The sequence below is a fragment of the [Clostridium] citroniae WAL-17108 genome (assembly GCF_000233455.1).
GTDB classification, from domain to species: Bacteria; Bacillota; Clostridia; order Lachnospirales; family Lachnospiraceae; genus Enterocloster; species Enterocloster citroniae.
The window spans coordinates 395,196-452,866 of the sequence record NZ_JH376421.1 but is presented as its reverse complement, the minus strand read 5'-3'; the positions used below and the strand labels follow the sequence as shown (position 1 = coordinate 452,866).

Sequence of the window (57,671 nt, the reverse complement as noted above, 5' to 3'; positions counted from 1 at the left end):
CGGTGATTGCGGTTGTGATTGATCTGGCCATAGGAATGAGCTACGGGTTAATTTCCGGGTATTTTGGAAAAAAGGTGGATTTTCTGATGCAGCGTTTTGTTGAAATATTGAACGGGATTCCGCAGGTGGTTCTGGTCACGCTGTTTGCGCTTGTATTGGAACCTGGAATTGCATCGATTATCCTGGCGCTTCTTGTAAGCGGCTGGATTCCCATGAGCCGGGTTGCAAGGGCGCAGATGCTGAAGCAGAAAAGCCAGGAATATGTACTGGCTTCCCACACCCTGGGAACCAATAACCGCAAAACAATTTTTGGAGAAATTGTTCCGAATGTTCTCGGTCAGGTAGTTACCATGAGTATGTTCTCCATCCCCAGTGCCATCTTTACGGAGTCTTATCTTTCCTATATTGGTCTTGGAGTAAGAGCTCCCATGGCATCCCTGGGGTCCCTGGTCAGTGACGGGTACGGTTCATTCCTGTCATATCCGTATCTGGTAATTGCGCCGGTTACGGTTCTGGCCATATTGATGATCAGCTTCAATCTGTTTGCGGACGGGCTGCGGGATGCGGTTGATCCGACCATGAAGGATATGTAGGAGGAAATGAAAAGATGGAACGAGAACGAGTTTTATCAATTAGAGATCTGGAAATTTCCTTTGATACGGTGCATGGGAAGGCAACGGCTATCCGGGGAATGCGGTTTGATCTGTACAGAGGGGAAACAGTGGCAATTGTGGGGGAAAGCGGCAGTGGGAAGTCTGTTACCATGAAAGCCGTTATGGGTATTATCAGTAATAATCAGCATATTGACCATGGCTCCATCAACTACAGCTGGTGGGATGAGAACGGACAGAAGCAGACCGTAGATATTGCGAAGATGTCGGAACGGGATGTACGCAGCAAAATATGCGGACGCCATATTTCCATGGTATTTCAGGATTCCATGACATCCCTTAATCCCACCGTGACCATTGGAAACCAGATCATGGAAGGAATGCTGGAACACTATAAGCTGAGCCGGGAAGAAGCAAAAGCACGGGCAATCAAGCTTCTGGAAGAGGTTGGAATTAAAAACCCGGAAAAGAGGTTTAAACAATATCCTCATCAGCTTTCCGGAGGAATGTGCCAGAGGGTCGGCATCGCAATCGCGCTGGCCTGCGATCCGGACATCCTGATCTGTGATGAGCCTACAACGGCACTGGATGTTACGATTCAGCTGAAGATACTGAATCTGATTAAGAAGATCCAGAAGGAGAAGCAGATATCGGTTGTCTACATTACGCATGATCTTGGTGTTGTAGCCAAGGTGGCGGATTATGTGTGCGTGATGTACGCCGGCAGAATGATCGAAAAGGGAAGTGCAGAGGAAATATTCTATGATCCAAGGCATCCCTACACATGGGGCCTGCTTTCCTCTATGCCGGATCTTACCACAGACTCGCCGCGTCTGTTTGCTATTCCGGGGGAGCCGGTCAACCTTCTGCGCGAAATCAAAGGAGATGCCTTTGCGCCCCGCAATCCGTATGCGCTTAAAATTGATTTTGAGCAGGCGCCTCCGATGTTTAATGTGGGCGGAAAGCACAGGGTTGCCTCATGGCTGTGCCATCCCAACGCGGAAAAGGTCCGGATGCCGGAATCCCTGCGTACCAAAATTGACCGGATGCTGAAGGGGGTGAGCTGATATGGAAGAGAGGGATGTGATTTTAGAAGTAAAGCATTTAAAACAATATTTTAAAATCAACCATAAGTTTACCGTAAAAGGTGTGGATGATATTTCCTTTAAGATTTACCGTGGAGAGACGTATGGCCTGGTAGGCGAGAGCGGAAGCGGTAAAACTACAACGGGACGTTCGATCATACGGTTGTATGATGCCACAGACGGAGAAGTTATTTTTAATGGTAAAAAGATCAGCGGTCCCATTGACAAAGCCACAAGGGATTATCTTCGCACCAATATGCAGATGATTTTCCAGAATCCGATGTCATGCCTGAACCCGCGAAAAAAGGTGATCGACATTATAGGGGAAGGGCTGGACGCCCATCACAGCTATAAGAGCAGAGAAGAACGGGAAGAAAAGATCTATGCGATACTGGAAAAGGTGGGGCTTGACAGGGAGCATGCCACCAGATTTCCACATCAGTTTTCAGGCGGGCAAAGGCAGAGAATCGGCATTGCCAGAGCGCTGGTCATGCTTCCCCAGCTGGTGATTGCAGATGAGTGTATCAGCGCACTGGATGTTTCGATCCAGGCGCAGGTGGTGAATCTGATGCGGGACCTTCAGGATGAATTGGGGATCACCTATTTATTCATTGCCCATGATCTTTCCATGGTGAAATATATCAGTGACCGTCTTGGAATCATGCATCTGGGCCATATTGTGGAGACCGGGACAACGGATGAGATTTTTGCCGATCCGGTACACCCCTATACCAGGTCGCTGCTTTCCGCTATTCTGGAGCCGAATCCCAGGGTGGCGGCGGCTAAGGTTCCCGTATTTTATGACCCAGGGGAGTTGGGAATCGATTATACAAAAGGTACGGTTCATGCATTAAGCGAGACACATCAGGTACTTGCTGCGGAGGAAGAATTTACAAAGTGGATAAATAATTTAAATAAAGGAGGATCATTATGAGAAAAGGTAGAAAGGTATTGGCGTTGCTTGCAATGGCGGCGATTACTGCCGGAGCATTGGCAGGCTGCGGATCAGGGGCGGCTGCGGATACGGGATCATCTGCATCTGTTAACGGATCATCCGCGGCTGGTACGGAAACGGCAGAAGCGGCAGAAGGAGGGCATGTGCTGAATATTGCAAAACTTGCAGCATTACAGGCATGTGATCCCCACAAGGTAAATGACCCCATGTCCAATGAGCTTTTGACAGCGGTGTTTGACGGTTTGTATACTCTGGATGAAAACGGCGCCTTAGACCCGCTGATGGCAGAAAGCTATGAGATATCAGAGGATGGCCTGACCTATACCTTCCATCTTAGAGAGGCTTACTGGAGCAACGGAGAACCGGTTACTGCTAACGATTTCGCATTTTCCTGGAAACGTCTGGTGGATCCGGCTACCGCGGCAAAGAACAGCAACGAAGCAGTTGCAGTAGGCATTAAAAATGCAAAAGCGATTGTAGACGGAGAGATGGACCCGGAACAGCTGGGGGTTACTGTAATTGATGATAAGACACTGCAGGTCGAGCTGGAAGCAATCGTACCTTATTTTCTGAAAACCCTGGTACGTCCTGCGTTCCTTCCCATCAACCAGGCATATTTTGAGTCAGCCGGTGAAGATTATGGCATGAAACCAGAGGCAACCATCTATAACGGCCCGTATACCTGGACTTACTGGGATTACGCCACCAATATCAGGGCGACTAAAAACCCTGATTACTGGAATGCGGACAATATCGATATTAATCAGCTGAACTGGCAGATTGTGACTGATTCCCAGACCGGCGCTTTGATGTTTGAAAACGGAGAGCTGGACTTTGTAGAAATCAGCGGAGCTTTGATTAATAATTACGCCGGCAGTCCGGCATTTACAAAGGCGCTGGAAGTACATATGTGGTATATATACCCTAATTTTGAAAATGAAGTACTGGCCAATGTTAATATCCGGAGAGCGCTGGCAACTTCCATCAACAAAGATGCAATTGCAAAGACAGTACTGAACAATGGTTCTCAGGCAGCCAATTACTTAGTCGGGTATAATCTGTGCTTTGCTCCTGATGAAAAGACCCAGATGCGTGATACCAACGGTGATCATTTCCTGGCATACGACATGGAAGCGGCAAAGCAGTCCTGGCAAAAGGGACTTGAGGAACTGGGGAAGGACAGTGTAACGCTGCGCCTGATGTACTATAACAATAATGACGCATCCATCGCCCAGGCTGAATATATTGCTTCACAGTGGCAGCAGACTTTGCCGGGGCTTAAAATTGAGCTGTACAGCTATCCGTCCAGCTCAGCTCTTACCTATGCACAGAGTGGAGACTTTGATCTGTTCCTGTTCCGTTGGGGCCCGGACTATAAGGACCCGATGGCATTCCTTGAACTGTTGGGAAGAAAGAATGAGCATAATTACGGACGTTATGACGGAAAAGAATTTAATGATATTATTGATGCAGCTTCTACAGCAGAGATGTTGAAAAATCCGCAGGCAAGATGGGACAGCCTGGCAGAGGCGGAAAAGATTCTGCTGGATGAGGATGTGGCCGTATTCCCGACTGTACAGAATGGTCTGGCTATGCTGATCAATCCAAAAGTACATGGGTTAGAGGTACGTAATACCAGCCTGACATGGAACTACCGTTTTGTTACAATGGATGACTGAGCGATCTGAAATCGCCGGATGATATTGATGAGGCTGTGAAAATGTGGTTTGAATCTGCATTTATCACAGCCGCATCTGTCTCATGTAATAGTATTAGGAGGAATTTGCTGTGTTTAAAGAAAAAGGTTCATTTATGAAAATGTTGAAAGATGGAGAGCAGGTGTTTGCTCCAAGCGTATGGGATTGCTTTTCTGCAAAAGCTGCGGAGCTTTGCGGATACAGGGCGATGCTGCTCAGCGGCGCGGCTGTGTCAAAGGGGCTGATCGGTATGCCGGATCTGGGATTGATGACGGCGGATGAGCTGATTTATGTGACGGAACGGATTACTGATTTTTCACCCTTGCCATTGATCGTGGATTTTGATGAGGGGTACGGTGACAGCCCGCTGAACGTATACCGGAATATTAAGAGACTGGTCCGGGCCGGAGCCCAGGGTTTTACTCTTGATGACGGGCAGGGCGTCAGGGGATATGAACGTCTGGCTTATTACCGCGGAACCGGGAAAAAACCTTATGATGTTATGCCGATGGATGTTTACCTTGCCAAGATAAAAGCGGCTCTGGCCGCGGTGGAAGGAACGGATTGCGTTGTAATTGCGCGGACAGAAAGCAGAGCTGTCAATGGATTTGATGATGCGATGGAACGTGTGGCCCGCGCCCATGAGCTGGGAGCACCAATGACCCTGATCAACCGTGTCAATGATATGGAAGAGTGCAAAAAGGTTGCCGCAGCTGTTCCCGGCTGGAAGATGTATCCGGATATTGACGTAATGCCTGATGGCGTGCCGATGGTTACCATGGAGGACGTGAAGGAGCTTGGTTTTAATTTTGTGACAATCCACTGCCTGGAGAAAGGGGCAATGTGGGGCATGGTGCTTTATGGAAAGAATAATTTCCAGAATAAGAACGGCATTTTTTCCGGCCGTCATCAGATGGATGGTCTTACAGAAGAGGAAAAGAAAGAGGCATTTAATGTCTATGGAACGCAGTGGCTGCAGTTAGAGAAAACGTTCCAGGAGATGAAGTGATTCAGGTGAAACCGGCCATTATGTAAAACACGGAATACGTGTTTGAAGGAGGAATCAGATGGGATTGGAGACATGGGTACTTGGGGCCTTTCTGGTGGCTCTGGCCGTGTGTATAGGTACAGGAACAGAACTTTTATATGCGCTGCTGTTCGGAATGGTCTGTTTTTCCTGGTACACTGTAAAAAAGGGGCGGACGCTGGGAAATGTATTGAGATTATTGCTTGGCGGCATGGCGCGGGTGGGAAATATTATAATCATTTTTGTGCTGATCGGCTGCCTGACAGCAAGCTGGCGGATTGGAGGCACAATCCCTTTTATCCTGTATCACTCTGTGGATTTGATCGAACCCAGGTACTTTGTGTTGTGTACATTTCTTTTGTGCTGCATGATGTCGTTTCTGACAGGTACCTCGTTTGGTACCAGCAGTACCATGGGAGTCATCTGTATGATGATTTCCAATGCGGCGGGACTGAATCCGATGCTGACAGCCGGGGCTGTTTTATCCGGTATTTTTTTCGGAGACCGTTGTTCTCCCATGTCTTCAAGCGCAATACTTGTATACTCCCTTACCGGGACAGATATTTACCGGAATATCCGGGGGATGATGAAAACCAGCGTGGTTCCTTTTCTGGCTTCCTGCGTTCTTTATGTGGTGCTGGCGGGAGGCATGGCTGCGGAACCGGATCCGACCGTGACCATACTCTTTCAGGAAAATTTTTCCCTCAGCTGGCTAACCGTCATGCCGGCAGTGCTGATGCTTTTGCTGGCGCTTCTGCGGGTGGATGTGAAAATCGCCATGGGAGCCAGTATTGTGACAGCGTCTGCGGCAGCAATCATGATTCAGGGAATTACACCCGGTGAGCTTATACGCATATTATGGACAGGAGGCGTCTTTGAAGAAGGAAGCCGGCTGGCCGTACTGCTGGATGGAGGCGGGATTTCGTCTATGGTTGAGGTCGGGGCAATTGTGCTCATATCGGCTTCTTATTCCGGAATTTTTTCGGTTACACCGCTTCTTTCCGGGATAAAAGACAGGCTGAAGCAGACCGCTGTCAAATTAACGCCCTTTGGCACCGTGATCCTGACTTCGGTTCTTTCTTCTATGGTCAGCTGTAATCAGAGCCTGGGAACAATTCTGACCTGGCAGATCTGTGATGATCTCTATCAGGATAAAGAGGAACTGGCGATTGCTCTGGAAAATTCGGTCATTTTAATTGCGGCATTAATCCCATGGGCGATTGCCGGTGCTGTACCGGTGGCCACGATCGGAGCAGAGATGACCTGCCTTTTGGCTGCGTTTTATCTGTACCTGGTTCCGGCATGGAATCTCTGGATATCTCTCAGAAAACAAAACTTTAATTATATAAATAAATGGAGGAAATATCATGATAAGAAAATGCATTGAAAAAGAAACTGTCCGGAAGCCTGCCCCTTTTCAGGGCACCGGTGAGATTACCGTCCGCAGTTTGTTAAACGGCCCTGATGAAATGAGCCAAAAAGGCCGTGTTTTTGGCCATACCACCGTCTATCCCGGTTCTGAGATCGGTTATCATGTTCATACCGGCGACAGTGAAACTTATTACATATTGAGCGGTACCGGACATTACAATGATAATGGAACCATGGTTACCGTTGGTGCCGGCGATGTAACCTATTGTGCACCGGGTGAAGGGCACGGACTCGCCTGTGCCGGTGAAGAACCCATTGAAATGATTGCCTTGATTCTGTACGAATAATATTTTATGAAATATAAAAGAGGGCTGTCGCACCAGTGATGATGAATCTGATGATTTAAATCACGGATGGTGGGAGAGCCCTTTTTTATATATTGTCATACATAAAACGGCTGCATATGTCGCATATGCCCTGATATAAACATATACCAACATTATATTTGTATAATATATATAAAAATAGTCTTATCGTCTAAATATAACGATAGATTGTGCAAAGAATATTATGTGCAATTTTACTATACTTGAGTTATGAGAAATGTATTTGAAGGGACAAAAACACAAATATATTTAAGGAGGAAGTATTATATGAAAAGAAGAAAATTATGGGCACTGGCACTGACAGCGGCAATGGCCGGCTCACTGACCGCATGCGGAGGCGGCTCCAAACCGGCAGAGACGGCAGCGGCACCGGCGGCAGCGGAGACAACGGCGGCACCGGCAGGTGACAGCGCAGCAGCTGACACACAGGCGCCGGCCGGAGACGGAGGAAGCCTTGTATACTGGTCCATGTGGGAGTCCACAGAGCCGCAGGGACAGGTGATCAAGGAAGCGGTTGACAAGTTTGCGGCCGATACGGGAATCGCAGTTGACGTTCAGTTTAAGGGACGTACCGGTATCCGCGAGGGTCTTCAGCCGGCGCTGGATGCAGGAACCAACATTGATGTGTTTGACGAGGATATCGACCGAGTGAACAAGACATGGGGCGCATATATCCTGGACCTGGAAGACCTGGTAAAGGAGAACGACTACGAGGCAACCGCAAGCGCGAGTCTGATGGGCGCGTGCCGTGAGGTTGGGGACGGAACCCTTAAATCCATTCCTTACCAGCCAAATGTATTTGCATTTTTCTACAACCAATCCATTTTTGACGAGGCGGGCGTGACAGAGGTTCCGAAGACATGGGCAGAGCTGGACGCGGCATGCCAGAAGATCAAGGACGCAGGCTATACGCCCATCACATGTGATGACGCCTACATTCTCTGCATGTTCGGATACCATATGTCCAGGATCAACGGATATGATAAGACATCTGACATTGTGAAGAACAATAAGTGGGATGATCCTTCCGTACTGGCCATGGCTAAAGCATATGAGGATTTTGCAGCCAAGGGGTATTTCTCCGAGGGCATCGGCTCCAACGTATGGCCTGCAGGACAAAACCAGGAACTGGCAATGGGCACTGCTGCAATGTATCTCAACGGCTCCTGGCTTCCAAACGAGGTTAAGGACATGGCAGGGGATGATTTTAAGTGGGGATGCTTCAGCTATCCGGCGGTAGAAAACGGTACAGACGGCACGGAAGCAGCTAACTTCGGCGCGCAGGTTCTGGCCATTAACAAGAATTCACAGAATGCAGAGGCTGCATTCCAGCTGATCACATACATCACCAAGGGCGAATTTGACAAGAAGCTTTCCGTTGAGTCCGTAGGCATTCCTTCCGATTCAACCAACACTGAGTGGCCGGCACAGATCGCATGTGTACAGCCGGTAATGGAAAGCCTGACCACACGTTATCCATGGGCGGCCGGCGCAGAGGACAACGTAGACATGACGCCGATCATCAAGGAGAACATGATGAAGCTCTGCGGCGGCTCCGTCACAGCGGATGAGTTTGTGGCAAATTTGCAGGCAGCCGGAAAGTAAAGCTTACAGGCAGCAAGAGTATCATATAAGCAACATCATCATTGAGGTGGCATCGTTTAACGCTGCCGCCTCTTTTAAATTTTATGCAGCAGCATAATTTTTAAGTAAGGAGGCACTGGTGTGAAAAGAAACAAAGGAATGATCATAGCGTTTATGACACCGGCAGTCGTGATGTTTGTCCTGGTGTTCCTCTATCCCATCGTCAGAACCGTTCTGATGAGTTTTTTCAAGATTGAAGGCATCACGGACGCCATGTCAAAATGGACCTTTACCGGAATTGATAATTACGTTAAATTGGCTAACACCACCTTGTTTCGCATGTCCATGTGGAATCTGGTCCGTATCTGGTTTATCGGAGGCATTATCGTCATGTCCCTGGCACTTTTGTTCGCAGTGATCATAACCAGCGGTATCCGTTTTAAGAGCTTTTTCAGGGCCATGATCTATCTGCCCAATATCGTCAGCGCGGTTGCGCTGGCTACCATGTGGCTGCAGTATGTATACAGCCCCAAGTTCGGCCTGTTAAAAACATTTTTTACATCCATTGGACTGGATTCCATTGCCAAAATCCAGTGGCTGGACAATGACCACAAGTTCATGGCATTGCTGCTGGCTTACTGTTTTGGTATGGTGGGATACCATATGCTGATCTTTTCCAGCGGGATCGAGAGGATCAGCGAGGATTATTTTGAAGCGGCAACCCTGGACGGAGCCAACAAGTTCATGCAGTTCCGCTACATCACACTGCCCCTTTTAAAGGGCGTGTTCAGAACGAATATTACCATGTGGAGCGTTACAAGCGTTGGATTCTTTGTGTGGTCACAGCTGTTCTCAACCGTTACAGCCGATACCCAGACCATCACGCCCATGGTTTACCTGTATATGCAGATTTTTGGCGCAGGAAACAGTGTGACTGAGAGAAACTCCGGTGTGGGCGCAGCGGTGGGCGTTATGCTCAGCGTGTGCGTGGTCGCCGTATTCTGGCTGTGTAATCATCTTTTGAAAGATGATGATCTGGAATTCTAGGGAAGGGGAACGTATATGTCAGGATTATTTGGTAAAAAAGAAAAGAGATACAGTGAACCCATCCGCTGGAGGAGGGAACTGAAGCTGGGACCGGGTTATCTGCTTTTGACCCTGTGGATCCTCTTTACCTTTATACTGCTGGGCTGGGTGCTTCTGGCCAGCTTTTCCACCACCAAGGAGATCTTCTCCAACAAGCTGCTGGACAGCGGTTTCCATTTTGAAAACTATGTGAAGGCGTGGGTCAATTCCAATGTGTCCACCATCTTCTTTAATTCATTGTTTTATTCCTTTGTGTCCTGTACCCTGCTGATCGTGATCTGCGCGCCTGCGGCCTATGCGCTGTCACGTTTTGACTTTGTGTGTAATAAGCTGATACAGACCGGGTTGGTTGCATCCATGGGCGTTCCGGTTGTGATGATCGTGCTTCCTCTGTTTGCACTGGTGGCCGGACTTAACATCCTTAACAATGTAACGGCCAATATGGCCACGCTGATCTTTCTGTATATCGGCATCAATGTGCCCTACACCACCATTTTCCTTACTACCTTTTTTGCCAACCTTTCCAGGGCGTTTGAGGAGGCGGCAGCCATTGACGGGTGTCCGCCGGTGAAGACGTTCTGGCTGATCATGCTTCCCATGGCCCAGCCCGGCATTGTGACCGTGACCATTTTCAACTTTATCAATATCTGGAATGAGTATTTTATTTCCCTGATATTCGGCAACTCGGACCGGGTGCGCCCTGTTGCGGTCGGACTGTATTCCATGATCAACTCCATGAAATACACAGGCGACTGGGCCGGCATGTTTGCGGCAGTGGTCATTGTATTCCTGCCCACCTTTATCCTGTATATTTTCCTGTCTGAGAAGATCATCGCAGGTGTTACAGGCGGCGGTGTTAAGGGTTAGGTCATGTCGAGACACAGAATAAAATCCAGTAAGAGAGGTAGATAAGCATGGGAAAGAAACCTGTATTGGTGATTATGGCGGCTGGTATGGGAAGCCGCTACGGGGGATTAAAGCAGATCGACCCGGTGGATGAGTATGGCAATATCATAATTGATTTTTCAATTTATGATGCAAGGGAAGCCGGATTTGATAAGGTAATATTTATTATCAAGAAGGCCATTGAGGAAGAGTTTAAGATCCATATAGGGAACAGGATCAGTAAGTACATGGATGTGGAGTATATATTTCAGGAGCTGGATAAAATACCGGCAGGTTTCCAGGTGCCAAAAGAGCGGGTAAAGCCTTGGGGAACCGCCCATGCGGTCCTGTGCTGCGCATCCAGCATAGACGGTCCTTTTGCGGTTATTAATGCGGATGATTATTATGGAAAAGAAGCGTTTCACATGATTTATGATCAGCTTTCATCCGTGGAGGATAATGACAGATACCAGTATACCATGGTGGGCTACCGTCTCTATAATACCCTTACGGAGAACGGATATGTAGCCAGAGGCGTGTGCACGGTGGATGAATGCAACTGCCTGACCGATGTCCATGAGCGCACCAGAATAGAAAAGCACGGCGATATAGCTGAATACACGGAGGATGGCGGGTCCACATGGACGGAACTTGGGGAGTCCACCATTGTGTCCATGAACATGTGGGGATTTACGGCCAGCATCCTGGCGGAACTGGAAAAACGGTTCGGGGCATTCCTGGAAAAGAACCTTTCCGCGGATCCCTTAAAGTGCGAGTATTTCCTTCCCTTTGTGGTTGATGAGCTGTTAAAAGCAGATCAGGCCCAGGTTACGGTGTTAAAGAGTGTGGACCGCTGGTATGGAGTCACCTACAAGGAGGATAAGGAGATGGTGGTAAAGGCCATCAAAGGATTAAAGGACAGCGGACTGTATCCACAGAAGCTGTGGGAGGGCTGAGAGATGAGTACAGAGATAGAGACATGGATACTGGAGGAAGCGTCCGCGGCTTTTATGATACAGGGACGCATGGTAAGCTGTGAGCGCTACGGGAGCGGACATATTAACGACACCTTTAAGCTGGTGTGCGACCGTCCCTATATCCTTCAGAGAATGAATGATGAGATTTTCAGGGACCCGGTGTCCCTGATGAGGAATATTGAAGGCGTGACCACATTTTTAAGGCAGGAGGTCATAAAAAACGGAGGAGACCCTGACCGGGAGACCCTGAACCTGGTAAAGACAAAGAAGGGGGAAGCCTTTTACGTGGACAGTCAGGGCAGCTACTGGAGGATGTACCTGTTCATTGAAGGAGCCACCTGTTACAACCTGGTGGAAAAGCCCGAGGATTTCTACCAGAGCGGCAAGGCCTTCGGCCATTTCCAGCGCCTTTTGTCCCGGTATCCGGCCAAAGAATTGTCCGAGACCATACCGGGCTTCCATGACACGCCCCGCAGGTTTCAGCGCTTTCAGGAGGTTGTGGATCAGGATATCTGTAACAGGGCGGACCAGGTGAGGGAAGAGATCCGGTTTGTGACGGACAGGGGCGGGGATATGGGCCTTGCCATGGATATGCTGGCATCAGGGGCGCTTCCCCTGCGGGTAACCCACAACGACACAAAACTAAACAACATTATGATCGATGACAGCACAGGCCAGGCCATCTGCATCATTGATCTGGACACAGTGATGCCAGGACTCTCCATCTTTGACTTCGGCGATTCCATACGGTTTGGAGCCAACACGGCGGAGGAGGACGAGACGGATCTGAGTAAGGTTTCCCTGTCCCTTCCTCTGTTTGAGACCTACACCAAAGGATTCTTAAAGGGATGCGCGGGGAGCCTTACGGAGGAGGAGGTAAAAATGCTGCCCCAGGGCGCACGCCTTATGACCCTGGAGTGCGGAATGCGTTTCCTGACAGATTACCTGGAAGGGGATACCTATTTTAAGACCGCCAGGGAGAAACATAATCTGGACCGGTGCCGGACCCAGTTTAAGCTGGTGGAGGACATGGAACAGAAGTGGGAAGAGATGCAGACAATTGTGGAAATGGTTTCCGCTGTTTCCCTTTGATCCCCCCGCCGCCTATCCCGCACGGTAGGTGGTGGGGGTTATCCCTGTAAACTTTTTAAACAGCACGTAAAAATATTTAATATTGGAAAAGCCCACACGCTGCGCAATCTCCTCCACGGACTGGTCCGTATGCCTGAGAAGGCGCATGCTCTCCTCCAGACGGCATGTGTTGATATAGTCGTTGATGGAACGTCCGTAAGAACTTTTAAACATGCGGCCCAGATAGGCATTGTTCATCTGGATCATGTCTGCAATGCGCTGGGAGTTCAGGCTGCTGTCATGGTAGTGTTCCTGGACGATCTCTTTAATGTGGCGGGCCAGTTCAGAATATTTTTCCGCCTTTTTTTCACTGTAATTATCACAAATGGATACAAAGGCCCTGTCAAAGGCCCGGTTGATCTCCCCCAGATCCCTGATCTGCTCCAGGGATTCGGGGAGAAGCTTCTGGCCGTCTTTCAGCAGATCGCTGGAAAACTCATTTAAAATATTGCATATGGTATCCTCGGCCCGGTATAGGATGTACTGAAAGTCATCGTACCGGTAGTTTTTAATGGTGTCCAGGATTTCCAGCCATTTGGCCCGGCTCAGGTCAAGGCTGCCTGACTTGAGGCGTACGATCAGGTCTGTAAAATCCCTGGTGGTAATGGTATTGGCCGGAGTTTTTATGGCCAGGGCTTCCTCATGGATCACAAGTTCCTCCTCATTGAGGATCAGGCCCAACTTGCGCAGTTCGTTCAGGTTGGAAAAATGGGAGGCCAGGCTCTCAAAATCCGTAAACAGGGAACTTTTAAACAGGCGGCAGTTGAGTGACTGGGAAATAAAAGCGGCCAGGTCTTTGTAATCCTCCTCAGATTCCCAGATGCCAATACAGGCATAGATGTGGGAGGATTTGGTGACTACCATTTCCGGGTGCTGTTTTTCCACCAGCTCGTAGATGTCTTTTCTGTGCTGGGCATGGACCAGCATAAAACCAAATGGGCCTTCCTGGTTCTTAAAAAGTCGGGAGGAGGACAAAGAGAGCTTGCCGGCCAGCATGTCATACAGGACCTGCTCCAGGCTGGCGCGCTCTGATTTGGACACCACTGCATTGATCTGTTCTCTCAGGGGAAGGGAGGGAGCGTTGGGAGGACCGGGCATGTCGGGTTCATTTCCCTCCAGAAGCTTGTCAATGGTCTTAATGGCGTCCTTTAGCCTGAGCATGGGCATCAGGGCAAAGATGAGCAGCACAACCAGGGCAGCGCCGAAAATGGAGATCAGCGTTACCATAAAACATACCACGATCCGGCGAAAGTACAGGAGGCGGGGAAGGGTTTTTTGCAAAGGGGAGATCTTCATGTAGGTATGGCCCGTTGTCAGGGACTCATAATACATGCAGATTTCCTTTTTCTTATTGTCTATAAAATACCCGCTGTTTTTTTCCTTGGTGATCATGGGATAGTACTCGGTGTATTTGTCCAGGAGGGAGTCGCTTGCGGACACCAGGATATCCCCGTGCTTGTTGATGACGATCAGGTCTGAGGACGGGTTGGAGGCCAGCAGGGACTTTTTGTACCAGTTGCTTTTGATGGTAATGATCAGGGTGCTGGGCTTGGGGGTTCCGTCAGGGTATACCTCGTAGAACATAAAGGTGTAATACTCTTTTCCGCCAGGTCCGTTTTCATGGCAGTAGATGGGTTTAAAACGGTCTTCATTGGTCCTGCTGATCAGGAGCTGGCGGATGGGGGACTTCTTATAAATATCAATGGGCTGGTCCGGGAAGGAGGGATCAGTGGAGTATACGTGCTCCGTGTAGCCGTTGTGGATGATGATGGACTCTGCAAAATCCGTGGAGCTTAGGGACGTATTCAGATCCCTGGTCATGTATACACGGTCCGTGTTGGAAAAGGTTCCGGATCCCATCATGGTTTTTACCGCATCTGAATAAAACAGCTGCATTCCATAATTTACAATGGAGGAGTTGATGGTTTCTGTAAGGGAATCGATCTGGATGGCAAAATCACGGTTCAGGTCGGAAATGGAGTCATAGGTGATGCGCTCGAAAATGCGGAACAGGGTGAGGAAGATGATGGCAAGCACCACAAGAAATCCTGAACCAAGGGCCAGGATGTGGATGAGTTGTCTGATTTTCTTGGGGTTTTTTACTGCTTTCTCCGTCATCTTACCGCCTTTGGGGAAGTTTAAACTTTGCAGGGTTTAAAAATTGTACATCGGCTCACTTCCACATTTTTCATACTTTACATATTTTAGCATAAAATTTACAATCAAATCAACTGCAAAACAAACAAATTGCACAACAAAATATAAGAATTTTCGTATGTGCAAAAATTAAACGTACTCAGGGAGGTATAGTTATGAAGAAATCATTGGCAGTCATCCTTGCATCAGCTATGGCAGTTTCATTGACAGCATGCGGCGGTTCCGGCAACGCTAAGACACCGGAGCCAACAACGGCAGCTGAGGCTCCTAAGACAGAAGCTCAGGCAGAAGGCACAGAGGCGGAAAACGGACAGGAAGAGACTGAGGCAGTTTCCTCAGATGCGGAGGCGACCGGCAATGTAATGCTGTACTCTTCCATGCAGGAGGATCAGCTGATGGCCATTAAGCAGGGATTTGAGAAGAAATATCCTAATGTAAAGATGGATTATTACTTTGCAGGCACAGGAAAGGTGATCACCAAGATCGCCACCGAGCACCAGTCAGGACAGGTGGCGGCTGATGTGATCTGGGTGGGAGACCCCTCGGACTATATTGGATTTAAAAATGAAGGCATTCTTGCAAAATATTCATCCCCGGAGGCCGGCGCCATTGCCGATAAGTTTATTGACCCGGACGGATACTACACTGGTGCACGTATGATGAACATGTCCGTGGGATATAACACCACCCTGGTTACGGAGGAGGAAGCGCCCAAGACATGGAATGACCTGTTGGATCCAAAGTGGAACAACCAGATCGTAATGACCGACCCGTCTTCAGCAGGCACCACAAAGTATTTTGTGGGAGCGCTCCTTTCTGATCCATCTTATGGTGAGGAATATTTTAAGAAGTTAAAAGAAAATGGATGTGAGCTGGAATCCGGCACCACCGCAACCCACAACCAGGTGGCTGCAGGCGCCTATAAGGTGGGGATCATGCTGGATTATGTAACACAGAACCTGATGGATGAGGGTTCGCCTCTGGGCTTCAGGTATCTGGACTCCGACCTGGTTTCCATCTTCTCACCCATTGGCCTGGTTGAGGGATGCGCAAACGATACCAACGGCAAACTGCTGTATGACTTTATCCTTTCCAAGGAAGGCCAGGAGATCCTGGTAGACAACAACCTGCTGTCCGTAAGGGATGACGTGGACCAGAAGGGCGCCAGCGTGGAGGAGATCGCAAAGTCAGCCATGAGCGTTGACCTTCAGTCCCTGTCCGACAGCTCAGATCAGATTATTGAGACATTTGACAAGATCTTTAAGTAAGGAAAATATATTAAAAGTACATTAAAAGTATAGCAAGGAATGTATAGCAAGGAAAGCGGGAACATGTAAGCGGGGCCGGAAGAAGTTCCGGCCCTGTTTTATCCGCATGGATGGAATTACATTTACAAGGGACAGGAGGACCTATAATGGCTAGTATTAAGTTCGACAATATATCCTTTTCCTATGGGGACAGACATATTTTAAAGAATTTTTCCCTGGAAGTGGACGACAGCCAGATCATGTGCCTGGTGGGCCCCTCGGGCTGCGGCAAGACCACGCTGATCCGCTGCCTCCTGGGGTTTAACAAGCCCAGCACAGGGGAGATCTGGATTGGGGACAGGTGCGTATTTTCACAGGCAAAGCGTATCAATATTCCGCCGGAGCGCCGCGATGTGGGCGTGGTGTTCCAGGATTATGCGGTTTGGCCCCACATGACGGTTCTGGAAAATGTGTGCTATCCCATGAAAAAGCGCAGGATGCCAAAGGCGGAGATCAAGCAGAGAGCGGAGAACGCACTAAAACAGGTGCGCATGAGCGAATATGCGGGCTATCTGCCCAGCCAGCTGTCCGGCGGCCAGCAGCAGAGGGTTGCCATTGCAAGGGCATTGGTCAGCTCCGATGCGGTGATCGTCATGGATGAGCCAATCACCAACCTGGATGCAAAGCTGAGAGAGGAAATGCTCATAGAGATCCGGCAGATCCAAAAGAATATAGGGACCACCATCTTTTATATCACCCATGATCAGGAGGCATCCCTACAGCTGTGCGATAAAATGGCCATTATGAACAGGGAAGGGGAGCTGTGCCAGCTGGGAGCGGATGAGGATATCATACTCCGGCCTGCCAACCGGTTTGTATTTGAGTTTATCGGTGTGTCCAATTTCTTTACACTGTGCAAAAAGGGAAAGGACTGGTGCTTTTCCGGCAACGGAAAGATGATATTTGACGGGAAGGTGCCTGCACAGTATGAACAGGCGGGAACCGTGGACATGGGCGTGCGCCCCAATAATATTACGTTTGACTCTGCATCACCCCTGAAGGCAGCGGTAAAACGCTCCGTATTCCTGGGTAGCGAGTATGATTATTTTGTGGATTTTAACGGCAAGGAGATCCGTGTTCAGAAAAATGCCTTTGACGCCAATCAGGCAGGCACGGTGGAGCGGGAAGGGGAAACCGTGGGTCTTAAATTCATAAGCCCTGAGTTTTATCCTGCAGTTGGAAAGGAGGAAAACCTATGACATTCAGGAGACGGCGTGCCATGACAAGCGGCTCGGAGCTGGCTGCCATGGAGGGCAGGAAGTTCGGCCTGGACCAGGCCATGACGGGCCTCAGCTTTGTATTGCTTCTGGTCATTGTGGCGATCCCGATCTTTATGATCGTTTACAATGCGTTTTTCTATGAGGGCAAGTTTGATATCAGCCTCTTTGTATCAGTGATAGGAAATATGGATAACCTGAAGGCAATGTGGAACACCATTGTTATCGCCCTGGCGGTGACGCTGTTTGGAACCATTATGGGTCTGTTCTATGCCTGGCTTCTGGGGCGCAGCGACATTCCGGCCAAGGGCTTTATGAGGGCTATGTTTACCATCCCCTACATGTTTCCTCCGTTTTTTGGTGCCATGGCATGGGATCTGCTTTTCTCAGGAAGGGCCGGCTATGTGAACAAATGGCTGATGGCAACCTTCCACCTGGCCAGTGCGCCCATTAATATCAACAGTATCGGCGGGATCATTTTTGTGGAGTGCTCCTACTATTTCCCATTTGTGTTCATGCAGGTGGTAAGCGCCCTGGAGCGCATGGACCCCACCTTGGAGGAGTCAGCCAGGATCGCTGGGGCAAAGCAGGGGCAGGTCATAGCAAAGATTACGATCCCCCTGGTAAAACCAGCTATTTCCGCAGGAGCGCTTTTGATCCTCATATCCTCACTGGCTCATTTCGGAGTGCCGTCCATTCTTGGTTTTTCCAAGAATATTTATACACTGCCCACCATGATCTACGCCCTGATCTATAAATCCTCGGGAAGCTTTGAGGGAATCCGCCAGGGCGCCGCGCTGTCCATCCTGCTGGTGGCGGTGGTGGCGGTGGCACTGGTGATCCAAAAGCGGGTGCTCAGCTCAGGAAGCTATGACATTATCAAGGGAAAGTCCATGCGGCCTACCCTGATTAAGCTGAGGGGAGCCAAATACCCGTTGCTGGCATTTGCCTGCCTTACACTGATCGTTATTGTTGTGGTCCCTCTGGTCATGATATTCCTGGTAGCCCTGGTCAATGCATATGGGCTCCCCCTTACACCGGAGAACTTCTCCCTGAAGAATTACCAGAAGGTACTGACCTCCACGGCCACTCTGGATTCCATCAAAAACTCACTGTTCCTGTCTGTTACGGCCGGGATCGTGTGTATGTTCCTGGGTGTTATGGTGGCTTACGTGATTAGCCGCATTAAACCAAAGGGCAAAGGTATTCTGGAGATCCTTTCCGTGCTGCCCTATTCCATACCCGGAACCGTGCTGGCCATCGGCGTTATCCTTTCCTGGTCCGGCTCCATCTTTGGGATTAAACTGTACAATACCATATGGATCATACTGGTGGCCTATATGGCAAGATACCTGTCCTTCTCCATGAAGAGCGCCTCCGCATCCCTGCAGCAGGTCAACTCCTCCCTGGAGGAAGCTTCCAGGGCCTGCGGCGCCACCCACACGGAATCCCTGAAGGATATCACCCTGCCTCTGATCCGCCCGGCCATGGTATCGGGATTCTTCCTGATCTTCCTGCCGGCCATGAGGGAGCTGACCACATCCATTCTTCTCTACGGGCCATATACCAGGACGCTGGGGGTACAGATCTATTCCTTAAGGGACGCAGGCATGATCCCTCAGGCATCGGCCCTGGCCTCACTGGCCATTGTAATCATTATTATATGTAATACCATTGTCACGGAAATCACCAAAGACAGGAAGGGAGCGTAGGTTATGGCACAGGATCAGGTAGTTTTACAGCATGTTACAAAGCGCTTCACAACCAGAACCATGGGTACGGTCACGGCGGTGGATGACTTTAACCTGAATATTCAGGAGGGGGAGTGTTTCTCCTTCCTGGGACCATCAGGCTGCGGCAAGACAACTACCCTGCGCATGATCGCGGGGTTTGAGGATCTGTCTGAGGGCGAGATCCACCTTTGCGGCAAGCCGGTATCCATCAAGTCAAAGAACCTTTATGTTCCCCCTGAGGAAAGAGGGCTGGGAATGGTGTTCCAGGCATTTGCCGTGTGGCCCCATATGAATATTTTTGACAATGTGGCGTTTCCGTTAAAAATACAGAATGTAAATAAGACGGATATGACAAAGCGGGTAAAGGAAGCCCTGCACCACTGCAGCCTGGATGGGCTGGAGGAGGTGTATCCTTCGGAACTTTCAGGCGGCCAGCAGCAGCGTATTGCCCTGGCCAGGGCAATTGTCACCAACCCAAAGGTGATGCTTCTGGATGAACCCCTCTCCAACCTGGATCCTAAATTAAGGGAATCCATGCGGTTTGAGATCAAGGAGCTGCAGCGCAAATTCAACTTTACCATTATTTTTGTGACCCATGACCAGTCTGAGGCCATGGCTATCTCGGACCGGATGATGGTGTGCGACATGGGCAGGATCATGCAGGTCGACACTCCGGCAAACCTTTACAACAAGCCCAATTCCCGGTTTGTGCACAGCTTCCTGGGAGAATCCACATTCATTAATGTTGTGATCAAGGATAAAAAGGCATACCCCAAAGGCGACATGAGCCAGGCGCTGGATCTGCCCGTGCCGCCGGATGCTGCCAGCGACATGGTGGTCGCCACCAGGCCCAATGCCATACGGATAACCGGGGACCAGGGATTTAAGACCCGTGTGGAAAAGAGGATCTTTCTTACGGATAAGACAGAGTACCTGGTATCGGTGGGTGAGCAGCTGGTAAAGGTGGAAACGCCCCACCGTGTGGTGTTTGCGCCGGGTGAGACCTGCTGTATCCACATCGCGGACCCCATGTGGTATCCGGCTGAGGATAAAAAGGCGCAGGAGGAACGGCTGAAGAGACAGCTGGTGTGATTTTCTTTGGCTATTGTTTACTCCCTGGGCCGCTTGAAAGAAATCAGGAAACATGATATCATAGAATATAAATGTATCCTAAAAACTGAGATCACATCCTTTTAAAGGATAGGCCTGCCCTGTCAACGGACGACAGGGTAGGCATTATTTATATACTATTTATATCTGCTTGCCGGGAGCAGGGATAAGCCAAACTCCTTGGACAGGTACGGGAGGGGAACATGACGGAAGATTACAGGGAGAGCATACCCAGAAAGGTCAGGAAAACAGACCTGAAAGCCCAGGTGGAGGAGGAACTTCTCCGCTTTATCAAACACATGGATCTATCTGTGAACAGCAAGCTTCCCAGGGAGGAGGAGCTGGCACGGATGCTGGGAGTCAGCAGGATCACACTGCGCAGCGTCCTGGACGACCTGGCGGGAAAGGGCATGATATTCCGCAGACATGGAAGGGGGACGTTTGTCAACAGCAGCTTTTTTGAGATGAAAGCCAGCTTTAACCCTGTGATGCATTTTGCGGATATGATAAGGAACAGCGGATATGAACCCAGGGTGGAGATGATCCGGCACCAGATTGTCAGGGCGGACCGGGATGTGGCCGGCCGCCTGGGCATGGAGGAGGGGGCGCAGGCCCTTGTGTGTGACAAGATCTTCTACGCGGATCAACAAATCTGTGCCGTGACCCGTGACTATATCCCCCTTTCATACCTGAGAGGGGTGGATATGGGAGAACTGGACCGTTATGTGAATTCCGTGTTCTACTTTATGTACAAGGCCAGCGGCAAAAAGCTGGAGTGGGACAAGGTGGAGCTGAACGCGGTCTACAGTAGGGACGTGGAATTGCTGGACAGCCTGTTAAAAACAGCAGGGATCCCGCCAAAGGCATTCCTGCTGCTAAAGGGCGTTAACTTTGACGAGGACGGGACCCCGGCAGTTTACACATGGGAATACGTGGACACAAACATCTTAAAATACAGCCAGATACGCAAGCGGATCCTTCATTATGACAGGATGGATGAGGATGAAGGATCCAGGATATCAAATATTAAAACGGATTAGCGATCGCTAATCCGTTTTACATTGTTTATGGCTGCCATTTGGAATACCCATATATCATAACAAAAATACTCACGATCAAAAGTCCGTTCCCCAGGTTGATAAACAGGGGATTTTCTGCCAGGCATCCCATAAAAGAACCGATCCCCATGATCACAGTTCCTATTAATGCGCTGAATTTATATCTGTCCATATGTATGTTCCCCCTTTTACGCTTCCTCGGCAATGCTGCCGGCTGCCCGCTGCTTATTTACGGCCATCAGTGCGGTATAGATCGCTGCGCCCAGAATGATTCCGTTTAAGGACGGAAGGCCAAATGGGATCATGTACACCAGGGCGATGGAAATGGCCCAGGTGATCCAGGGGACGGGATTCCATTTGCAGAATCTGGCTTTGTCATACGCCGCATAGCTGCCTTTGTGGACCAGGAAATAGTCTGACAGGATGATTCCGGATAATGGCGGGACCACTGTACCCAGTATGTTGAGGAAGGTGAATAAAAAGCCGATCTCATAGGGTTTTGTAAGGGTTGCCAGGGCTGACAGGGCCAGCAGGATGGCCAGCATTTTCTTGCGCTCCATCTTAAATGCATTGGAGAGATTTAAGGATGTGGAGTACAGGTTGGCTGCATTGGTGGTAAAAATGTTGGTGGTCATAAGGATCAGGCTGGGAATCACCAGGCCAAATCCCAGAAGGATCACGGTGAGGTCGCTGTTCTCCATGGCAATGGCTGCAATGGCGCCGCATACGATCATCAGGATATTGCCTCCCAATAGACCTGTGAGGGTGGCGGATATGGCTGTCTTGGTGTCCTTGGCATAGCGCATGATGTCGGCGATACAGGTTGCGGTGGACAGAACCCAGGTGCCGATCACGGCCGTGATGCCTGTGAACAGGGGCATGTTGGCGGCCGGAAGATAGGAGAACAGGGCATCCACCCCTCCGATGACGCCCAGGGAGCGGATGGCTGTGGCAATGGACAGGAATACAATGGCGGGTATGGCGATGTATCCCAGGATGGTGATGGCGCTGATGCCGAACATGGCAAAGATGCCCATGATAATGGCGCTGGCAGCCATACATAATCCCTCGCCCACCTGACCCATATGAAATACCTGGGCCACAAAATGTCCGTAAGTGGCTGCCTGGATGGTGTACCAGCCAAGGTTGACCACGGGTACAAAGATGGAGGCGGCCTTGGAACCGCTGGAGCCAAAGCTGTACCTGGTCAGCAGCGCGAAGGTAAGGCCTGTCTTACAGGCAATGATGCTGATCAGTACGGCAATGATGCTCAGAAAAATGTTGCCGCCCAGTGTTGCCAGTATGATGTGCTTAAAATCCATTCCTGCCGCAAGCCCGCCTCCGGCCATCATGCTGGTAATGACAAATACAAATCCCGTCCACACAATGGTAAGGCTGAAATAGGTCTTGCGTTGGTTCAAGGGTACGGCGCACCGGGAGTATTCCGTGTCCGCTGACTGGTTCTGATTCTGCTGTTCCATCTCATATCCTCCTCGTCATCTGCTTGATTGATCAACTGTTCCAGTAGCCTTTATGCACTTCTGCTATCTCCTCAACAAGTTCGGGAAAGGGTCCAACCACTTCGATCTTCTTTTGGCCCCTTGCAAATACTTCGCGGCATGGAAGGTCAAAGGTGGGGTTCTGGGGGTCTGATCCGGTCTGGGCCAGCAGGTCCTTCTCGGTCATGCCGTATACCACCCGTCCGATCCCGGCCCAGTAGATGGCTCCCGCGCACATGGCGCATGGTTCCGCTGTGGTGTAAAGGGTGCAGTCCTTCAGATAATCTTTGGAGTACAGCTGGGATGCCCGCTCCGCCACCTGAGTCTCCGCATGGCCGGTGCATTTATTCTCTGTTATCTCAACATTAGGCTGTTCCAGTAAGATGTTGCCGTCCTTATCTGCCAGAAGAGCTCCAAAGGGAGTATTGCCTTCTGCACGTGACTGCCTGGAAATCTCCGCACAGCGTCTTAAGTTCTTAATATCAATTGTCTGATCCATTTTAACCTCCTGATTGGTATAAGGTAATACCTCATATCTTTTATAAATTTAATTTATCATAATCCGAAAGGGTTGTAAATCATTAATATGCATAAGGAAAAAGAAATTTATTGTGCATATTTACCCTCAGTGGACGAGGATACCAATCACAGATACAAAAATGGTTTTACACAGATTTTACAGAATCTATACCATACTTTGATTTCATCCAATGTAAAACTTATGTATACTCCAAAATGTAGTGAACATGAAAAAACAAATACACAGAACAGAAACAGAATAATTGGAGGCAATGTATTATGAGAATGGACAGTAAGAAAATAATGGCACTGATGGGCACGGCAATGCTTGCAATGGGAGTACTGGCAGGATGCTCAGGTTCCGCAGGCGAGACAACCGCAGCAGCTGCAGCAACCACGGCAGCTGAGGCAGCACCAACCACCACCGCAGGGCAGACGGAGGGAACCTCGGAAGAGGCAGCCACATCAGCTCAGGCAGCAGCTGACTTAAGCGGCTCCATCAGCATGGTAGGCTCCACTTCCATGGAGAAGTTTGCAAATGCGCTCAGCGAGTCATTTATGGAGAAATACCCAAAGGTTACGGTTACAGCTGAGTTCGTGGGCTCCGGTGCAGGCGTTGAGGCTGTTAACAATGGAAGCGCTGATATCGGAAACTCTTCCAGAAACTTAAAGGACGAGGAAAAGGCCAACGGCGTGGCTGAGAACATTGTGGCCATTGACGGGATCGCAGTGGTAGTCGATCCTTCCAATACCGTGGAGGACCTGACCAAGCAGCAGCTGTCAGACCTCTATGAGGGCAAGGTGACCAACTGGAAGGATGTGGGAGGAAGCGATGCTCCTGTGGTAGTGGTTGGACGTGAGTCCGGTTCCGGTACAAGAAGCGCCTTTGAGGAGCTGCTGGGACTTGAGGACCTTTGTAAATACAGCAATGAGCTGGACAGCACAGGCGCAGTGATGGCAAAGGTTGCATCCACGCCAGGTTCCATCGGATACGTATCCCTGGACGTGCTGGACGACACTGTTAAGGCCCTGAAGCTGGAAGGGGCTGAGCCCACAGAGGAAAATATCAAGGCCGGAAGCTATTTCTTAAGCCGTCCCTTTGTTATGGCTACCAAGGGTGATATCAGCCAGCAGAACGATCTGGTAAAGGCGCTGTTTGACTATATTTACTCCGAAGAAGGCACTGAGATCGTTAAGTCCGTGGGACTGATCGCAGTTGACAAATAATCAGGATCAGAAAGGAGACTTCCCTGCATGAGAGCGGAAACAATTTCCATACGTTCCCACCACAGCAGCAAGTCCACTGTTGAAAAAGCTGCACAGGCCATCTTTACCGGCTGCGGCTTTTTCGCTGTACTGGCTGTTGCATCCATCACATTGTACATGATCATAAGCGGTACGCCCGCACTGTTTAAGGTGGGTATACTGGAAATCATCTTCGGCACCGCATGGCAGCCGGCGGCAGCTTCCCCCAGCTTCGGGATTCTCTTTGTCATACTTACATCCATTGTGGGAACATTTTTAGCAATACTCATCGGCGTACCCATTGGCGTTATGACCGCCATTTTCCTGGCGGAGGTGGCCCCTAAAAAACTGGCGGACACGGTCCGTCCGGCAGTGGAGCTGCTGGCAGGCATCCCCTCGGTCATCTACGGCCTGTTGGGAATATTAATACTGAATCCCCTGATGTATAAAATAGAGCTTATCATATTCAAAGGCTCCGAAACCCACCAGTTCACGGGAGGCGCCAATCTGATCTCCGCGGTCCTGGTGCTGGCCCTGATGATCCTCCCCACGGTCATCAATATCAGCGAATCCTCCCTAAGAGCGGTTCCCTCCCACTTAAAAAGCGCGTCCCTGGCTTTGGGGGCCACCAGGATACAGACTATTTTCCAGGTGATCGTGCCCGCGGCCAAGTCCGGTATCATCACAGCGGTGGTGCTGGGAACAGGCAGGGCCATTGGCGAGGCCATGGCCATCAGTCTTGTGTCCGGAAGCGCGGTGAACCTTCCTCTTCCCTTTAACTCCGTGCGGTTCCTTACCACAGCCATCGTGTCGGAGATGGGGTATGCGGCCGGACTGCACAGGCAGGTATTGTTTACCATCGGACTTGTGCTCTTTGCCTTTATCATGTGCATAAACATAAGCCTTACCAGGATTCTGAAGAAAGGGGAGAAGAAAAATGACAGGTGATATAGCGGTTCAGATCAATAAAAACTCTGTGGTCAGGGACAGCATTTATGGGAAACGGGTAAGGCCCACGGATGTCCTGCTCACAGGAATCATATACGGATGCGCGGGTCTTTCCATCCTGATCCTGGCCGGCATCATGGGATACGTGTTTGTGCGTGGGATCCCTCATGTGACCTGGGCTTTTTTAAGCACTGCTTCCAGCGCCACAAAGGGAACCTTCGGCATCCTGGGAAATATCATCAACACTCTTTATATTGTGGGCATCACCCTGCTGATCGCCACCCCCATCGGGATCGGCTCAGCCGTGTACCTCAATGAATACGCCAGGCCGGGCAAGGCGGTCCGGGCCATTGAATTTACAACGGAAGTTTTATCAGGTATCCCCTCCATTATCTTTGGATTGTTCGGCATGGTATTTTTCGGCAATACCCTGGGACTGGGATATTCCATCCTCACAGGCGCTCTCACCCTGACCCTGATGATCCTGCCGCTGATCACCAGGACTACCCAGGAGGCATTAAAGACAGTTCCGGACAGCTACCGCCACGGAGCTTTGGGGATCGGGGCAACCAAGTGGTATATGATAAGAACCATCCTTCTTCCAAGCGCCATGCCCGGGATCCTTACAGGAGTTATCCTGGCTATCGGCCGCATTGTGGGAGAGTCCGCCGCCCTGCTGTTTACTGCCGGAAGCGGATATTACCTTCCAAAGAACCTGCTTCACAAAGTACTGGAATCCGGCGGAACCCTGACCATCCAGTTGTACCTGTTTATGCAGAAGGCAAAATATAATGAGGCATTTGCCGTGGCAGTGGTACTTTTGGTCATTGTACTGGGGATCAATGGACTGGCAAAATATCTGTCCCATAGATTTAACGTGGAGAAATAAGGAGATAGAACGTGGAAACAAAAACAAAGATTGCAACCCGGAACCTGAACTTGTATTATGGGGAGAATCATGCCCTTAAGAATATTAACCTTGATTTATATGAGAATAAGATCACGGCGTTTATCGGTCCCTCGGGATGCGGAAAGTCCACCTATTTAAAGACCCTGAACCGCATGAACGACCTGGTGCCCGGCGTGAAGATCGATGGGACCGTGCTTTTGGACAATGAGGACATCTATGACCCCCAGGTGGACACCACCCTTCTCAGAAAAAAGATTGGCATGGTGTTCCAGCAGCCCAATCCATTTCCCATGAGCATATATGACAATGTGGCATATGGACCCAGGATCCATGGGATCAAGAACAAATCCCAGCTGGATGAGATCGTGGAGAGCAGCCTCAGGGGAGCCGCCCTGTGGGATGAGGTGGCGGACCGTTTGAAAAAGTCAGCCCTGGGCCTGTCCGGAGGACAGCAGCAGCGTCTGTGTATTGCAAGGGCGCTGGCCGTGGAACCGGAAGTGCTGCTCATGGATGAGCCCACCTCAGCCCTGGATCCCATTTCCACTTTAAAGATCGAGGACCTGATGGATGATTTAAAGAGCAAGTACACGGTGGCTATTGTAACCCATAACATGCAGCAGGCCACCCGTATTGCGGATTATACAGCCTTTTTCCTGGTAGGTGAAGTGGTGGAGTACGCCGCCACGGATGAACTGTTTACCATGCCTAAGGATAAGAGGACAGAAGATTATATTACAGGCCGTTTCGGCTGATAGACGGGTAGTTGGCAGAAAGGAAATAGAATGAGTGTAAGAGTAACTTATGATCACGAATTAGGAGTATTAAAACAGGATTTAAAGGAAATGGCCAGGATGGTGGAAAGCGCCATTGAACAGACCTTTGCAGCCTTTGAGGACCAGGATTACGCCATGGCCGAGGATGTGATCAAGGGGGACCGCACGGTCAATGACATGGAGCGGGCCATTGAGTCCCGGTGCCTGTCCCTGATCCTGCGCCAGCAGCCTGTGGCCAGTGACCTGCGTCAGGTGTCCACCGCCCTAAAGGTGGTGACGGACCTGGAGCGTATCGGGGACCATGCATCGGATATTGCGGAGCTGATCCTGCGCATAAAAAGCGAACACGCATATCACATTGTGAAGCACCTGCCCGTGATGGCGTCCGCTGCGCAGAACATGGTACACGATGCCATCGAGGCGTTTATCAGCCAGGACCTGGAGGAGGCGCTGAAGATCATTGACAGGGATGATGAGGTAGATATGCTGTTTAACAAAGTAAAAACAGATGTCATTGATCTTCTCAAATCCTCCCCCGACCAGGCGGACCAGGGGATCGATCTTTTGATGGTGGCAAAATATCTGGAGCGCATTGGGGACCACGCGGTGAATGTCTGCGAGTGGACCCAATTTTCCAAGACCGGAACCCTCAAGAATGTGAGGATCATGTAGTTAGTGTTATTTTACAGTCAATACTCTCACCTTCATGCCGTCCTCCAGGTTCCTGCTGCTTTGCAGCACCACCTCGCTGCCCGCTTCCAATCCCTGGGTTATTTCCATGTATGCGTTTTTCTTTCTGCCCTGGGTAACGGGTGTTTTGACCACAGATGTATTTACAATGGCGTACACGTAGCTTCCGCTGTCATCAGAGAGAATGCACTTGGATGGGATGTAAACAGAGGAGGCTGACTGGCTGCCGGCCGCCCTTACATCGGCCATAAGGCCGGTATAGCGCAGATCCTCCTGGCGGTCCAGCAGTATTTTTACAGTGTACATGCCGGTTTTGGGATCGCATACCGCTGATATCTCCCCAATGGTGCCGCTGCAGGCGGTGCCGGCCGACTGCAGCCCGATGTCCATGGCCATTCCTGTTTTCAGCTGGTCTATATCCGTGTCAGCCACCTGGATCTCCACCTTTTGCCCGCTGTCATCGATCACAGTGGCGCCTGTTACCTGAGGGGACACTGTCTGGCCGATCTCCACATTGATCTTAGTGATCATGCCGGTGATGGGGGAGGGGACACTGCAGTCATCATAGCGTTTCTGGGCAATGTCCAGGGCCGCTTTTGCGCTGTCCATCTGTGCCTTTGCCGCGTCATAGTTACCGTCCTGGCCGTTTTGCGCCGCCTTTAGCTTGGAGGCGGCCGTGTCCATCCTGGATCTGGCATTTTCATAATCCACCTGTGAGACTACGTTGGAGGCGTATAGTTCCTGGACACGGTTAAAGTTATTAAGGGCATCCGTGTATTCGATCCGTGCGGGCGCCACTCCGGTGTTTTCATCGCTGGCTTTCTGGGCGCTGGTAAAGGCAGCCTTCGCCGCGTCATATCCCGCCTTTGCCTGGGCAAGGGAAAGTCCGGCATCCGTATCATCTGTCTGAAAAATAATATCTCCTGCATTTACATGCTGTCCCTCTGCGGCAGGTACGGCCACCACCTTTCCGCTTCCGCCGGGCATCACGTCAATGGTGCTCATGGCCTCCACTGTTCCCTGCCACACCATGGAGGACAGGTCCCTTCCCGACCGCGCCACGGCCGTGGTCACCTCCGGCTGGCCGCTGTCCCCCGCGCATCCTGTGAGCAGCCCCGCTGCCAGCATGAGGATGGCCCAAACTGTCATATTTCCTTTCATTGTCTTACCTCCCATGTGTCCTTATTTTAAATGTACCCTGACGGTAGCGTTCATGCCGAATACCAGCGGAAGGTTCTCCTTGTTCTCAATGGTTACCTTGATGGGGATGAGCTGTGTCACCTTGGTGTAGGTCCCGCTGGTGGAAAAGCTGGTGGTATTGGTGAAATAAGTCTGGGTAGTTGGATCGATCTCAGTCACCTGGCCTTTAAATGTCCGTTTGGGATATGCGTCTGTCTTTACATCAGCCATCTGGCCCAGGCGGATCTTCATAATATCCGTTTCCTCCACATTGACACCGATATAGAGATTGGAGGTGTCCGCCACCACTGCCACAGGCGTGCTGGCGTTCGCCATCTGGTTCACGGCACCGTCATTTTTAACTACCGTGCCGCTGATGGGGGATGTGATATAGGGCAGGGTCTCCTGGCGCCCGAGAACCTGGTCCTGCTCAACCAGGTCCCCGTTTTCCACATCCCAGGAGATCAGCTTTCCATTGGTCACCGGCATGACGGAATAGAGTTTGGCAGTCACCTTGGCATTATCCGTGCTGAAGTAATTGGTGTTTACGCTGTAAATATAATAGCCTGCACTGCATCCAATGACCACTATGGCAAAAAGCAGGGGATAAAGGAACTTTTTAAGCTTCCCTTTTTGACTTACCGGCTCCTCGTCTTCTATGTTGTGCTGCGTGTTTTCTTTCATTTTCTTCACCTTCTATATTATATTCTTGGAATCCGTCCCGCCGGACATCTAGTTCAGCGCAAACTGGCTCTGGTACAGATCTGCGTAAAAGCCTTTCTTTTCCAACAGTTGCATGTGATTTCCCTGTTCAATGATATCGCCGTCCTTCATGACCAGGATCAGGTCCGCGTCACGGATGGTGGACAGGCGGTGGGCAATAACAAAGCTGGTTCTGTTCTGCATCAGGCTGTTCATGGCATTCTGGATCAGCACCTCAGTCCTGGTGTCAATGGAACTGGTAGCTTCATCCAGGATCAGGATCCTGGGGTTGGCCAGTATGGTCCTGGCAATGGTCAGCAGCTGCTTCTGGCCCTGGGACAGGTTGCTGGCTTCCTCATTGATCACCATTTGATATCCTCCGGGCATGGACCGGATAAACGCATCGCAGTGCGCGGTCTTAGCTGCGGCGATCACTTCCTCATCCGTCCTGTCAAAGTTCCCGTACCGTATGTTTTCCATGATGCTGGCGCTGTAAAGCCAGGTCTCCTGCAGGACCATGCCGAACATGGAGCGCAGGTCGTTTCTTGTAAAGTCCAGGATATCGTGTCCGTCTATGAGGATACTGCCTGAGTTAAGCTCATAAAACCGCATCAGCAGTTTGACCACCGTTGTTTTGCCCGCTCCGGTGGGGCCTACAATGGCAATGGTCTGGCCGGATCTGACAGAGGACGAGAAATCATGGATGATCAGCTTGTCGGGCCGGTAGCCAAAGTGTACGTGCCTGAACTCCACATCCCCTCTCACCTGCTGGGGGCGGATGGGGCTTGCGGTTTCAGGCACCTCCTCCTGTTCATCCAGGAATTCAAATACACGTTCCGCTGCCGCTGCCGTGGACTGGAGGGTATTGGAAATATTGGCGATCTGGGTGATGGGCTGGGTGAAGGTGCGCATGTACTGTATGAAGGCCTGGATGTCGCCGATATCGATCACCTTCTTGACCGTGAGATATCCCCCCAACAGGCAGACAAACACGTATCCAAGGTTGCTGACAAAGGACATGATGGGCATCATCATTCCGGAGAGGAACTGGGATTTCCATGCGGAGCTGTAAAGCTCATCATTGATCCGGGTAAATGTTTCAATGGCTTCCTCCTCCCCGTTAAAAACCTGGACCACATTGTGGCCGCCGTATATCTCCTCAATATGTCCGTTGAGCTGTCCCAGGCTTTTTTGCTGCCCCTTAAAATATTTCTGGGACTTCTTGACCACCCCCATGATAAGGCCCATGGAAAGGGGAAGTACCATGATGGCCACCAGGGTCATACGGATGCTGATGGAGATCATCATTGCCAGCACTCCCGCCAGGGTGGCCACCGAGGTGATGATCTGGGTCAGGCTTTGGTTTAAGGTCTGGCTCACCGTGTCCACGTCATTGGTGATGCGGGACAGTACCTCCCCGTGGGTCCTGGTATCATAGTAGCTTAAGGGAAGGCGGTTGATCTTTTCCGAAATATTTTTGCGGAACTGATAGGTCACCTTCATGCTCACGCCTGACATAATATAGCTTTGCAGGTAGGAGAACAGGGCTGAGATCAGGTACAGCACCACTAGGAGCAAAAGACAGTTCCTTATGTACCGGAAGTCTGTGAAAAGGCCGGTGCCCATCATCCAGGCGATCATGCCCTCAAACAGTTTGGTGGTGGCCTTGCCCAGGATTTTTGGCCCAACAATGGAGAAGATGGAGGAACATGCGGCAAACAGGATCACAATGCCGATGGAGGTCTTATACACCATCAGGTATTGGAGCAGATGGACCATGGTGCCCCTAAAATCCTTGGCCTTTTCCCCGGCGGCCTGGATGCCCCGGCCTCCCATGCGGGAAGGGGGCGATTGTTTTTTCTCTGTCATTGCAATTCCTCCTCGCTGAGCTGGGACAGGGCGATCTCACGGTACACGGTACAGCCTTTCATCAGCTCCCTGTGGGTTCCCTTTCCAACCACCCTTCCGTGGTCCAGGACAATGATCTGGTCCGCGTTCATAATGGTGCTGATCCTCTGGGCGACCAGGAACTGGGTGGAATTGCCTGTTTCTTCCTTCAGGGCGGCCCGAAGCCTGGCGTCTGTCTTAAAATCCAGGGCTGAGAAGCTGTCGTCAAACACATTGATGGGAGCATTTTTAACCAGCGCCCTGGCGATGGCCAGTCTCTGCTTCTGGCCTCCGGACACATTGCCGCCGCCCTGGGCGATGAGTGTGTCAAACAGGTCAGGCTTGGATTCAATGAATTCCATGGCCTGGGCAATGCCTGCGGCCTTTAGGATCTGTTCCTCCCCGGCATCCCTGTCCCCGTAAGCCAGGTTGCTGCGGATGGTGCCGGAAAAAAGAATGCCTTTTTGGGGCACAAAACCCAGGTTCCGGCGCAGGTCGTGCAGGGGCCAGTCTTTTATGTTTATGCCGTCAATGAGTATTTCACCCCGGGTCACATCATAAAACCTGGGGAGCAGGTTTACCAGGGTGCTTTTTCCGCTTCCCGTGGCGCCGATAAAGGCTGTGATCTGCCCCGGGCGAGCGGTAAAATTAATATCAGTGAGCACATCCTCGTTCCCGCTGGGATAGCGAAAGGACACGTGGCAATACTCCACCATGCCCTTACAGGGCTGGGATAGAGTGATGGGATGTTTTTTGCCGGTGATGGAGGATCTTGTGGTTAAAACCTCCGCCACTCGGTTAATGGACACAATGGCCCTGGGGATCATGATAAACATCATGGACATCATGAGAAAAGCCATGATAATCTGCATCACGTACTGCATATAGGCCATCATGTCCCCCACTTCCATGTGGAAGCCGGACACCTGGTTGGATCCCACCCACACCACCAGTACCGTGGTCAGATTCATGATCAGCATCATGGCAGGCATCATGCCGGACATGGTGCGGTTCACAAACAGGTTGGTCTGGGTCAGCCGCCGGTTGACCTTGTCAAAGCGGTTTTCCTCGAATTTCTGGGTATCAAAGGCCCGGATCACCAGCATTCCCTCCAGGTTTTCGCGCACCACCAGATTTAACCGGTCGATGAGCTTTTGGACCAGCTGGAATCTGGGCATCACAAGGCTGAACATGGAAAATACAACTGTAAAGAGCAGAAAAACGGCCAGGGCAATGATCCAGGACATGGATTTATCCTTGGCCAGTGCGTGGAGTATGCCTCCCACAGCCATGATAGGCGCATAGAAAACCATGCGGATCATCATGACGATCAGCATCTGGATCTGGGTGATGTCATTGGTAGTCCTTGTGATCAGGGACGAAGTGGAGAAATGATCCATCTCCGCATTGGAAAAACTTTCCACTGCTGTAAATACATCACGGCGCAGGCCGCGGCTGACCCCTGCGGCCACCCGGGCGCCCAGAAATCCCACGGTAACGGTGCATGCCGCGCTGATAAGGGCGATCCCCAGCATTTTGAACCCTGTTTCCACAATATAGGATGTGTTGCCGGCTGTTATACCGTCATTTACAATATCGGACATAAAGTCCGGAAGGGCCAGGTCACATGAAGCCTGACCGAAAAGCAGCACAATGGCCAGCAATATGTACAGTACATATGGTTTAAAATATCGAAACAGTACGGTCAAACTCACTCCTTCTTCCTGCCGCTGCCTGCGCGGTCCGCCATTGCGGCAATGATGTCCGCACATCCTTCGTATCCAAAGGAAGATGTGTTCAGGCATATGTCGTAGTTTTCCATCTTCCCCCACTCCTTTTCAGCAAACATCTTGTAGTATTCTCTTCTCTGCTGGTCTTTTTTTCTTATATAAGCTTCCGTGTTTTTTGCGGGAACATGGTCCGTGGCCCTGATGCGGCTGACCCGTTCCTCCATGGAGGAGGCGTAGATAAAAATATCCAGGGAGGCGCACACTTCCTTAAGCACCGTATCCGCGCACCGTCCCATAAAGATGGCAGGTCCCTCCATGGCCAGTCTGCGGATGGTCTCGCTCACTGCCTCAAACATCTGGTAAGGCTCAAACATCTGGCCATAATTCTGCAGGCTTCCCGCAAACATGGCAATGTCGTGGAGCAGGCTTTTGCTTCGTGTTTCATCCTTTTCCCTGAGTCTGCCCGGGTTCAGCCCAAAGCGCTCTGCGGCCAGCAGCAAAAGTTCCCCATCGTAAAAGGGAATGCCTAACTTCTGGGACAGGATCCGCCCAACTTCCCGGCCGCCGCTTCCGTACTGACGGTCAATGGTAATACAGCTGCGCCGCCTGCCTGTTATCTGATATGCAGTGTTTTTGGCATTCATGGCCGGTCCTCCGTTTCTGCAGGTTCCCCCTCCCGGGATGCTGGGGTTTCACGTTCCTTTTGCTGTCTGAGGACATGGTCCACTTCACCTTCCATGATGCCGGCCAGCTTGTTCCACAGTTCGATCAGTCTGCACACATCATCATGGCCCATGCGCTGGATCATCTGTTTTCTGAGCTGTTCCATATTTTGGGTGGAATCAGCCAGGACCTGCTCCCCCGCGGGGGTGAGGCAGACGTATGTATTCCTCCGGTCCTTCACATTCACGGTTCTGGTGATCAGACCCTTTCCCTCAATGGAATTGAGCATACGGGATACGGCCGAGATTTTAGTGTCCATGCGGTCGGCCAGCTCAGATACATAGATGCCCATGGAATCCGGGTTCTCTTTTACATACCGGCTGATATGGCTCAGGGCAACATACTCGGAATAGATGACCTGCTCAGACAGAACACTTAATTTGATCTTCCGCATCCGCCGTACCACTTTTACTAATTCCGTATGAAGCAGATGTTCGTCCTGTTCATTCAACATGACCTTCCTCCTTTTGATTGGGGTGTACTCCCGGAGTCTCTCCGGCACCCTTCTCTGGGGCTGATTTTCCGCCAGCCGTACACAAATCCGAGTACCAGGGGGTTCCGGGAATATATTGAGAATATTTATCAGTGTTAAATATTTATAGTGTATAATAATAGTCCTGACGGTTGCATTTGTCAACAGTATATGCTGTATTTTTGCAGTTTTATAACAGAGCCTTTTATAACAGAGACGAAAAAGAGGTGTACTGTAATGTCCATAATGTAGTGGACATAATTCCAAAATGCCCCTTCTTAAAATTTCATGGTATGGTTGTTATAATGCAGAGTAGGAGGTAACCAATGAATATTAGGCAGATATCATTTCTTAATATGCTGGTCAGCCACAGCGGGGAATTTTTGCCCATTGATCGTTTTGCGGAGGATTTACAGGTATCCCAAAAGACATTGAGAAGGGACCTGGATCTCATTGAGACTTATCTGAAGGATTTTGGCGCAGGGATAGAGAGAAGGAGCGGTGTGGGGATCAGGCTTTGGATCCAGCCGGACACAAGGGATCAGCTGCGCAACCGGATCTCTTATCTCACCTACGTCAGCCGCAGTTCGGAACGTAAATCCTGGGAAAAGGAGTCCAGGCGCATGGATATTGCGCTGAACCTGCTCCTCTATTCGGATGAGTATACGTCCCTTTCCTCCCTTGCCTATAAATATTACGTGAGCAAGAGCACCATCAACCACGACTTATGCCTGCTGGGAGAGATGCTGGGCCGCTTTTCACTGGACATTACCAGGACTGCAAATGGAACCATCATATCCGGCAGCGAGCGCGGGATCCGCCAGGCCATTGTCTATATCCTATCTTACATCCTGGATCCCGGGATCATCCTTTCCAGGGGCGGTGAGACCGCGGGCGTCAGCTGCAGTCCGGACCCGGATACGCTTGCCACCATACTGGATATATTCAGGGAAGAGGACATCTGCGTTGTAAACCGGCTGCTGTGCGGGGTGGAGGAAGCATACGGGTATAAGTTTGACGACAGTGAGTTTGTAAACGTATCCTTAAACCTTCTGGTTATGGCATACCGGTTGAAAAACGGCTGCACCCTGGAGGGGGAAGGACGCCTCGGTGGGGCGGATTCCTCCGGGACGGGATCAACGGATCCCATGGGAGCCGGGGCAATAGCGGATGAGGTGCAGGACAGGATGTGGGATCAGTATCAGATCCGGCTAACCCCGGCTGAACTGGAGGGGGTCAGGAATATTTTCCTGGTCACTCATCTCTTTGATTCATCAGGCGGCAGCGGGTGCAGCAATGAAGTGTTCCAGCTTTTCAGCGAGGATTTTATTGACGCCTTTACCACCATCACCAACATCAGCCTGCGGGAAAATCCCACCTTTTGTGAAAATGTGATCGCCCATATCAACCTTATGTTAAACCGCCTGTTTCACGGCACGCCGGCCAGCAATCCGCTGATGGAGCTGCTGATCAAGGATTACCAGAGTACCCTGAACGTGTGCAGAATCATCTGCAGTATTCTGGCCCAAAAGTTTCATTTGCCGGAGCTAAGTATAGATGAGATCAGTTTCCTGATGTTGTATATTCTGGGCGAGACTGTAAGGCAAGCGGAGCATGCCAAGGTTCTTTTTGTCACGGGCCTGGCAAAGAGTGTGGCCAATCTGACAAAACTCAGGCTGCAGCAGCATTTCCCTCAATGGATATTTGAGACCTGTACGCCGGACGGATACCCGGGCGTAAAGAAGGGGTCCTATGATTTCTGTATTTCCACAGTGATGCTGGAGGAGGGAAAGGACTGTCTGCCCTATGTGTTTGTATCCCCCATTCTGGAAAGCAGGGATTTCCAGAATATCCAGGAGCTGTTCTGGAAGACAAACGAGAGCGCTTCCATGTACCTGCTGGAGCTGATGCGTATCGTCAATGACCTCCATGATATTGGCTGTACGATTGATTTTAGTACAAAAGCTCTGTCCGGGGGAACGGACTGTCTCATACGGATATCAGCCCTAAAGGGGATCCAATATATTTATTCCATTCATGAACAGGAAGAGAACCATTGCACCTTTGTGCTGGATGAAGACAGCAGGCGCATCATGTACGTATATATCGATATGTGCAATCTGGATTTTATGCTGTTTTCTTCTAAGATCGTATACCTTCTGGACAACTGTCCGGACGAGATTCTTCCTGATTTCATACATTACCTTACGGAAGGAGATACCAATGTTTAAGATTATATTGTTTATGCACGGAAATCTTGCATCGGAGTTCATCAGGGCATCCTCCCTGGTGTTTGGGGAGCAGAAGGACATGGAGGCGTATGGACTGGAGCTGGGATGCGATGTTGACGGGCTGAGGGAACGTATCAGAACCTCCATTGTGGATTCAGCGGACCGGGGACAGGAGGTGCTGGTCCTCACCGACCTTATGAACGGAACTCCCTTTAATTCCATGATGCAGCTGGAAGAGGAGTGCTCATTCCGGCATTTTACAGGGGTAAACTTTCCGCTGCTGCTGGAGGTTTTAAACCGGCGGATGTCCCAGGACCTGGCTTCTGCCATTGTGGGGCTGGATGAGGTGGCCAGAAGGAGTATCTATGACTGTGATGCATTTTTAAGCCAGATCGCACTTTAATTTATATGATGCTGAAAGGAGAAGGAGTTTAATGAAACATATTTTAGTCACAAGGATTGATGACCGTCTGATCCACGGCCAGGTGGTGACGGCGTGGATCAAACAGTATCCCATTAACAAGATCCTGATCATTGACAATGAACTGTCTAGGAACAAGCTGATGGAGCGGATCTATAAGGCGGCAGCGCCGGTGGGCATTGAGGTGGTGATCATGGATCAGGAAATGGCGGAGGGATTTTTAAAGGAAGATCCAGGGCCGAAGGAAAATCTTATGATACTGGTAAAGGTTCCCCAGGTGCTGGAAAAACTCATAGGGAGCGGAATCAGCATAGACAAGATCATATTGGGCGGCATGGGGGCAAAACCGGGCAGAAAGACATTTAATAAAAATGTGTCCGCCAATGAGGAGGAGACGGGGTGCTTTAAACGGATTATTGAGGGCGGTGTGGAAATCTATTACCAGCTGGTCCCCAATGATAAAGAGGTAAATATCAGAAAAATGCTGTCATGATGGGAACAAAGGGAAGGAAAGACGAAAGGAGAAGAGAATGAACGAATACCCGGATTACTTAAAGTCCTTTTCCAGGGCGGAGTATGGGGCGCATATACAAAAGCTGCAGCAGGAGATGGGGGCATCAGGAATAGACATGCTGCTGCTGTCCTCACCGGAAAACATTTTTTACGCAACCGGTTACCGGTCCTGGTACACTTCCAGCCTGTTCCGCCCGGTCCTGGTCTTTGTGCCAAGGGTGGGGGAACCGGCCATATCCCTGCGGATTCTGGAAAAGTCCACGGTGGAAAATATAAGCTGGTGTCCCAATATCTATGCGGCAGGCACGAAGAGCAGGAATCTGGGACCCCTCAATTCAGAGGGACCGGCGGACGCAATGAAAAAGTTCCTGGGAGAACTGGGATATGAGGTAAAGACCGTGGGACTGGAGGCAGGGGACGGCCAGCATTATGTCTGGTCCCTGACCATTCTGAAGGAGCTGACGGATACGTTTCCCCACCTTATATTTACGGACGGCACTGCGGCGATCCAGGGGGCGCGCATGATCAAGACGCCATGGGAAATCGACCGGATCCGGACCGCAGGGTGGGTGACGGAAACAGCCATTGTGGAGACATTCCGCCAGATCAGGCCGGGTATCACCACGGAAAAAGACATTGCCAGGGGGATCGCCAGCAGAATGACGGCAGGGGGAGTGGATAAAATATCGTACCTTACAGTCAACTCGGGCAGGGACAAATACCATACCTTTAACAGTTATGCCACGGACCGGATCGTGGACCACAAGGACATTGTGCTGGTAGATATCAGCGGTCATATTGACGGCTATGCATCGGACCTGACAAGAGTCATGTACCTGGGCCATACACCGCCGGAGCAGTATGTCCGGATGGCTGAGACCGCAAGAAACTGCGTCCATGCCGGATTTGACATGCTAAGGCCCGGAGTAAAGGTGTGGGAGATCAACCAGGCGATCGAGGGGTATCTCAGAGGATCCAGATACGGAAGTAACGTGGTACATTCCAGCGGACATTCCACCGGCCTTAATGTGACTGAGTATCCTAATATTAGTGATGACTGCCATGAGACGGTCCGGGCAGGCATGGTGTTTGCCCTTGAGAACGGGGTTTACCCCTATGATCTGGAAAAGGGGGCAGGGACCATATGGATCTCCTTCCGCATGGAGGATGAGGCACTGGTGACTGAAAATGGGGCGGAGTGGCTCTCTGGACCGGGGAAGGCACTTTATACAATGGGGGATTTTTGCTAAAACTGACAAAAGAAGGAGGTTACGAGTATGATCATCATCAAAGCGTTATTGCTGGCAATTGCAGCAAACCTGGCAAGCGGCAGGGTGTGGAGCCCGGTCACATGGCCCTTCTGTTACCCGCTTATCAACGGCACCGTGGTTGGTTTTATTCTGGGGGATCCGCTTCTGGGACTGATGGCAGGCGCCACCATTAACCTGGCGTACATAGGGTGGATATCCGCCGGAGGGACCATGCCCTCCAATATCGGCATAGCTGGTGTGTACGGAACAGCCATTACCATACTGGCTAAGGCCACGCCGGAACTGGCCATAACCCTGGCCATACCCATCGGTCTGCTGGGCGTTCTCTTGTGGAACCTGCAGATGACCCTTAACGTATTCTGGGTCCATCGTCTGGACGCCAATGCCGAGAAGGGGGAGATAAACAAAATATTCTTTAACGCGTGGCTGTTTCCGCAGCTGACCGCCCTGGTGGTCAACGGCACGCCGGCATTTATCCTGATGTTCCTTGGCGGAGAGTTCTTTAACCGTCTGTTAAACCAGATTCCCCAGGCATTTGTCAACGCCCTGAGCGTTACCGGCAATCTTCTTCCTGCCCTGGGTGTCGCAATGCTCTTAAACTATCTGGGAAAGAAAAAAATGATCCCGTTTTTTGTGATCGGTTTTTTCCTGACCACGTTTCTGGACCTGGGTATCATGGCTATCGCCATTCTGGGCGGGTGTGTGGCTGTAATCGTATACTATGCATCTACTGAAAAGGCAGCTGAGGAGTACGAGGATATTCCCGAGGAGGAACCCAAGACAGAACTGAAGATCCGCCTTAGAAAGTCAGATTTGATAAAGCACTGGCTCATTGGCCTTGGGGCAGAGGTGGGGTATAATTATGAGAGAATGCAGGCGTCCGGCAACGTGCTGGCCATGCTGCCTGTGATCCGGCGGCTGTACACGGACCCGGAGGATATAAAGGCTGCCCTGAAACGGTATCTGGTATTCTTTAACACTGAGCCGTCTTTTATCGGCAATATCATTCCCGGCATCTGCGCCTCCCTTGAGGAGGAGCGGGCAAACGGAGCCGACATTTCGGATGAGATGATCAACGGCTTAAGGACAGGTCTTATGGGCCCCCTGGCCGGTGTGGGCGACAGCCTTGCAGGAGGCATTATCTATCCCATTGCAGTATCCCTTGGATGCGCACTGGCCCTGAAAGGTGAATTTTCCGGCCCGATCCTGTTCTTTGTGATCTTTACCGGAATCATGCTGGTGCTGGGATACAATCTGTATAACATGGGGTATAAACAGGGAAGCAAATCGGTTATGAATATTCTGGGCGAAGGTTCCGGTTCCATTACACGGCTTACGGATGCATTCGGCATTCTGGGCTTAATGGTGATCGGTGCAATGGGCGCCCAGAAGGTTCTGGTCTACATCCCATTGCAGATCACAGTGGGGCAGACAACGGTTATTTTCCAGGATGTCCTCAATGGTCTCCTGCCAAATATGCTGCCCTTTGGCCTGATTATTGGCACATGGATGCTGCTTAAGAAAAAGGTTTCGCCCATCATGGTGGTGCTGATCCTGATGCTGGTGGGGATCGTGGGATATTATATCGGTATCCTGGGACTTGCGGCCTGATGACCGGCGGGGAGTAGAAATTAAAACCGGGAGTATAAAACCGGGAATATAAAACCGGGGATGCCAGATTGTACGGCGTCCCCGGTTTTGTAACATTTTAATTTGATTATATCTTCTGCTTACTCTCCAAACACTGCCTTATAGTCAGCCTGGAACTTGGCAATGCCCTGGTCGGTCAGAGGATGCTTGGTCATCTGAGCCAGTACGCTGTAAGGAACCGTTGCAATGTCAGCCCCTGCCTTTGCGCAGTCGATCACATGAATAGGATTGCGGACGCTGGCAGCAATGATCTCTGTCTCAATGTTGTGCATCTGGAAGATCTCAGTGATATCATAAATCAGGTCAATACCAGGCATGGAAATGTCATCCAGACGTCCCAGGAAAGGAGATACGTAGGAAGCGCCTGCCCTTGCAGCCAGCAGGGCCTGTGCAGCGGTAAATACCAGGGTCACATTGGTCTTTATGCCCTCGGCGTTCAGAACCTTGACAGCCTTTAATCCTTCAATGGTCATGGGGATCTTAACAACCATGTTGGGATGGATGGCAGCGATCTCCCGTCCTTCTTTGATCATGCCTTCTGCGTCAACTGTGGTAGCCTTAACCTCGCCGCTGATGGGGCCGTCCACGATCGAGGTGATCTCTTTGATGACCTCTGCGAAATCCCTGCCCTCTTTTGCGATCAGGGACGGATTGGTGGTAACGCCGCAGATAATGCCCATATCATTGGCTTTTTTGATGTCTTCTACATTGGCTGTGTCAACAAAAAATTTCATAGTAAATACCCTCCTGAATGATCCCGGACAGGTTTTCCTGCCCTCACCTTTATATTTTCTAAGTGTATTATATCGCATATACCCACAATGTCAAGCAAAATATTGCAGAAAAATGCGTTAATATGCGATTTTAACAGAAGAGAAACGGTAAAATAGAAAATAACACTTTGAAAAACGCAGAAATAACGCAAAGTCCGGCAAACAGATGCGTTATATCTATATAAAGTCCAATCCCTTATTCTTATAATCCACAGCCATCTCCCCCGAGACATCATTGTCCGTGATCAAGGTGGTGAAGGCTTCGATCCCGCACACATGGTATCTGGATACGGTGTTCAGCTTAATGGGATTGACCAGGGCGATCACGCGCCTGGATGTCTCGATCAGCTGGCGCTTGATGCTGACCTCATCCGGGTAAGGAATGGTCATGCCGTACTCGGGATGGATGGCGTACACACCCATAAAACACAGGTCCGGATGGTAGAGGGACGCCTGGCTGGCAGCTGTTTCGCCCACATTGGTCATGGATTCCTTCAGGAGATTCCCGCCCAGGACGATCACATTCACCTGCTCTTTCATGGAACAGGCATGGGCAATGGAGTAGCTGTTGGTGAGCACGGTTAGTTTCAGGCCGTTGGGGATGTTCTTGGCAAACTGGAGGTTGGTGCTGCTGCCGTCAATGGCCACCAGCTGGTCCTGCTCCAGAAAGCCCAGGGCTTTTGACACCAGACGCTGCTTCAGCTCAATGTCCGTGGTCTCCCGGTCAAAGAAATTGATCACCGGACGCTCCATGGGGATGGCGCCTCCAAATACGCGCTTTACCTGTCCCTTCTGATCCAGATCCAGCAGGTCCCTGCGGATGGTATCCTCGGATACACCCAGCTCCACGGCCAGACGGCTGACCACCACCTTGCCGGAGGAGTGGAGCTTGTTTAGTATCAATGCTTGACGTTCTTCTTTTAACATATTATCTATTCCTTTCCAGCAAAATATTGCAGAAATGCGCAAAAAAAAGCTGTTTCCAGTACTATTATACTGAAAACAGCCGCAACCTTCAATAGACAATCTCATAAAACAGGCATTGAAAACAGCCTGGAACCTGCGATGGAGTTTGCATTGCAGGGGTTTACAGTATTCTGGGAAACAAGTATAATGTAGTGGTAAAAGGACCAGGGCAAAACCGTGGGTCCCCTTGTCCGCTGAGGGTAAGTAAAAGGCAGAGATAGAAAAGAGGTAATAAGATGAAGAAATTGGAAGAGTATGTGAGAAGCATACCGGATTTTCCGGAGCCGGGAATCATTTTCAGGGATGTGACCAGTATCCTTCAGGATGCGGATGGGCTGCATCTGGCAGTGGACAGCCTGATCCATATGGTGGAGGACCTGGACTATGATGTGGTAATTGGGCCGGAGTCCAGGGGATTTATCTTCGGGGTACCGGTAGCTTATGCACAGCATAAGAGCTTTGTGCCTGTGCGCAAACAGGGTAAGCTTCCCTGCGAGACCATTTCCATGGATTATGAACTGGAGTACGGAACCGCCACCATCGAGATCCACAAGGATGCCATCAAGCCTGGCCAGAGAGTGGTGATCGTGGATGACCTTATAGCCACGGGAGGCACCACTGAGGCGATCATAAAGCTGATCGAACAGCTGGGGGGCGTGGTTGTGAAGATCTGCTTTGTAATGGAACTTGCCGGACTGAACGGGCGGGAGCACCTGAAAGGTTATGATGTGGATTCCGCTATTATATATGAAGGAAAATAGATCAGTGTATGCGGATATCTGCAGATAATCTAAAAAGCCTTTCCCGTTTAAGTGGGAAGGCTTTTTTCGTGTGCCGTTTTTTTGCTGCCGCCCGGGCCAATAGTTTATAAAAGAACGGACAGATCCACCTGACTGTCATTTAAGGTCTGTTCAATGACGCTTTTCTTTTGAAGAAGTGTCTTTAAGATCAGTTCTTCCTTCCGGCTGGTGAAACGGAAGGCCGGGGTGCTGATACTCAAAGACGCGATCACCGCCCCATTCCGGCAGATGGGAACCGCCCGGCACTGTACATCCAGGTAGCTTTCCTCATCGTCACAGGCAAATCCCTTGTGTTTTACATCTGACAGCTCTTTCATCAATACATTAAAGTTTGTTATGGTCTTAGGCGTCAGGGGCTTTAAGCCTTCGGGATACAGCTGCTCTATCTCATCAATGGAATACTGGATCAGCATACATTTGCCAAGGGCCGTGGCATAGGCAGGAAATGTGGTTCCGATGGAGGACACCATCCGTATTTTCTCAGTGGAATCCGCTTTTAACAGATAGTTGACATTGGGACCGTCCAGGGTTGCAAAGTAGCAGGTTTCGGAACAGATGGAAACAATGTCATCCATGACCCGGCGGACATATTTCAGGATATCAAATTTTTCCAGGTATTCGTTTCCGATTTTGTACAGGGCGGATCCAAGGGCATAGGTGTGGGATGCGGGATCGTATATAATAAATTTCCTGGCAAGCAGGGTGTATATAATGGGATTCATGCTTGTCTTGGGCGCATCCAGATGCTGGCAGATCTCTGTAAGCGTGGCAGGCTGTTTCCTGGAAGCGAGGTATTCTAAAACCTCTAAAGCGCGGTTAACGGCATTATGTATGTTCATGGCAGGCTCCCTTTCGCAATATGTTTTCTATTATTTCTTCTCAATTATAACGCATATACGCTATCTTTTACAAGATGAAGTTTTAAATGAAATCATTACATGGACCATATTAACTTATATAAAGCTGGATAACGTATATAAGTTAATATGAATAGATAAAATACAAAAAATTATCTGATCTGTAGATTTTTATTTGGTATATTTACAAAAAAATCAGGGTGTGCTATCATCAATATAGGTCCTAAATAGATTCTATATAACGTATATACGTCAATAAGAAACAATGGTAAAAAGGAGAAGGCATAAAATGAAAATTATGAAAACCATCAATAAGATTCCAGCAGGACTGATGATAGTCCCTCTCTTTATGGGAATTTTAATCAACACCTTTTGCCCCCGGGTTTTGCAGATCGGGTCGTTTACTACAGCCACATTTTCCAATGCCGGTGCGGCTTCGTTTATGGGAGTGCAGCTGCTTGGCATTGGCACCATGTTAAAATTCAGGGATATGCCCCAGGTTTTAAAAAGAGGAGGCGTACTGCTCCTGTCCAAGTTTTTGGCGGGCGTGGTGATCGGCTTGACCATCAATGCCATATTTGGCGACAAGGGACTGTTTGGACTGACAGCATTGGCATTGATCAGCGCTATCACAAACAGTAACGGCAGTGTTTACACGGCCCTTATGACAACCTATGGTGACAAAACAGACTGTGCCGCAGTAAGTATGCTGACCTTTAACGATGGCCCCTTCCTGACTCTGGTTGCCTTGGGAGCTTCCGGTCTGGCAAACATTCCCCTGATGTCGCTGGTGGCCGTGCTGGTTCCCCTGGTGGTGGGCATGATCCTGGGCAATCTGGATGAGGACTGCAACAAGTTTTTTGCACCTCTTGTGGGTTTGATGGTTCCTTTTGTGGGATTGACATTGGGCGGATCCATTAATCTGATGAATATTGTAAAGGGCGGGCTTCCCGGTATCATCCTAGGGCTCCTTGCCATGTGTATCGCCGGTCCATTTACCGTATTCTGCGACCGTAAGATTTCCAAACGCAGCGGTTATGCCGGGCTGGCGGTTTCCACCATTGCAGGCAATTCCATTGCCACCCCGGCAGCGGTCGCGCTTATTGATCCGGCCTGGCAGCCCTATGTGGCCGAGGCAACCACGCAGATTGCGGCGGCGGTGGTGGTAACGGCCATTGTGATCCCCATTGCAACCAGCGCCTGGATCAAGCGGTTTGGAAGTCCCAAGAATCCGGTGAATGGACATGCCGGTGAAGTATGGTAAAATAGGAGACAGACAGGGGTAAACAGGAGACAGATAAATGAGAGGAGAAAAGACATGTATAATGCGTTAATTGTTGAAAAAAACGATGATGTGGCCGTGGTACTGGAGGCCATCCATGTGGGGGACAAGGTTACATACCGGTATGGTGATGAGGAACGCAGTGTGGTATCTCTCAGCGAAGTTCCGGTCTATCACAAGGTGGCGGTGCGCGATATCAAAAGGGGGGACCATATTCTCAAGTACGGCGAGAAATTGGGAGTTGCGACCCAGGATATTAAGCTGGGCGAACATGTGCATGTACAGAACCTGGACAGTGAACGGGAAGACTTATAAGCAGGAGGAGAAAGATCATGAAAGATACATTTTACGGATATAAAAGGCCGGACGGCAGAGTGGGGATCAGGAACAATGTACTGATCCTGCCGGCCAGCATCTGCGCATCGGATGTGTGCCGTATGGTAAGTGATGCGGTTCCGGGAACCGTATCCTTTAACAATCAGAATGGGTGTTCCCAGACAGAGAAGGATTTTAAGTATACGCTGGACGTGCTGGCTGGATTTGCGGCAAATCCCAACATCTACGCCACGGTAGTCATTTCTCTGGGATGTGAGGTGGCGCAGATGGATATTGTGGTGGAGGCCATTGAAAAGCTGACCAATAAGCCCATGAAAACCCTGATCATCCAGAAAGAGGGCGGAACCATCAAAACCATGGAAAAGGCGGTCCGCTACGCGCGTGAATTTGTGATCGAGGCCTCCATGCTGACCAGGGAGGAAGCCCCCATCTCAGCGCTGCGCATCGGGACAAACTGCGGCGGGTCTGATCCCACCTCCGGACTGGCGGCCAACCCGGTGGTGGGCGGGGTCAGCGATATGCTGGCAGAGCGCCGGGCAGTGTCTGTTCTCTGCGAAACCACGGAGCTGATCGGCGCAGAGCATATCCTGGCAGCCCGTGCAAAGGACGAGACGGTGAAAAACAGGATCTATGAGATCATCAACCGCTATGAGGAGAGCATCCGGATCGTTGGTGAGGACATGCGGGGAGGGCAGCCCTGTGAGGGTAATAAGCGCAGCGGCATCACCACTATTGAGGAGAAGACTCTGGGCTGTATCCACAAGGGCGGCCACAGCACCATTATGGAAGTGATCGACTATGCCCAGGAACCCACACAAAAGGGCCTTGTGATCATGGACACGCCTGGAAATGACGCTGCTTCCGTGGCGGGACTGGCAGCCGGAGGATGTCAGATGGTCCTGTTTACAACCGGCATGGGAACTCCCACAGGAAATCCCATTGCCCCCGTATACCGCCTTACGGGCAATAAATTCACCTTTGCCAATATGGAGGACAATATTGACTTTGACGCCAGCGGCGTATTATCCGGAACAGCAACCATTGAGGAGCTTTCCATAGAACTGTTTGAGGAGATGTTAAATGTGGCAAACGGCAAGCTGACCAAATCCGAAAGCCTTGGCTTTAAAGAGATTGCCATTATGCGGGCATGTAATTACTTATAAATATGTGATTGGAGCAATGAAAGAAGGGTACAGGATATGATAAACAGATTTTTGGAAAAAACAAGGGCCGGGGAACTTACGGTGGGGACCTTTTTTGAGATGGGCCATGCAGCGGTGGGGGAAGTGATCGGCCAGACTGAGCTGGATTACTTTATTATCGACTGCGAACACGGTCCCTATGATATCGAAAGCGCAGGGGATGTGATCCGTGCCGCGGAGGGCGTCAGCGGGGGGAAGGTAACCCCCTTTGCCAGGAGCAGGGACAGTGGGAGGGCTTCCATTCTAAAATTGCTGGATATTGGCGCAAAGGGGATCATCATTCCCCATGTGCAGTCCCTGGAGGAAGCAAAAAAGATTGTGGAATACGGAAAATATTTTCCTGTAGGAGACCGTGGCGTGGCTGTGAGCCGTTCTGTAAAATACGGCCTGGGCCATGAGACGGACCAGGGTACAAAGGCCTGGTTTGAGGAGTGCAATGAGAAAGAACTCCTGATACCCCAGTGCGAGACAGTGGGATGCCTGGATCAGATCGAGGAGATCATGGCGCTGGATGGGATTGACGGAATTTTTGTGGGTCCCTATGATCTGAGCGCGTCCATGGGGATCCCGGCGGAATTTGACAGTCCAAGGTTTTTAGAAGCCATTAAAAGGATCATCAGGGCGGTAAAGGCAGCAGGAAAATTCGGGATCATATATGTGGATGATGAGACAACAGCTGCCCAGAGGTATGCACTGGGGTATAACAGCGTTACCATACAGCTGGATTCCACGGTTTATTTCAGAGCCCTGAATAAGATGGCGGATGAAGTCCGTAAGGCTGTAAGGTTATGAGGACATTTCCGGCCTGGATGAAATACGTACGTGAAGCAGGTCTGCCAACCACCCTTTCAGAGGAAAATGCAGACGAAGGCCGGTTGGAGGAACTGGCAGCTAAATGCACCATGGACGGACCGGTTGGAGGTCTGGAAAAGCTTGGAAAGGAAGATGTGGTACGTATCCTCAACCTTGCCCGTTAGAAGAATACTAAGTGTCACATAAGAAACAGCCGGGAGCTGCCAGTAAAATGCTGGTCAGCTCCCGGCTGTCCTTTGATAACTCCCCCTCCCGGCGGGATTATACCGGGCATGTATGGCGGGTCCGGGCACTGACCTCCAAGGCGGACCGAAGGTTTTTTTTCGTGCCCAAGGGGTGAAAAAAAGCCCGGATAATTCCTTGAACAAAGTATCTGTCCGTAGTACAATAGTAATATTATTATAATGACGAAACGGTAAAGGAGTATGCCGAATGGGACAAAAGAGGGCTGTATTCATAGCGGCGGCATGTGCATTATCAATTTCCATGGTGCTGGGGGCATGTTCAAAGGAAACGGCAGCGGATCGTGAGCCGGCTGTCCAGGAGGAGAATATGAAGCTGGTATTCTGGCATTATTATAATGATGCCCAGAAGAAGTATCTGGACCAGCTGATACAGGAATACAATGATACGGAAGGAGCAAAACGCCATGTGACCGTGGAGGCATACAGCCAGGGCTCTATCGGAGACTTGACCAACAAGATAGATCTGGTACTCAACGGCTCCACCAATGATGTGGAGATGGCTAACATGTCCCTGGCTTACAGGGATATGGTAGTGGGCGTGGTGCATAATAACAATGAAAAGCTGGTGGATGTGGGAGAATATCTTACAGAGGATGAACTGGCCCGGTATAACCAGGCATACCTGGAAGAGGGATATATCGGGGACCGTCTTTATATCCTTCCCCTGGCAAAGTCCACGGAGCTGCTGCTCATGAACCAGACCCGTCTGGATGAATTTTTAGAGGCCAATCCCCAATATTCTGTTTCAGGCATGGCCGACTGGGACAGCCTGGAGGAGATGGCGGAGGGATATTACAAATGGACCGATGACATGACCCCTGACCAGGAAGGAGACGGAAGCCCCTTTATCGGACTGGATAACCTTGCCAATTATTTTATTGCCATGAACCATGCCATGGGTTCCGACATTTACCACTACGACCAGGAGGGAAAACTGGTCATAGACCTGGAAGAGGAGTATGTCAAGCGCCTGTTCCTCAACTACTATATACCGTTTACCAAGGGGTATTACGGGGCCAGCGGCAAGTACAGGAGCGATGACCTGAAGCAGTCCATACTTGCGGGATACATTGGCTCCTCTTCCAGCGTGCTCTATTTCCCGGATGAGGTGGCGGATGCCAATGAAGACATGGTGCCCATTGAGATGGGAGTATATAAATATCCGGTACTGTCCGGCTGCAGGGAAACCGCCATCCAGCAGGGAGCCGGTGTGGTTGTCTTTAACCGGAGCGGGGAAGAGAACAGGGCCAGCATGGATTTTATCCGCTGGCTGACAGTGGACAGGGGGTTTGAACTGGCCTCATCCATGTCTTATATGCCGGTCAGTGATGAGCCTATCACCCAGGAACAGAAGGACCTGGTGGAAAGTCCTAAGGTTTTAAAGGGTCTTGAGGCGGGACTTGAACAGAGCAATACTTACCAGATGGTATATGGTTTTGATTTTGAGAATTCCTATGATGTGAGGACGGAGCTGAACGACTGCCTGAGCATTGCGCTCAGCCAGGGGCGCCAGGAGTTTCTGGATCTTGTAAACGGGGGAATGACCCCGGAGGAAGCCGCAGAGTCCATGGATTACGATGGAAAAGCTGAACTGTTCTATGAACAGGTGAGGGAAATTTTTGGCCAGTAATATCCGGTAATGCGGTTGCCTGTCGGAATGGAGATTCGTCCTATGAAAAAACGTTTGTTAAGCAACAGGGTGAGGAATGCCATCCTTATGGCGATCCTGCTGCAAAGCATCATATTTGGGATCGGTTTGGTGATAACCGGGACGTTCTCCGGTACAGCCAACCGTCCTTATAAGGTTATGGAGTCCCAGGTGGCTGAAAAGAATTCCCTTTTATCCAGTTACATGAATAATGTGCTTCTTCTGGCAAACACCATGGAGAAGGAACTGGCCAAGATGACGGACGAGGTAGAGATCCAGAACAGGCTTGTGGATAACCTGAACCATGCGTCCTCATCGGACGGTATTTTCTACATTGACCTGGACGGCAGGGAAGCCCTGGTCCTGCATGACGGGGAGCCGGACATCTATTCATCCACCTATGGGGATATCAGCTGTACCATCGGCCGTACCCAGAGCAGTTATCCCATTGCCCTTTCCAAGGACTGGCGCCCAAAACTCACGGATCAGGAGTGGGGGATGGTGGAGCAGTTCTGGGAAAATAAAGGAAATGGCGGCACCTGGTTTTTTACCAGCGAGCGCCTGTACTATGTGCTGAGCCAGGAGTCCAGCAGGGGCAGAAGGATCATGGGTCTGGAGATCAGCAGCGACATGCTGGATTCCTGCCTTAAACTGGATAATCCGCCCTATCAGGGGATGACCATGCTGCTGCTGTCGGATGAGTCGGTCCGCTTCAGCCTGGATCAGACCTTTGAAGGGACCGGATACGATCTTGAAGAAAAGACAGGGTATATATCCCTGACCAATAATGGAGTTGGCTATGACGGCGTGCGCAGTGCCCTTCAGACCTACGGGTATATGTACGGCGGGGCTGTCTATGTGGCTGCCGTGTGCCACCATTCGGAGCTGACAGCCCTGTCCCAGTCCACCATTCTCATGGTGGCGGGCGTGTACCTTCTGTCCATTTTTATAGCCATTATTTTTTCCTATATTGCCATATATATGGTGCTTAAGCCCATACAGAGGCTTCAGGAGGATATCGCCTGCCAGAAGCCGGAGGAGGTCCATTTCAGGGAAAGCGGTATTGTGGAGATTGACAGGATCCATCAGGCCCTGAACGACATGGCTGATAAACTGGAGCAGAGTTATTCCAGGTATTCCTTTACCATGGAATCAGCAGGGGATAATGTGGGCAGCTTTGAATACCAGGAGAAAGGGGGAAGGGTCAAGGTAAGCCCTTCTGTCAGGATCCTTTTGGGCATCCCGGCGGACAGCAGGGAGCCGGTGAATGAGATAGACTATGACAAGTGGAGCCGCATTCTCGGCAGCTTGGAACAGATCGAGGAACTGGAGGACGGGTATGCCTTTACTGACATTTACGGTGACAGGCGGGCTGTGACCATCCGCCAGCGCAGGGAGGAGCACGGCGTATTTGGCCTGGTAATCGATAAGACAGATGCCTATAATGAGATCGTGCGTCTCAGGAACATTTCCCAGCACGATCAGCTTACCGGACTTTATAATTCCTCCTACCTGAAAAAGGAAGGACAGAAGATACTGGATGAAAATGCAAACCGGGTAAATGCCCTGGTATTCTGTGACCTGGACAATTTAAAGTATATCAATGACAACTTTGGCCACGAGATGGGAGACCGTTACCTGAAGGCCATGGCCGATCTTTTGACCTCCATGACCCAGGGGGAGCAGTGTATTGCGGTCCGTCTGTCCGGTGACGAGTTCGTACTGTTTTTCTACGGATATGACAACAGGGATGTCATTGAGCAGAAAGTGCGGGATGGATACGCGGGCCGGCCTTCCCTGAGGCTTCCTGACGGTACGGACCACAGGATCAACGCTTCCATTGGGCTTGCCTATGCCCAGAGGGAGACGGAGAGCATGGACGGCCTGCTAAACCGTGCCGACCGCGCCATGTACCGGGTAAAACATGGTGAGAAAAACGGTATAGCGATATATGACAAGTCAGATGAGGCGGGGCCGGCATAGGCCCCGTCAAGCTTTTTTCTATACTCCCCTTGCTTTTTTGCATAAAAAAAATTATAATGTATTTTGACTATCCATAGGAAAAGGTGACCGCAGATATGGCAAATGAGGGAACAAAAGAAAAACTGGATATCGAATTGGAAGCTCCGGCTGACTTTACAAGTCCTGAGGAGCTGTACCTGGATCTGATCAAAACCATCCGTAAATACCACCCGTCCGATGATATAACAATGATTCAAAAGGCATATAAGATTGCAGACGAAGCCCATAAGGAACAGAGGCGCAAGTCAGGCGAACCTTATATCATCCATCCGCTTTGCGTGGCCATTATACTGGCCGACCTGGAGATGGACAAAGAAACCATTGCTGCCGGGCTTCTTCATGATGTGGTTGAGGATACGATCATGACCCTGGATCAGCTGACCAAGGAGTTTGGTTCAGAGGTTTCATTTTTGGTGGACGGCGTTACAAAGCTGACACAGCTGAACTGGGACAAGGACAAGGTGGAGATCCAGGCAGATAATCTGCGCAAGATGTTCCTGGCCATGGCTAAGGATATCCGTGTGATTATAATCAAACTGGCCGACCGGCTGCACAATATGCGCACCGGACAGTACTGGAAGCCGGAAAAGCAGAAGGAAAAGGCCAGGGAGACCATGGAGATCTATGCCCCCATTGCCGACCGTCTGGGTATTTCCAAGATTAAGATTGAGCTGGATGACCTGTCACTTAAGTTCCTTAAGCCGGAGGTGTATTATGATCTGGTGGAGAAGGTGGACCTGCGCAAGGATGCCAGGGAGACCTTTGTACAGGAGATTGTGGATGAAGTAAAGAGCCATATGAAGGAAGCTGGCGTGGAAGCCACGGTAGGCGGAAGGGTCAAGCATTTCTTTAGTATTTATAAGAAGATGGTGAACCAGAATAAAACTCTGGATCAGATATATGATCTGTTTGCAGTGAGGATCATGGTGGAGACAGTGAAGGACTGCTACGCGGCCCTTGGCGTGATCCACGAAATGTATAAGCCCATACCGGGCCGTTTTAAAGACTATATAGCCATGCCCAAGCAGAATATGTACCAATCGCTGCACACCACCCTGATCGGGGGCAACGGGCAGCCTTTTGAGATACAGATCCGCACCTATGAGATGCACAGGACTGCGGAGTACGGTATTGCAGCGCACTGGAAGTACAAGGAGAGCGGCAGCGGACAGGTGCAGGCCGGCAGTGAGGAGGCAAAGCTCAGCTGGCTGCGCCAGATCCTGGAGTGGCAGCGGGATACGGACGACTCCAAGGAGTTTCTGAGCATGGTCAAGGGAGATCTGGATCTGTTCTCAGACAGCGTGTACTGCTTTACCCCGTCAGGTGATGTGAAGACACTTCCCAGCGGCTCCACCCCCATCGATTTTGCATACTGTATACATAGTGCAGTGGGGAATAAGATGGTGGGAGCCAGGGTGAACGGAAAGCTGGTACCTATTGAATATGTGATCCAGAACGGCGACCAGCTGGAAATCATCACGTCCCAGAATTCCAAGGGACCCAGCCGTGACTGGCTGAACATTGTTAAGAGCACCCAGGCCAAGAACAAGATCAACCAGTGGTTTAAGAACCAGATGAAGGAAGATAACATTGTCAGGGGCCGGGACGCCATTGAGCGTTATTGTAAGACAAAGGGTATTAACTGGTCGGATATCAGCAAACCGGAATTCATGGAAAAGGTAATGAACCGGTATGCATTTAAGGACTGGGAATCCGTTCTGGCATCCATTGGACATGGCGGCATGAAAGAGGGCCAGGTCATCAACAAGATGATGGAGGAACGGGAAAAGAAGATCAAACGCGAGATCACGGATGAGGATGTGCTTAAGGGGATCGCGGACACGGCTGGAAGGTCCGGCGAGGCCACGGTGCGAAAGTCCAAAAGCGGCATCGTGGTCAAGGGGATCCATGACCTGGCCGTGCGTTTTTCCAAGTGCTGTAATCCCGTGCCCGGGGATGAGATCGTGGGTTTTGTCACCAGGGGACGGGGCGTGTCTATCCACCGCACGGACTGCATCAATATCATCAACCTGCCTGAGGATGAGCGGGGCCGGCTGATTGATGCTGAGTGGCAGGTGGCGGAAGGGGCTACCTGCAATGAGCAGTATTCCACTGAGATCAAGATCTTTGCCAACAACAGGATCGGTATGTTTGCGGACATTTCCAAGGTGTTTACCGAGAAGCAGATCGACATTACTTCCATGAATGTGAGGACCAGCAAACAAGGTAAGGCAACCATTATCATGACATTTGATATACACGGTACCGAGGAACTGAACAGGCTTACAGACAAGATACGCCAGATCGAGGGCGTTCTGGATATTGAGAGGACCACGGGCTAGGGTGTGGATGAATATTCATCCGGCCCGGGGAGCCGGTGCCAATTCGCCGAGGCGGATGGAAGCCAGGCAGATTGAAGCCAGGAGGAGAGGGGTAAGGATATGAGTGATATGCGGGTTAAGACATGTGTGCTGGGAGCAGTGAGCACCAATTGCTATCTGGTTTACAATGAGAGCACCAAAAAAGCCGTGATCGTGGACCCGGCGGATAATGCCCAGTTTATCCTGAACAAATGTAATGAGCTGGGGATCACCCCGGAAGCCATTCTTCTGACCCATGGGCATTTTGACCATATCATGGCTGCGGAGGATGTGCGCCGTTCATTTCATATTAAGATTTACGCCTCTGAGACAGAGGACGCAATGCTGTCCGATTCCGGCCTGAACCTTTCAGGGGGATGGGCGGGAAAGCAGACCAGTTTCCATGCAGACGTGCTCCTTAAGGATGGGGATGAACTGGAACTCATCGGTTTCCGGTGGAAGGTGATCGAGACTCCGGGCCATACCACTGGCTCTGTGTGCTATTATGTGCCGGAGGAAGAAGTGGTGTTTTCAGGTGACACCCTGTTTTGCGAATCCTATGGGCGGACGGATCTGCCTACAGGAAGCAGCAGCCAGATGGTGTCCTCCCTTCTGGATAAGGTCTTTGCGCTGCCGGATGATACCATGGCATATCCGGGGCATGGGGACACCACCACCATTGGGTATGAGAAAAAGAACAATCCCATTGCATTTTACAGATAACGAAAGCAGGACTGATATGATTGGATTATTAATACAGGATAACGCATATGAACAGGACATCAGAGAACTTCTGATGTCCTTTTATCCGGGGGAACTATACGCCCATGAATTAAAGGATGATCTGGAATTTTATGTGGAGACAGCGCTGGGGGATGGGACGATCTCCGTCATCATATGGGAAAAGGATGGAGAAAAGGAAGCTGGCAGTGACGGCAGCGGGGATATCACCTGGAAACCGGTCATGAGCCGTACCGGGACATCGGACCTGTCCGATCATCTGGCCACTAAAAATGTGGTGAAAAAGATGTTTTACCAGATGCTGGTGGAGCGCACGAAAAAAGAACTTCCCTGGGGATCCCTGACCGGTATCCGTCCCACCAAGATCGCCCTTACAAGGCTGGAGGAGGGCTGGAGGGAACAGGATATCCGCTCCTTTATGAAGGAGACTTATATGGCCAGTGATGAGAAGATCGACCTAAGTATTGAGATCGCTGCCAGGGAAAAAAAGCTGTTGGAACCCCTTGACTACGATCGGGGGTACAGTCTGTACGTGGGAATCCCTTTCTGTCCCACCACCTGTCTGTACTGTTCCTTCACCTCATTCCCCATCAGCAAGTGGACAGGGCGTACTGGCCTTTATCTGGAAGCCCTGTTTAAGGAACTGGAGTACACGGCAAAGAAAATGCAGGGCAGGCCCCTGGATACCATCTATTTTGGGGGAGGCACCCCTACAGCCCTTCCGGCAGAGGATATAGATGCAATATTATGTAAACTTGAGCAGCTGTTTGATAAGGAACATGCCCTGGAATTTACAGTGGAAGCAGGGCGCCCCGACAGTATTACGGAGGAAAAGCTGAAGGTGCTGCGGGATCACGGCATTACCCGTATCTCCATCAATCCCCAGACCATGAACCAGAAGACGCTGGAGCTGATCGGACGCCGCCATTCCGTGGAAATGGTGAAAGAGCGGTTCATCATGGCCAGGGAGCTGGGATTTGACAATATTAATATGGATCTGATCATGGGCCTTCCTGAGGAGGACCTGGATGATGTGCGCTACACCCTGGAGGAAGTCAGGAAGCTGGCTCCGGACTCCCTGACGGTCCATTCCCTGGCCATTAAGCGGGCAGCCCGTCTTCACATGTTCAAAGAACAGTATGAGGGCCTGAAGATCAGCAACACGCCTGAGATGATCGATTTAAGCGCCGCCTGTGCCAGGGAGATGGGCATGGAACCGTATTACCTTTACCGCCAGAAGAACATGGCCGGCAATTTTGAGAATGTGGGCTACTCCCTTCCCGGGAAGGCATGCATATACAATATCCTTATCATGGAGGAGATGCAGACCATTGTTGCCTGCGGCGCCGGCACCACCACAAAGGTGGTATTCCCCTCGGAGAACAGGCGGGAACGGTGTGAGAACGTGAAGGAAGTGGAGCAGTATATAAGCAGGATTGATGAGATGATAGAGCGGAAGGAACGGATCCTGGATCCTTTTACATCCAGATAGTCCGGAACAGATGAGAAATTCCGCCTGTGTGGCCCTGCTCTGCGAGAGATCCATGGGTGGATTTAAACTGAAAAAAATTTTGATGACTGAGGAGGTACTTCCCGTATGGGGAGTGCCTTTTTGTTTTTCTCAGGATAATGGTCTGAGGTAATGGCCTGAGGTATCAGTTTGAGATATCAGCCTCCAATTTGCGATGATTTGGTGTTATCTATTCAATTTTGGACAAGATAAGTATAAAATATGTAATTACAAATTATGAATAGGAGGAATTATATGGAGGGAAATGTAATTGCAAGAAGTGACCTGACGGAGTTTAAAAATTATCTTCGTGACAGGGAGCGATCTGTGAGGACCATTGATAAGTACTGCAGGGATGTCGCTGCCTTTATGGGCTATGCCGGCGCCAGCCAATGCGTTACAAAGGAAGTGGTAATAGGCTATAAGAGACATTTGCAGGAGACATATAAAATAACCAGCGCCAATTCCATGCTGGCCGCGCTGAACTGCTTTTTTCATTTTAAGGGCTGGGACGATTGCAGAGTGGGTCTGTTTAAGGTACAGAGACAGCTGATGGGCAGCGAGGACCGCAAACTTACAAAGGAGGAATACAAAAGGCTGATCAAGGCGGCCTGGAGCAGTGAGAACAAACGGCTGGCCATGATCATGGAGACCATAGGAAATACGGGAATACGCGTAAGCGAGCTTTCTTTTATCACGGTAGAGTCACTGTATACCGGCCGGGTGGAAATATACAATAAAGGAAAATGCCGGACGATCTTTATCATAAAGGAACTGCGCCGCCTGCTTTTGGAGTATTGCAGGGAACGGAATTTGTCGTCAGGCCCTGTATTTGTGACCTCAGGAGGAATGCAGATGAACAGAAGCAATATATGGTCGGAGATGAAAAAGCTTTGTACCAAGGCAGGGATTCCCAGACAGAAGGTATTTCCCCACAATTTAAGGCATTTGTTTGCCTACACCTATTATGGGATCGATAAGGATCTGGTACACCTGGCAGATATACTGGGGCATTCCAATGTTGAGACCACACGCATTTATACGGTTTCTACCGGGGAAGAACAGGAAGCAGTGATGAAGAAAATGAAAATGATCATTTGATGGATAAAACGACATAATACATATTATGTTTTACAAATACATAAAAACAGCGTATTATCTGTAACAATAAGCTGGTTTCCATGGATTTATTATATCACAAAACCGTGAGCAGGCAATATTTTTTTAAGGGAACCATCCAGACTCCTCTTGGGATCTCCCTGCAGAACCGCGTAGAACCATGTAATACTGCCCAATGCCATGCAACACCATACAAAATACATGGTATGGGCAGCGTTATGTGGAAGGGGCCGGGGCAAAAAGGTGATAAAAATACG

General features: G+C 50.3%; 54 protein-coding genes (1 of these 54 only partly in view). 41 read left to right on the top strand and 13 right to left on the bottom strand.

Features of this window, described 5'->3' with window-relative positions; translation table 11 throughout:
• From HMPREF9469_RS12040 to HMPREF9469_RS11985, 12 genes are all read left to right on the top strand, one after another.
• Positions 1–593: the 3' portion of an ABC transporter permease gene (locus HMPREF9469_RS12040; RefSeq protein ID WP_007862281.1), read on the top strand. 439 nt of this gene lie to the left of the window's left edge; only the last 593 of its 1,032 coding nucleotides appear in the window; its start codon lies beyond the left edge, outside the window; it ends in the stop codon at positions 591–593.
• Between the two features lie 14 nt (positions 594–607).
• Positions 608–1,678, top strand: a complete 1,071-nt coding sequence (locus HMPREF9469_RS12035) for an ABC transporter ATP-binding protein (protein ID WP_007862280.1) — start codon at positions 608–610, stop codon at positions 1,676–1,678.
• Between the two features lies 1 nt (position 1,679).
• Positions 1,680–2,630 carry an ABC transporter ATP-binding protein gene (locus tag HMPREF9469_RS12030; protein ID WP_007862279.1) on the top strand — a complete coding sequence of 317 codons (951 nt, stop codon included), beginning with the start codon at positions 1,680–1,682 and terminating at the stop codon, positions 2,628–2,630.
• Positions 2,627–4,330 carry a peptide ABC transporter substrate-binding protein gene (locus HMPREF9469_RS12025; RefSeq protein ID WP_007862278.1) on the top strand — a complete coding sequence of 568 codons (1,704 nt, stop codon included), beginning with the start codon at positions 2,627–2,629 and terminating at the stop codon, positions 4,328–4,330. Before HMPREF9469_RS12030 ends, HMPREF9469_RS12025 begins: the two co-directional genes overlap by 4 nt.
• Before the next feature lie 109 nt (positions 4,331–4,439).
• Positions 4,440–5,357, top strand: coding sequence for an isocitrate lyase/PEP mutase family protein (locus HMPREF9469_RS12020; protein WP_007862277.1), 918 nt, complete (start codon positions 4,440–4,442; stop codon positions 5,355–5,357).
• A gap of 58 nt (positions 5,358–5,415) precedes the next feature.
• Positions 5,416–6,762, top strand: a complete 1,347-nt coding sequence (locus HMPREF9469_RS12015; protein ID WP_007862276.1) for a Na+/H+ antiporter NhaC family protein — start codon at positions 5,416–5,418, stop codon at positions 6,760–6,762.
• The gene (locus HMPREF9469_RS12010; protein WP_007862275.1) at positions 6,743–7,093 is read left to right on the top strand and encodes a cupin domain-containing protein; all 351 of its coding nucleotides are present in this window, start codon (positions 6,743–6,745) and stop codon (positions 7,091–7,093) included. Before HMPREF9469_RS12015 ends, HMPREF9469_RS12010 begins: the two co-directional genes overlap by 20 nt.
• A 306-nt stretch (positions 7,094–7,399) precedes the next feature.
• A complete protein-coding gene (locus HMPREF9469_RS12005) occupies positions 7,400–8,737 on the top strand; it encodes an ABC transporter substrate-binding protein (protein WP_007862274.1) in 1,338 nt (445 codons plus the stop codon).
• 120 nt (positions 8,738–8,857) lie between these two features.
• Complete coding sequence (locus HMPREF9469_RS12000; protein WP_007862272.1) at positions 8,858–9,763, top strand: carbohydrate ABC transporter permease; 906 nt, start codon at positions 8,858–8,860, stop codon at positions 9,761–9,763.
• A 15-nt stretch (positions 9,764–9,778) separates the two neighbouring features.
• Positions 9,779–10,669, top strand: coding sequence for a carbohydrate ABC transporter permease (locus HMPREF9469_RS11995; RefSeq protein ID WP_007862269.1), 891 nt, complete (start codon positions 9,779–9,781; stop codon positions 10,667–10,669).
• A 47-nt stretch (positions 10,670–10,716) separates the two neighbouring features.
• Positions 10,717–11,643: a sugar phosphate nucleotidyltransferase gene (locus HMPREF9469_RS11990; RefSeq protein WP_007862268.1), complete on the top strand. Its 927-nt coding sequence runs from the start codon at positions 10,717–10,719 to the stop codon at positions 11,641–11,643.
• Positions 11,644–11,646: 3 nt separating this feature from the next.
• Positions 11,647–12,756: a phosphotransferase enzyme family protein gene (locus HMPREF9469_RS11985; RefSeq protein WP_007862266.1), complete on the top strand. Its 1,110-nt coding sequence runs from the start codon at positions 11,647–11,649 to the stop codon at positions 12,754–12,756.
• Between the two features lie 12 nt (positions 12,757–12,768).
• Here the strand turns inward: HMPREF9469_RS11985 and HMPREF9469_RS11980 are convergent, their stop codons facing one another.
• Positions 12,769–14,913 (bottom strand): helix-turn-helix transcriptional regulator, encoded by a 2,145-nt coding sequence (locus HMPREF9469_RS11980; RefSeq protein ID WP_007862265.1) that lies wholly within the window; start codon positions 14,911–14,913, stop codon positions 12,769–12,771.
• A gap of 194 nt (positions 14,914–15,107) precedes the next feature.
• Here HMPREF9469_RS11980 and HMPREF9469_RS11975 point away from each other — a divergent pair, with 194 nt between their 5' ends.
• The 5 genes from HMPREF9469_RS11975 (at position 15,108) to HMPREF9469_RS11955 (ending at position 21,359) form a co-directional block, all read left to right on the top strand.
• Positions 15,108–16,220, top strand: coding sequence for an ABC transporter substrate-binding protein (locus HMPREF9469_RS11975; protein ID WP_007862264.1), 1,113 nt, complete (start codon positions 15,108–15,110; stop codon positions 16,218–16,220).
• Between the two features lie 146 nt (positions 16,221–16,366).
• The gene (locus tag HMPREF9469_RS11970; protein ID WP_007862263.1) at positions 16,367–17,458 is read left to right on the top strand and encodes an ABC transporter ATP-binding protein; all 1,092 of its coding nucleotides are present in this window, start codon (positions 16,367–16,369) and stop codon (positions 17,456–17,458) included.
• The gene (locus tag HMPREF9469_RS11965; protein ID WP_007862262.1) at positions 17,455–19,188 is read left to right on the top strand and encodes an ABC transporter permease; all 1,734 of its coding nucleotides are present in this window, start codon (positions 17,455–17,457) and stop codon (positions 19,186–19,188) included. Before HMPREF9469_RS11970 ends, HMPREF9469_RS11965 begins: the two co-directional genes overlap by 4 nt.
• Positions 19,189–19,191: 3 nt before the next feature.
• Positions 19,192–20,301, top strand: a complete 1,110-nt coding sequence (locus tag HMPREF9469_RS11960; protein WP_007862261.1) for an ABC transporter ATP-binding protein — start codon at positions 19,192–19,194, stop codon at positions 20,299–20,301.
• Between the two features lie 221 nt (positions 20,302–20,522).
• Entirely contained in the window at positions 20,523–21,359 is an 837-nt protein-coding gene (locus HMPREF9469_RS11955; RefSeq protein ID WP_007862260.1) for a GntR family transcriptional regulator, read from the top strand.
• A 25-nt stretch (positions 21,360–21,384) separates the two neighbouring features.
• Here HMPREF9469_RS11955 and HMPREF9469_RS32425 read toward each other — a convergent pair whose 3' ends face one another.
• From HMPREF9469_RS32425 to HMPREF9469_RS11945, 3 genes are read right to left on the bottom strand one after another with little or no spacing between them, the layout of a single operon-like run.
• Positions 21,385–21,549 (bottom strand): hypothetical protein, encoded by a 165-nt coding sequence (locus HMPREF9469_RS32425; RefSeq protein ID WP_007862255.1) that lies wholly within the window; start codon positions 21,547–21,549, stop codon positions 21,385–21,387.
• Positions 21,550–21,565: 16 nt separating this feature from the next.
• A complete protein-coding gene (locus HMPREF9469_RS11950; RefSeq protein WP_007862254.1) occupies positions 21,566–22,858 on the bottom strand; it encodes a cytosine permease in 1,293 nt (430 codons plus the stop codon).
• Between the two features lie 31 nt (positions 22,859–22,889).
• Complete coding sequence (locus HMPREF9469_RS11945) at positions 22,890–23,375, bottom strand: nucleoside deaminase (RefSeq protein WP_007862253.1); 486 nt, start codon at positions 23,373–23,375, stop codon at positions 22,890–22,892.
• Positions 23,376–23,674: 299 nt separating this feature from the next.
• On the opposite strand from HMPREF9469_RS11945, the gene HMPREF9469_RS11940 reads away from it, so the two are divergent.
• The 5 genes from HMPREF9469_RS11940 to phoU are packed head-to-tail and all read left to right on the top strand — an operon-like array spanning position 23,675 to position 27,943.
• Positions 23,675–24,622 (top strand): phosphate ABC transporter substrate-binding protein, encoded by a 948-nt coding sequence (locus HMPREF9469_RS11940; protein ID WP_007862252.1) that lies wholly within the window; start codon positions 23,675–23,677, stop codon positions 24,620–24,622.
• 27 nt (positions 24,623–24,649) lie between these two features.
• Positions 24,650–25,588, top strand: a complete 939-nt coding sequence (gene pstC, locus HMPREF9469_RS11935) for a phosphate ABC transporter permease subunit PstC (protein WP_007862250.1) — start codon at positions 24,650–24,652, stop codon at positions 25,586–25,588.
• Positions 25,578–26,477, top strand: a complete 900-nt coding sequence (gene pstA, locus HMPREF9469_RS11930; RefSeq protein WP_007862248.1) for a phosphate ABC transporter permease PstA — start codon at positions 25,578–25,580, stop codon at positions 26,475–26,477. Before pstC ends, pstA begins: the two co-directional genes overlap by 11 nt.
• A gap of 11 nt (positions 26,478–26,488) precedes the next feature.
• Entirely contained in the window at positions 26,489–27,250 is a 762-nt protein-coding gene (gene pstB, locus HMPREF9469_RS11925) for a phosphate ABC transporter ATP-binding protein PstB (RefSeq protein WP_007862246.1), read from the top strand.
• Between the two features lie 30 nt (positions 27,251–27,280).
• Positions 27,281–27,943, top strand: coding sequence for a phosphate signaling complex protein PhoU (gene phoU, locus HMPREF9469_RS11920; RefSeq protein ID WP_007862245.1), 663 nt, complete (start codon positions 27,281–27,283; stop codon positions 27,941–27,943).
• Positions 27,944–27,949: 6 nt separating this feature from the next.
• Here the strand turns inward: phoU and HMPREF9469_RS11915 are convergent, their stop codons facing one another.
• The 6 genes from HMPREF9469_RS11915 to HMPREF9469_RS30660 are packed head-to-tail and all read right to left on the bottom strand — an operon-like array spanning position 27,950 to position 34,636.
• Positions 27,950–29,122 carry an efflux RND transporter periplasmic adaptor subunit gene (locus HMPREF9469_RS11915; protein WP_007862243.1) on the bottom strand — a complete coding sequence of 391 codons (1,173 nt, stop codon included), beginning with the start codon at positions 29,120–29,122 and terminating at the stop codon, positions 27,950–27,952.
• Between the two features lie 21 nt (positions 29,123–29,143).
• Entirely contained in the window at positions 29,144–29,824 is a 681-nt protein-coding gene (locus HMPREF9469_RS11910) for an HlyD family secretion protein (RefSeq protein WP_007862242.1), read from the bottom strand.
• Between the two features lie 48 nt (positions 29,825–29,872).
• Positions 29,873–31,711 (bottom strand): ABC transporter ATP-binding protein, encoded by a 1,839-nt coding sequence (locus tag HMPREF9469_RS11905; protein WP_007862241.1) that lies wholly within the window; start codon positions 31,709–31,711, stop codon positions 29,873–29,875.
• Entirely contained in the window at positions 31,708–33,438 is a 1,731-nt protein-coding gene (locus tag HMPREF9469_RS11900; protein ID WP_007862240.1) for an ABC transporter ATP-binding protein, read from the bottom strand. Before HMPREF9469_RS11900 ends, HMPREF9469_RS11905 begins: the two co-directional genes overlap by 4 nt.
• Before the next feature lie 2 nt (positions 33,439–33,440).
• Positions 33,441–34,103 carry a cytidylate kinase-like family protein gene (locus HMPREF9469_RS11895; protein ID WP_007862239.1) on the bottom strand — a complete coding sequence of 221 codons (663 nt, stop codon included), beginning with the start codon at positions 34,101–34,103 and terminating at the stop codon, positions 33,441–33,443.
• Complete coding sequence (locus tag HMPREF9469_RS30660) at positions 34,100–34,636, bottom strand: MarR family winged helix-turn-helix transcriptional regulator (RefSeq protein WP_007862238.1); 537 nt, start codon at positions 34,634–34,636, stop codon at positions 34,100–34,102. The genes HMPREF9469_RS11895 and HMPREF9469_RS30660 overlap by 4 nt, the downstream gene beginning before the upstream one ends.
• Before the next feature lie 344 nt (positions 34,637–34,980).
• Here HMPREF9469_RS30660 and HMPREF9469_RS11885 point away from each other — a divergent pair, with 344 nt between their 5' ends.
• Genes HMPREF9469_RS11885 through HMPREF9469_RS11865 form a run of 5 tightly spaced genes read left to right on the top strand, consistent with a single transcriptional unit; the run spans position 34,981 to position 40,701 of the window.
• Positions 34,981–36,885 (top strand): BglG family transcription antiterminator, encoded by a 1,905-nt coding sequence (locus tag HMPREF9469_RS11885; RefSeq protein WP_007862237.1) that lies wholly within the window; start codon positions 34,981–34,983, stop codon positions 36,883–36,885.
• A complete protein-coding gene (locus HMPREF9469_RS11880; RefSeq protein WP_007862234.1) occupies positions 36,878–37,288 on the top strand; it encodes a PTS sugar transporter subunit IIA in 411 nt (136 codons plus the stop codon). The genes HMPREF9469_RS11885 and HMPREF9469_RS11880 overlap by 8 nt, the downstream gene beginning before the upstream one ends.
• Positions 37,289–37,319: 31 nt before the next feature.
• On the top strand, positions 37,320–37,799 hold the full coding sequence (locus HMPREF9469_RS11875) for a PTS sugar transporter subunit IIB (RefSeq protein ID WP_007862233.1): 480 nt from the start codon (positions 37,320–37,322) through the stop codon (positions 37,797–37,799).
• 37 nt (positions 37,800–37,836) lie between these two features.
• Complete coding sequence (locus HMPREF9469_RS11870; protein ID WP_007862232.1) at positions 37,837–39,069, top strand: M24 family metallopeptidase; 1,233 nt, start codon at positions 37,837–37,839, stop codon at positions 39,067–39,069.
• A gap of 27 nt (positions 39,070–39,096) precedes the next feature.
• Positions 39,097–40,701, top strand: coding sequence for a PTS system mannose/fructose/sorbose family transporter subunit IID (locus tag HMPREF9469_RS11865; RefSeq protein ID WP_007862231.1), 1,605 nt, complete (start codon positions 39,097–39,099; stop codon positions 40,699–40,701).
• A gap of 119 nt (positions 40,702–40,820) precedes the next feature.
• Here HMPREF9469_RS11865 and fsa read toward each other — a convergent pair whose 3' ends face one another.
• Positions 40,821–41,474, bottom strand: a complete 654-nt coding sequence (gene fsa, locus HMPREF9469_RS11860) for a fructose-6-phosphate aldolase (protein ID WP_007862230.1) — start codon at positions 41,472–41,474, stop codon at positions 40,821–40,823.
• Positions 41,475–41,690: 216 nt separating this feature from the next.
• Positions 41,691–42,440 carry a DeoR/GlpR family DNA-binding transcription regulator gene (locus tag HMPREF9469_RS11855; protein WP_007862229.1) on the bottom strand — a complete coding sequence of 250 codons (750 nt, stop codon included), beginning with the start codon at positions 42,438–42,440 and terminating at the stop codon, positions 41,691–41,693.
• A 275-nt stretch (positions 42,441–42,715) separates the two neighbouring features.
• Here HMPREF9469_RS11855 and HMPREF9469_RS11850 point away from each other — a divergent pair, with 275 nt between their 5' ends.
• A complete protein-coding gene (locus HMPREF9469_RS11850) occupies positions 42,716–43,240 on the top strand; it encodes an adenine phosphoribosyltransferase (protein WP_007862228.1) in 525 nt (174 codons plus the stop codon).
• A 104-nt stretch (positions 43,241–43,344) separates the two neighbouring features.
• Here the strand turns inward: HMPREF9469_RS11850 and HMPREF9469_RS11845 are convergent, their stop codons facing one another.
• A complete protein-coding gene (locus tag HMPREF9469_RS11845; RefSeq protein WP_007862227.1) occupies positions 43,345–44,118 on the bottom strand; it encodes an IclR family transcriptional regulator in 774 nt (257 codons plus the stop codon).
• A gap of 307 nt (positions 44,119–44,425) precedes the next feature.
• Here HMPREF9469_RS11845 and HMPREF9469_RS11840 point away from each other — a divergent pair, with 307 nt between their 5' ends.
• The 13 genes from HMPREF9469_RS11840 to HMPREF9469_RS32620 all read left to right on the top strand — a co-directional run.
• Positions 44,426–45,400: a 2-keto-3-deoxygluconate permease gene (locus tag HMPREF9469_RS11840; RefSeq protein WP_007862225.1), complete on the top strand. Its 975-nt coding sequence runs from the start codon at positions 44,426–44,428 to the stop codon at positions 45,398–45,400.
• Positions 45,401–45,454: 54 nt separating this feature from the next.
• The gene (locus HMPREF9469_RS11835; protein ID WP_007862223.1) at positions 45,455–45,733 is read left to right on the top strand and encodes a UxaA family hydrolase; all 279 of its coding nucleotides are present in this window, start codon (positions 45,455–45,457) and stop codon (positions 45,731–45,733) included.
• A 17-nt stretch (positions 45,734–45,750) separates the two neighbouring features.
• Positions 45,751–46,917, top strand: coding sequence for a UxaA family hydrolase (locus HMPREF9469_RS11830; RefSeq protein WP_007862221.1), 1,167 nt, complete (start codon positions 45,751–45,753; stop codon positions 46,915–46,917).
• A 36-nt stretch (positions 46,918–46,953) separates the two neighbouring features.
• Positions 46,954–47,748 (top strand): HpcH/HpaI aldolase family protein, encoded by a 795-nt coding sequence (locus HMPREF9469_RS11825; RefSeq protein ID WP_007862220.1) that lies wholly within the window; start codon positions 46,954–46,956, stop codon positions 47,746–47,748.
• A gap of 17 nt (positions 47,749–47,765) precedes the next feature.
• Positions 47,766–47,933 carry an iron-containing alcohol dehydrogenase gene (locus tag HMPREF9469_RS11820; protein WP_147329428.1) on the top strand — a complete coding sequence of 56 codons (168 nt, stop codon included), beginning with the start codon at positions 47,766–47,768 and terminating at the stop codon, positions 47,931–47,933.
• An 11-nt stretch (positions 47,934–47,944) separates the two neighbouring features.
• Positions 47,945–48,109 carry a hypothetical protein gene (locus tag HMPREF9469_RS32005; protein WP_157140289.1) on the top strand — a complete coding sequence of 55 codons (165 nt, stop codon included), beginning with the start codon at positions 47,945–47,947 and terminating at the stop codon, positions 48,107–48,109.
• A 92-nt stretch (positions 48,110–48,201) separates the two neighbouring features.
• Entirely contained in the window at positions 48,202–49,644 is a 1,443-nt protein-coding gene (locus HMPREF9469_RS11815; RefSeq protein WP_007862215.1) for an extracellular solute-binding protein, read from the top strand.
• A gap of 42 nt (positions 49,645–49,686) precedes the next feature.
• Positions 49,687–51,645 carry a sensor domain-containing diguanylate cyclase gene (locus HMPREF9469_RS11810; RefSeq protein WP_007862214.1) on the top strand — a complete coding sequence of 653 codons (1,959 nt, stop codon included), beginning with the start codon at positions 49,687–49,689 and terminating at the stop codon, positions 51,643–51,645.
• A gap of 95 nt (positions 51,646–51,740) precedes the next feature.
• On the top strand, positions 51,741–54,026 hold the full coding sequence (locus HMPREF9469_RS11805; protein WP_007862213.1) for a RelA/SpoT family protein: 2,286 nt from the start codon (positions 51,741–51,743) through the stop codon (positions 54,024–54,026).
• 99 nt (positions 54,027–54,125) lie between these two features.
• The gene (locus HMPREF9469_RS11800) at positions 54,126–54,767 is read left to right on the top strand and encodes an MBL fold metallo-hydrolase (RefSeq protein WP_007862211.1); all 642 of its coding nucleotides are present in this window, start codon (positions 54,126–54,128) and stop codon (positions 54,765–54,767) included.
• A gap of 16 nt (positions 54,768–54,783) precedes the next feature.
• Complete coding sequence (hemZ, locus tag HMPREF9469_RS11795) at positions 54,784–56,277, top strand: coproporphyrinogen dehydrogenase HemZ (protein WP_007862210.1); 1,494 nt, start codon at positions 54,784–54,786, stop codon at positions 56,275–56,277.
• A gap of 273 nt (positions 56,278–56,550) precedes the next feature.
• Positions 56,551–57,396, top strand: a complete 846-nt coding sequence (locus HMPREF9469_RS11790; protein WP_007862209.1) for a tyrosine-type recombinase/integrase — start codon at positions 56,551–56,553, stop codon at positions 57,394–57,396.
• Positions 57,397–57,476: 80 nt separating this feature from the next.
• Positions 57,477–57,671, top strand: a 195-nt coding sequence (locus HMPREF9469_RS32620; protein WP_207636594.1) for a hypothetical protein, incomplete at its 3' end; no start/stop codon positions are given.

Excerpts from the sequence above, each read along its gene's own strand:
- HMPREF9469_RS12035 (WP_007862280.1), top strand. The coding sequence starts at position 608 with ATGGAACGAGAACGAGTTTTATCAATTAGAGATCTGGAAATTTCCTTT.
- HMPREF9469_RS12030 (WP_007862279.1), top strand. The coding sequence starts at position 1,680 with ATGGAAGAGAGGGATGTGATTTTAGAAGTAAAGCATTTAAAACAATAT.
- HMPREF9469_RS12025 (WP_007862278.1), top strand. The coding sequence starts at position 2,627 with ATGAGAAAAGGTAGAAAGGTATTGGCGTTGCTTGCAATGGCGGCGATT.
- HMPREF9469_RS12015 (WP_007862276.1), top strand. The coding sequence starts at position 5,416 with ATGGGATTGGAGACATGGGTACTTGGGGCCTTTCTGGTGGCTCTGGCC.
- HMPREF9469_RS12010 (WP_007862275.1), top strand. The coding sequence starts at position 6,743 with ATGATAAGAAAATGCATTGAAAAAGAAACTGTCCGGAAGCCTGCCCCT.
- HMPREF9469_RS12005 (WP_007862274.1), top strand. The coding sequence starts at position 7,400 with ATGAAAAGAAGAAAATTATGGGCACTGGCACTGACAGCGGCAATGGCC.
- HMPREF9469_RS11995 (WP_007862269.1), top strand. The coding sequence starts at position 9,779 with ATGTCAGGATTATTTGGTAAAAAAGAAAAGAGATACAGTGAACCCATC.
- HMPREF9469_RS11990 (WP_007862268.1), top strand. The coding sequence starts at position 10,717 with ATGGGAAAGAAACCTGTATTGGTGATTATGGCGGCTGGTATGGGAAGC.
- HMPREF9469_RS11985 (WP_007862266.1), top strand. The coding sequence starts at position 11,647 with ATGAGTACAGAGATAGAGACATGGATACTGGAGGAAGCGTCCGCGGCT.
- HMPREF9469_RS11980 (WP_007862265.1), bottom strand. The coding sequence starts at position 14,913 with ATGACGGAGAAAGCAGTAAAAAACCCCAAGAAAATCAGACAACTCATC.
- HMPREF9469_RS11975 (WP_007862264.1), top strand. The coding sequence starts at position 15,108 with ATGAAGAAATCATTGGCAGTCATCCTTGCATCAGCTATGGCAGTTTCA.
- HMPREF9469_RS11970 (WP_007862263.1), top strand. The coding sequence starts at position 16,367 with ATGGCTAGTATTAAGTTCGACAATATATCCTTTTCCTATGGGGACAGA.
- HMPREF9469_RS11965 (WP_007862262.1), top strand. The coding sequence starts at position 17,455 with ATGACATTCAGGAGACGGCGTGCCATGACAAGCGGCTCGGAGCTGGCT.
- HMPREF9469_RS11960 (WP_007862261.1), top strand. The coding sequence starts at position 19,192 with ATGGCACAGGATCAGGTAGTTTTACAGCATGTTACAAAGCGCTTCACA.
- HMPREF9469_RS11955 (WP_007862260.1), top strand. The coding sequence starts at position 20,523 with ATGACGGAAGATTACAGGGAGAGCATACCCAGAAAGGTCAGGAAAACA.
- HMPREF9469_RS32425 (WP_007862255.1), bottom strand. The coding sequence starts at position 21,549 with ATGGACAGATATAAATTCAGCGCATTAATAGGAACTGTGATCATGGGG.
- HMPREF9469_RS11950 (WP_007862254.1), bottom strand. The coding sequence starts at position 22,858 with ATGGAACAGCAGAATCAGAACCAGTCAGCGGACACGGAATACTCCCGG.
- HMPREF9469_RS11945 (WP_007862253.1), bottom strand. The coding sequence starts at position 23,375 with ATGGATCAGACAATTGATATTAAGAACTTAAGACGCTGTGCGGAGATT.
- HMPREF9469_RS11940 (WP_007862252.1), top strand. The coding sequence starts at position 23,675 with ATGAGAATGGACAGTAAGAAAATAATGGCACTGATGGGCACGGCAATG.
- pstC (WP_007862250.1), top strand. The coding sequence starts at position 24,650 with ATGAGAGCGGAAACAATTTCCATACGTTCCCACCACAGCAGCAAGTCC.
- pstA (WP_007862248.1), top strand. The coding sequence starts at position 25,578 with ATGACAGGTGATATAGCGGTTCAGATCAATAAAAACTCTGTGGTCAGG.
- phoU (WP_007862245.1), top strand. The coding sequence starts at position 27,281 with ATGAGTGTAAGAGTAACTTATGATCACGAATTAGGAGTATTAAAACAG.
- HMPREF9469_RS11915 (WP_007862243.1), bottom strand. The coding sequence starts at position 29,122 with ATGAAAGGAAATATGACAGTTTGGGCCATCCTCATGCTGGCAGCGGGG.
- HMPREF9469_RS11910 (WP_007862242.1), bottom strand. The coding sequence starts at position 29,824 with ATGAAAGAAAACACGCAGCACAACATAGAAGACGAGGAGCCGGTAAGT.
- HMPREF9469_RS11905 (WP_007862241.1), bottom strand. The coding sequence starts at position 31,711 with ATGACAGAGAAAAAACAATCGCCCCCTTCCCGCATGGGAGGCCGGGGC.
- HMPREF9469_RS11895 (WP_007862239.1), bottom strand. The coding sequence starts at position 34,103 with ATGAATGCCAAAAACACTGCATATCAGATAACAGGCAGGCGGCGCAGC.
- HMPREF9469_RS30660 (WP_007862238.1), bottom strand. The coding sequence starts at position 34,636 with ATGTTGAATGAACAGGACGAACATCTGCTTCATACGGAATTAGTAAAA.
- HMPREF9469_RS11885 (WP_007862237.1), top strand. The coding sequence starts at position 34,981 with ATGAATATTAGGCAGATATCATTTCTTAATATGCTGGTCAGCCACAGC.
- HMPREF9469_RS11880 (WP_007862234.1), top strand. The coding sequence starts at position 36,878 with ATGTTTAAGATTATATTGTTTATGCACGGAAATCTTGCATCGGAGTTC.
- HMPREF9469_RS11875 (WP_007862233.1), top strand. The coding sequence starts at position 37,320 with ATGAAACATATTTTAGTCACAAGGATTGATGACCGTCTGATCCACGGC.
- HMPREF9469_RS11870 (WP_007862232.1), top strand. The coding sequence starts at position 37,837 with ATGAACGAATACCCGGATTACTTAAAGTCCTTTTCCAGGGCGGAGTAT.
- HMPREF9469_RS11865 (WP_007862231.1), top strand. The coding sequence starts at position 39,097 with ATGATCATCATCAAAGCGTTATTGCTGGCAATTGCAGCAAACCTGGCA.
- fsa (WP_007862230.1), bottom strand. The coding sequence starts at position 41,474 with ATGAAATTTTTTGTTGACACAGCCAATGTAGAAGACATCAAAAAAGCC.
- HMPREF9469_RS11855 (WP_007862229.1), bottom strand. The coding sequence starts at position 42,440 with ATGTTAAAAGAAGAACGTCAAGCATTGATACTAAACAAGCTCCACTCC.
- HMPREF9469_RS11850 (WP_007862228.1), top strand. The coding sequence starts at position 42,716 with ATGAAGAAATTGGAAGAGTATGTGAGAAGCATACCGGATTTTCCGGAG.
- HMPREF9469_RS11845 (WP_007862227.1), bottom strand. The coding sequence starts at position 44,118 with ATGAACATACATAATGCCGTTAACCGCGCTTTAGAGGTTTTAGAATAC.
- HMPREF9469_RS11840 (WP_007862225.1), top strand. The coding sequence starts at position 44,426 with ATGAAAATTATGAAAACCATCAATAAGATTCCAGCAGGACTGATGATA.
- HMPREF9469_RS11835 (WP_007862223.1), top strand. The coding sequence starts at position 45,455 with ATGTATAATGCGTTAATTGTTGAAAAAAACGATGATGTGGCCGTGGTA.
- HMPREF9469_RS11830 (WP_007862221.1), top strand. The coding sequence starts at position 45,751 with ATGAAAGATACATTTTACGGATATAAAAGGCCGGACGGCAGAGTGGGG.
- HMPREF9469_RS11825 (WP_007862220.1), top strand. The coding sequence starts at position 46,954 with ATGATAAACAGATTTTTGGAAAAAACAAGGGCCGGGGAACTTACGGTG.
- HMPREF9469_RS11820 (WP_147329428.1), top strand. The coding sequence starts at position 47,766 with ATGAAATACGTACGTGAAGCAGGTCTGCCAACCACCCTTTCAGAGGAA.
- HMPREF9469_RS11815 (WP_007862215.1), top strand. The coding sequence starts at position 48,202 with ATGGGACAAAAGAGGGCTGTATTCATAGCGGCGGCATGTGCATTATCA.
- HMPREF9469_RS11810 (WP_007862214.1), top strand. The coding sequence starts at position 49,687 with ATGAAAAAACGTTTGTTAAGCAACAGGGTGAGGAATGCCATCCTTATG.
- HMPREF9469_RS11805 (WP_007862213.1), top strand. The coding sequence starts at position 51,741 with ATGGCAAATGAGGGAACAAAAGAAAAACTGGATATCGAATTGGAAGCT.
- HMPREF9469_RS11800 (WP_007862211.1), top strand. The coding sequence starts at position 54,126 with ATGAGTGATATGCGGGTTAAGACATGTGTGCTGGGAGCAGTGAGCACC.
- hemZ (WP_007862210.1), top strand. The coding sequence starts at position 54,784 with ATGATTGGATTATTAATACAGGATAACGCATATGAACAGGACATCAGA.
- HMPREF9469_RS11790 (WP_007862209.1), top strand. The coding sequence starts at position 56,551 with ATGGAGGGAAATGTAATTGCAAGAAGTGACCTGACGGAGTTTAAAAAT.